The sequence below is a fragment of the Nocardia sp. NPDC058058 genome (genome assembly GCF_042885355.1).
In the GTDB taxonomy this organism is placed as follows: domain Bacteria; phylum Actinomycetota; class Actinomycetes; order Mycobacteriales; family Mycobacteriaceae; genus Nocardia.
Window position 1 is genome coordinate 2558242 of sequence record NZ_JBHVSA010000001.1, and the last position, 57671, is coordinate 2615912.

Sequence of the window (57671 nt, forward strand, 5' to 3'; positions counted from 1 at the left end):
CGGCGCGCTGACGGCGTGCACCGAGGAATCCGCTCCGGAACTTCCGGATCCGCTTCTGGCGCAGGAGGAATCGGCTCGGGCCGATGCCGCGAACGCGCAGGCGGCCATCGCCACCAATCCGGACAAGGCCGCGGCGTTGCAGACCATCGCCACCCAGCGCGGTGCGCACGCCGATGCGCTGCGCACCGAAATCGACCGCGCCATAGGCGTTTACGGTGACGGCACCACGCCGTCCAAGCGCGTCGCACCGCCCACCCCCACCGTGCCCGTGCCGCCGCCCGCGGTCAGCCAGTTGAAGGCGAGCCTGGGTCAGGCGCAGCGTTCGGCGGCCGATCTGTCCATCCAGCTCTCCGGTTACCGAGCGGGACTGCTCGGTTCGATCAGCGCCGCGTGCGCCACCCAGGCGGGAGTCCTGCTCGCATGACCCTCCCCGATCAGCAGGCACTCACCGATGCGCTGAGCGCCGAGTACGCCGCCGTCTACGCGTACGGCGTCATCGCCGCCTATGCCAATAACGACCGGGACAGGTACGTCTCCGAATGCACCGCCGCGCACCGCGCGCGCCGTGACGCCACCATCGACACCCTGAAGGCGCTCGGCGCGACGGTTCCCGCTCCCGCCGCCGCCTACACGGTCCCCTTCACCGTCGACGACCCCATCCCGGCGGCCAAGCTCGCGGTCACCGTCGAATCCGATACCGCCGCCGCCTGGCACTCCGCCCTGGAGCGCGCGGACACCCCCGAGATCCGGCGCACCGCCCTGGACGCGCTCACCGAATCCGCTCTCCGCGAAGCCACTTGGAACAGCATCCTGGGCAACAATCCACCCACCACCGCCTTCCCCGGTCAGTCCTGAATTCGAATTCGCTCGCACCACTTCGCGATTCCCGTTCGCGGGAATGGCGGTAGGGTTGACCGGACGCGGTTGGGCGTAATCTTTTTGCCGCGCAAATCAATTCCGGTGTGAGTCGAGGAGTGGCTGTGGCGGTTGATGCTGCCCGGGAAGAAAAAGCACTGCGTGAGGTTACGAATCGCCTGGTGGAGCGGTATGGCGAGGAGTATTCGGCGGAGCGGGTCGAGGCCGCGGTAGGGGCGGTTCGGCAGCGGTTCGACGGGCATGCGGTACGCGATTTCGTTCCCATTCTGATCGAGCGGATCGTGCGGCGCGAGCTCACACCGGTCGAAGTGGAAAATAGTGCGGAAGAATCGAATTCGAATAGTTCGGAAGCAATTCCATTGGGGGACAATTCGAATTCGGCGAGTAGTCATCTGTTCGACACCTTGGACCGCCTGGGGGTGAAGCGGCGGACCGTACTGGTGGGTGCGGCGGCGGCCGTGGTCGCGGTGGTCGGGGTGGTGGCCGTGATCGCCGTGCAGGGGCCGGATTCGGAGCCTGTCGCCGCGACTCCGGCCGGGCTGACCACGGTGCGCGGGGTCGTAGGGTCGGAGAAGATGGCGTTCTTCTCCGATCAGCGGGTGGTGGACGCGCTGGCCAAACAGGGGGTCAAGGTCGAGGTGGATCCGGCCGGATCGCGGCAGATCGCGACCTCGGTGGATCTGGGGAAGTACGATTTCGCGTTCCCGTCCAGTTCGGCTGCGGCGGAACGGATTCAGCGGTTGAAGAATGTGAGCGGCAAGTACACGCCGTTCTCGTCGCCGATGGCGATCGCCACCTTCAAGCCGATCGTGGATCTGCTCACCGCCGCCGGGGTCGTGAAGCCCGGTCCGACACCGGCTTTCGATGTCGAGAAGTTCCTCGCGCTCGCCGAGAAGGGGGTGCAGTGGGACCAGCTGGAGGGCAACACCACCTACCCGGTGCGCAAGAATGTGCTGGTCGGGACCACCGATCCGCGCACGTCCAACTCCGCGGCCATGTATCTGGCGGTGACCGCGTACGTGGCCAATGACAACACCATCGTGCGCGGGGGCAAGGCGGAAGACTATGCGGTGTCCCGCATCTCGCGCCTGTTCACCCGGCAGGGGTACACCGAGAACAGCACCGACGGGCCGTTCAAGGAGTACCTGGCCAATGGCATGGGTCCGACGCCCATGGTCTGGATCTACGAAGCCCAGTACGTGGACGCGGCGGTGCACAATCAGCTGAAGCCGGACATGGTGCTCATGTACCCGTCCCCCACCGTCATGTCCCAGCACACCGTGGTGCCGCTGAACGACAAGGGCGACACCGTCGGCAAGCTGCTCGCCACCGATCCGGAGCTCCAGCGCCTGGCCGCCGAGCACGGCTTCCGGCCCGCGGACGCCAGTCTGTTCACGAAAGTCACTGCCGAACACCAGGTTCCGGTGGTGCCCAATCTGATCGATGTGGTGGACCCGCCCAACTACGACACCCTCGAGCATTTGCTGGACGGCGTCGCGAAGGCGTTCAACTAGCAGGTGAGCCGGAAAACCGTCGAGCCGCGCACCCGGAGGTGCGCGGCTCGATTCGTGTTGTGCGAGTGGGTCAGCCGCGCACGCGCGCGATGATGCCCGCTACCGCGGTTTCGGCCGGGAGCTCTTCGCTTTCACCGGTGAAGCGGTCGCGCAGTTCCAGCTTGCCTTCGGACCAGCCGCGGCCGATGACCACGACCAGCGGCATACCCAGGAGTTCGGCATCCTTGAACTTGACGCCCGGGGAGGCCTTGCGGTCGTCGAACAGGACGTCCAGACCGGCCGAGCTGAGTTCGGCGACAACCTGTTCCGCGCCTTCGCGGGCGGCGTCGTCCTTGTTGGCGATGACGACGTGCACGTCGTACGGGGCCACGGACCGGGGCCAGCGCAGGCCCTTGTCATCGTGCATCTGCTCGGCGATGACGGCGACCATGCGGGAGACGCCGACGCCGTAGGAGCCCATGGTGAGGCGGACCGGCTTGCCGTTCTCGCCGAGGACGTCGACCTCGAAGGAGTCGGTGTACTTCTGGCCGAGCTGGAAGATGTGGCCGATCTCGATACCGCGCGCGGCCTCCAGGACGCCGCGGCCGTCGGGCGAGGGATCGCCGTCGCGGACTTCGGCGGCCTCGATGGTGCCGTCGGGGGTGAAGTCGCGGCCCGCGACCAGGCCGACGTAATGCTTGCCGGGCTCGTCCGCGCCGGTGATCCAGGCGCTCCCGGAGACCACGCGCGGGTCGACCAGGTAGCGAACGCCGTTGGCCAGCAGCGCCTTCGGGCCGATGTAGCCCTTCACGAGGAAGGGGTTGGCCTTGAAGTCGGCATCGTCGAGGAGTTCCACCTCGGCGGGCTCCACGGACGCGCCGAGGCGCTTCTCGTCGATCTCGCGGTCGCCGGGGACGCCGACGCCGAGGATCTCGGTCTTGCCGTCCGGGTAGCGCAGCTTCACGAGCACGTTCTTCAACGTGTCCGCCGCGGTGACGGGGCGGCCGAACTGTTCGGCGATGCCCGCGCCGTTGGCCCAGTCGACCAGGGTGGCGATGGTGGGGGTGCCGGGGGTCTCGTGTGCGACGGCCTCGGCCAGGCCCTCGAAGGCGATCTCCGGCGGTGCGGCGGTGATCACGGCTTCCACGTTTGCGGCATAACCGGATTCGCGGCAGATCACGTAGGTGTCCTCGCCGACGGGGCTGTCCGCGAGGAATTCCTCGGACGCCGAACCGCCCATGGCGCCGGAGGTGGCGGCCACGATCACGTACGACACGCCCAAGCGCTCGAAGATTTTCTGGTACGCCTCGCGGTGCGCGTTGTAGCTGTTCTTGAGCCCGTCCTCGTCGAGGTCGAACGAGTACGAATCCTTCATGACGAATTCGCGGCCACGCAGGATGCCCGCGCGCGGACGGCCTTCATCGCGGTACTTGTTCTGGATCTGGTACAGCGTGACCGGCAGATCCTTGTACGAGTTGTACTCACCCTTCACGGTGAGCGCGAACAGCTCTTCGTGGGTGGGTCCGAGCAGGTAGTCCTGCCCCTTGCGGTCCTTGAGCCGGAACAGCGCGTCGCCGTATTCGGTCCACCGGTTGGTGGCCTCGTACGGTTCGCGCGGCAGCAGCGCGGGCAGTGAGATCTCCTGGGCGCCGATGGCGTCCATCTCCTCGCGAACGACATTCTCGATCTTGCGCAGCGTGCGCAGGCCGAGCGGCAGCCACGAGTAGACACCCGGGGCAATGCGCCGCACATATCCGGCGCGGACCAGCAGCTTGTGGCTGGGCACCTCGGCGTCGGCGGGGTCGTCGCGCAGGGTGCGCAGGAAGAGGTGGGAGAGGCGGGTGATCACGGCTCCACAGACTAGCCGTTGCGTACGAGATGCTCACAAGGCATTACCGTGTTGGCTCGTGCTGGTGCTGCTGCCTCCCTCAGAAACCAAGTCCGACGGTGGTTCGGGCGGTCCGTTGGATCTGGATGCCCTTGCGATGCCGCAGCTCACGGCGGTGCGCGATAAGTTGGTGACCGAGCTGAGTCAATTGGCCGGGGATCCGGACGCGTCGCGGGCGGCGTTGGGGCTGGGCAAGGGGGCTGACGCGGAGATCGCGCGCAATGCCTCGTTGCGGAGTTCGCCGACTCGGTCGGCGCTGGATCGGTACACCGGGGTGCTCTATGACGCGTTGGACGCGCCGGGGTTCACCAAGGCGCAGCGGGCCAAGGCCGATGCGCGGCTGGCGATCGGGTCGGCGCTGTTCGGGGTGATTCGGGCGGGGGATCCGATTCCGGCGTACCGGCTTTCGGGTGGGTCGAAGTTGCCGGGGTTGCCGACGCTGCAATCGCTGTGGAAGCAGGTGCTGCCGGAGGCGTTGCGCGAGGAGACCGACGGGCAGTTGGCCGTTGACCTGCGATCGGGCACCTATCAGGGTCTGGGGCGCATTCCGGGTGCGATCACCGCGACGGTGCTCACCGAGCGGCCCGACGGGAGCCGGACGGTGGTGAGCCATTTCAACAAGCACCACAAGGGGCTGCTGGCTCGCGCCCTGGTGCTGTCCCGCACCGAGCCCACCGATATCAACGGCTTGGCCCGGGTTGCGGAGAAGTTCGGTCTGCGGTGCGAGATCGCCTCGCCCACCGAACTTCTCGTGCTGACCTAGCGCGCGGCCGATCAGCCTCGCGGGCCGAGGAACAGGGTTTGGGTGCCTCGGCCGATCGGTCCCTTCTCGTCGAACATGCGCGACTCGGCGAGGCCGACGCCGGTGCGTTCGGGGTAGGTGACCGCGTCCAGGCAGACCCATTCGCCGACGGGTTCGCGGTGCAGCGTCACCGTCAGGTCGGTGTTGATGAAAAGGTAACGGTCCCAGTCCAATACGGAGCTGACGCCATTGCCGGAATCGGCCGCGGCGAGGGCGCGTTCCAGCGGGCTGGGCGTGGTGCCCGCAACGATGGGGTGGCGCAGGCGAATCCAGCAGACGGCGGGGCCGGGTTCGGTGAAACTGCCTGATACGAAGCGGTATTCGATGGCGTGATGAAAGCCGACCGGCTGATCCGACGGGAATCGCACACTGCCGCCGGCGGTATCGGGCCCGGGCCGGGTCCCGGTCGGCAGCACCTCGGCGGGCAGATCCAGCTCGGGATCGGCCGCACGCAACCGCCACGCATTGGCCCGCAATACCGGCCCTTGCTCCGAACTCAGTGTGGCCTCGATCAATTCGACACTGCGCCCCGGCCGCACCACCCGCGCGTGCGCGGTGAGCGGCGCGATCGGCACCGGCCCGAGAATCTCGACCGCGACCCGGCCGATCCGAAACCCCTCCCGCGGCTCACACCGCTCGATCACATGCCCGAGCAGTGCCGACGGCGGCCCGGCATGCTGTGCGTCCGGCGACCACGGCCCCCGCGTGTGATCGGTGGAGTGGAAGACGTCGGGCTGCTCCGCATCGGGAAGGTAGAAGGCGTCCATAGTGATCCGAGCGTACGACGGATCGGGTGGGGTACGCGGGGCAGGTGGTCGCGCTGCGGAGATGCCCGCATTTCACGGCGGTGTTCTGCCCGATCGCGTGGTCCGGAGTGAACCGAAAGGTGTTGTCCGCCAACCTCGGACAACACCCGGCGGGTGCTACTTCCCGGCGGCGTGGCTCGGCAGCACGCAGACCGCGTCCAGGCCCAGGACGTGGTTGAGGCGGCCGAAGGCGAGCCAGGAGCCCAGGCACATGGAGAGTTCGACCACTTCGGCCTGGGAGTAGTGGGCGAACATGCGCTGCCAGAATTCGTCGTCGAGGCTGTGGTGGTCCTCGGCGTAGCGTTCGGCGTATTCGGCGGCCAGACGGGTGCGCTCGTCGAAGTTTTCGGTTGTGCGCCAGTTGGTTACGTCGTCCTCGAAGGACTCTTCGACCTTCTCGCCATTGCGGTCGGTGCGCCAGTCGAGGCAGAAGAGGCAGCCGTTGATCTGGGCGATGCGCAGGCGGGCGGCTTCGAATTCACGCAGGCCGAGCGTGGTGTGCTCGTAGACCGCGAGGGAGAACGCGGCGGCGGCGACGCCGATGCCGGGGACCATTTCGCCCCATACGTAGCCGATGGGGTCTTTGCCTTCGGGAATGTCGATGATCATGGTTGGTTCCTTCCGAGGGTGCCGGGGCGGAGGGGGATGTCGAGGGCGTCGTAGAGGCCGGGTTCGGCGGTGACGAGCCAGTCGATGGCGTGCACCAATCTGCCTACGGCGGTGGCGTTTCCGCCCGCCGAGTGGTTGCCGCCCTCATCGGTGGCCTGAATGGTGACCTCGATATTCGGGCGGCCTTCGATGATGACGCGATGTGCGCCCGCGCCACTGTGCGGCGCGGGCCAGTCGGTGGCGCAGGAGGCGTGGATGCGGGTGACGTGTTCGATGACGATGCGGGGCTCGCCGTCGACGATGCCCTGCACCTCGAAGCGGATCGCACCCTGGGTGCCGGCGTCGAAATCACCCATCAACTCGGTGCTGACGGTCTCGTCGAGCGCGCGGCGCTCCACCACCTCGCGGATCTCATCGATCTCGACGCCGAGTCCGCGCGCGATGAGCCGAATCTGCCCGCCCCACACCATGGTCGGCACCGTCGCCATCAGCATGGGCGGCTCGTAGTCCATGGGCTGGCCCATGCCGACCAGGTAGCGGACCGAATCGGGCTGGTCGTAGGTGGTGTAGTCGAAGATCTCCTGACAGCGCACCACGTCGACGGTGTGGCCGAGGCCGCTGATCAGCAGGGGCAGTACATCGTTGCCCCAGCCCGGATCGACGCCGGAGACGAATAGCGAACCGCCGCCTTCGGCAATGGCTTTCAACACGGGTTCGCGCATTTCGGCGGGCGCGTTCTGCTGGTCGTAGAGGGCGTAGAGCGCGGGGGTGACCACGACGGCTCCGGCGCGAATGGCTTGCAGGATGTCGGCGAGCGCGTCATCGGGCCGGATTTCGCCGGAGGCGGCGTACACGACCGCACCGGGACCGGTGGCCAGTGCGGCGGCGATGTCGTCGGTGGCCGCCACCCCCAGCTCGGTGTCGAGTCCGGCCAGTTCGCCCGCGTCCCGGCCGACTTTGGCCGGGTTGTGCACGAGCACTCCCGTGAGTTTCAGTTCGGGGTGTGCGGCGACAGCGCGTATCGCGGCCCGGCCGACATTGCCGGTACCCCAGACCAGGGTGGAAATCATGCGGCGAGCCTAGCAACCGCTTGGTAGGTAGGGAGGCGGTTTGAAGCAAGCAGTTTCCCGATCACCGGGACAGGTGTTTGATCCAGCGCATCGACCGATGCGAGATCGGTTGCGCTGTGTTCAAATTCATCATGGATTCGATTGCAATGGAGCAGATCCGGGCGCTCAAGCACCGCTACCTTCGGACGCTGGATCTCAAGCTCTGGGACGACTTCGCGGACACCCTCAGCAAGGACATCGTCGCCTCGTACGGTTCACCATCGGGCGGTCAGCCGCTCGAATTCACCGGTCGGGACGCGGTTGTCGACTACATGCGCGGCGCACTGAGCGGCAATATCATCACCGTGCATGTGGCTACCCACCCGGAGATCACGGTGGACGGCGAGACCGCCTCCGGCAGTTGGCTTCTGGAGGATACGGTGATAGCGCCGGAGTATAATTTCCTGATTCGCGGGGCCGCGTACTACACCGACACCTACCGGTTGGAAGACGGCGTGTGGCGCATCTCGGGTACCGGATACAAGCGCATCTTCGAGGCCAAGATGGCACCCGAGGCGCTGCCGGGATTCGAGATCACGGCCAATGCCTGGGCGCCCACCACCGCCTGACGGCGGCCTTACCGCTCGGCGGCGTCGACCGCCTTGCGGACCGTCTCGGCGTCGGCCGGGGTGGCCTCGCTCTCCCAGAACGGCTCGGATGCGGAGTACGGCGTGCCGTATACCGGGGTATCGGGCTGGGTGCGCCAACTGTCGCTCGCGCCGCCGATATCGAGGGTGTCGAAGCCGAGCGCGCTGATCAGCTGCGCCGCAGCGGCTTTCGCGTCGGAGTCGTCTCCGGCGATCGGCAGTGTGGTGCGATCGGGAGCACCGGCGGGACGACCGAGCGCGGCCAGGTGCTTGAAGTAGATGTTGTTGAACGCCTTGACCACTCGCGAACGCGGCAGATGCCGTTGCAGCAGTTCGCTGCTGGTGGCGGTACCCGCCGCCAGGTCGGGGAACTCCCCGTCGCGTTCCGGGTAATAGTTATTGGTGTCGATCACGACCTTGCCGACCAGCGGATCGGACGGCACCTCGCGGTACGCCTTGAGCGGCACGGTCACCACGACGATATCTCCCGCCGCGGCCGCCTCCTCGGGCGTTCCGGCCTTGGCCCGGTCCCCCAGTTCCGCCACCAGGCCGGACAGGGTCTCCGGTCCCCGGGAATTGCTCAGCACCACATCGATTCCGGCGGCCACGGCCAGTCTGGCCAGCGTGCCGCCGATATTTCCGCTCCCGATCAGTCCCAGTGTCGTCATGTCTGTGGCCAACCCCCACGGCTGGGAAGATGTTCCCGCGCGGGGCGGGGCGGTGTGGGATTCGCCCCCACGGCCGCCGCCGGACGACGGCCGTGGGAACTCGCCGGAAAGTCTCAGCCGAGGGAGATGGCGTCGAGTCGGGTGCGCAGGAACTCCGCGGAAATCACCGGTTCGAGTCCGCCGATGCGGCCGATCGGGGGTTCCAGGGGTGTGACGCGGGCATCGTGATCGAGTTCGTAGAAGTAGATGAGCGAGACCAGATCCTCATCGGGCGCGGTGGCCTGCGGGGGTAGCACGCGATGCCGTCCGGCGGGCCAGCGCTGTCCGCTCCAATGTGCCAGCAGGTCACCGATATTCACGGTGAGCGCGTCCGGGTCGAAAGGCGCGTCGGCCCAACCGCCTTCGTCGGTGTAGACCTGGAGTCCGCCTGCGCCGGGTTCACGATCGAGCACGGTGACGGTGCCGAAATCGGTGTGCGGGCCGATGCGGAACTGTCCGGGCTCGGGTGCGCCGACGTGGGTCAGTGGTGGATACCAGTTGATATTGCAGGTCCAGGTGGGCAGGCTCGCCAAACCTTGAAAAGGGTTGTGCGGCAGGTCGAGTGCGGCGGCGAAGAGCGCGAGAAGTTCATCCGAGAGCACGCGCATGGCGGCGGTGTAGGTGGTGAACAGCTCACGCAGTTCGGTGATCTCGGCGGGCCAGACATTGTCGAGGAACCAGACCGAATCGACCGCGGCGTCGCCGGTGCGGGTGTCCGCGCCGATGGCGAAGGTCTCCTTGAGATCGGGTGGGGTCTCGGTGCCCTCGGCATAGCCGTTGGCCTCCATACCGGGTCCGATCCAGCCGCGCCCGCCGACGGCGGTGGCGTAGCGCTGCTTGACCTCGGCCGGGAGGGCGAAGAAGCGCCGGGCGGCGGCCCGGAGTTCACCCGGAAGTCCTTGTCGCACACCGTGTCCGCGCACCAGCAGAAATCCGGCGCGCTGCATGCCTTCGTCGACCTCGCGCAGCACCTGCGCGGCATCCGCGCCACCGTTGCGCCAGCGATCCAGGTCGACGGTGGCGATGGCGTTCACTCGGCCACTCCGATGTCCTCGTTCCACAGTTCGGGCCGGTCCCTGATGAACTTCTCCATCATGTCGACGCAGTCCGGATCATCGAGCACGGTGATCGAAACACCGTGCTCCGCAAGCCATTCGTGGCCGCCGTTGAAGGTGCGGGCTTCGCCGACGATGACCGCGCCGATATTGAATTGGCGCACCAGGCCGCTGCAATACCAGCAGGGCGACAGCGTGGTGACCATGATGGTGTCGCGGTAGTCGCGGCGGCGACCGGCATTGCGGAAGGCGTCGGTTTCGGCGTGCAGACTCGGGTCACCGGCTTGTACGCGCCGGTTGTGGCCCCGGCCGAGCAGGTTGCCGTCGGAGTCGAACAGTGCCGCGCCGATCGGGATACCGCCCTCGGCCAGCCCCAGTTTCGCCTCGTCGACGGCCGCGATCAGCAGCTCCTTTGCGTTGATCATGCCGATCATGCTGCCACCGGAGTCTGAGAAATCCTGGAGCGTCCGAGCAGCAGATATGCGCCGCCGGAGAGCAGGAAGCCGATGAAGAAGGTGATATCGCCCAGCTCGGGGACCTGGCGCACGATATAGCCGACGAATTTGGCCTGATTGGAGAACAGCAGCACCGAGACGACCAAGCCGATCAGGAAGGCCGCCACACCGGGCCAATTCGTGTAGGCGCGGTCGTAGAGCAGATGGTCGATACGCTGGCCGCGTCGCAGATATTCATCGGCGAAAACGATGCCGAGCCACGGGCCGATCCAGTACGCGACGATCAACAGGAACGCCTCATAGTTCGCGGCCGCGTCGGGTAGCGCCCACCAGGCGACCAGGAATCCGATGAGCCCGAATACGGCCGAGACCAATGCTCGCTGGGTGCGGACGGGGAGTTTGAATCCCATGGTCACGAAGGCCATCGCACCGGAGTACACATTCAGCGCATTGGCCGCCACCGCGCCGACGGCGATGGCCAGCAGCGTCAGTTTCGCCAGGAACGAGGGCAGATTCGCGGTGAAGACATCGGTGGGACTGCCCTGCGCGGTGCTGGCGATGGTCACCGATGCCGCGCCGACCATGGTCAGCCACAGGCAGGAGATGAACAGTCCGGCGGAGGCGTAGAGCCCGGTCGCGGTCTTGGATACCGAGGACGGCAGATACCGGGAGTAGTCCGCCGCGTAGGGATTCCAGCCCGCCGCGTAACCGAACGCGGTGCCGACGGTCAGCAGGAATCCGCCGATGCCACCCACTCCCCCGGCCGGTGCTGCCGCACCGAGATCGGCCTTGCTGAAGATCACCACGGTGACGATGGCGAACACGATCGCCAAGAGCGGGAAGGCGATTCGCTCGAATGCCTGCACCAGGTTGTGCCCGAAGAACGCGAAAGCCGTTTGCGCCAGCACGATTACGATCAGCGACGCCAGTTTCGGCAGTCCGGTCAGCGAGTTCAGGGCGAAGGCCCCGCTCACACTATTGGTGGCGAACCAGCCCACCCCGCACATGACGGCCATGAATCCGGCGGGCAGCACATTGCCGCGATAGCCGAATCCCAAGCGGCCCAGCACCATTTGTGGAACGCCGTACAGCGGCCCGCGCGCCGACAACAGAAAATGCGCGACCGCGCCGAGACCGGCCCCGACCGCCAAACCGAGGCTCGCCTGCCAGAAGTTCATACCGTAGAAAGTCACCGCGAGGACGCCGACGAAGATCGTCGCGAACTCCATATTCGGAGACATCCAGGTCCAGAACAGTTTTCGTGGCGTACCGTGCCGAGCGCTCTCGGGGATGTAATCGTCGCCGCCGGGTTCGACGGCTATGACACGATCGCCGTAGGCGATTGGATCCTCATCGGTCACTGCCACTCGTTTCGCCTCCAGCTAGCACCACGATCTCTGTCAGGCTCGCCTGACCTGTGAGAATTGTGGGGGCGGGCGTGTTGCATGAAGATGAATCCGGGTTACCGGCGGTTATCAATAATGTGCCCTGGGTCACAGTTCTTACGTTCGGCAAGAATTACACGCCGATGACTTACGGAGTGTCAAGGTTGGGTATGGACAACAGCTTCGCGCGGACCATGTGGCGGGTACTCGAACCGCTGCACGCCATCACCTACTTCAGCCCGGAATGCACCGCCGCCAATAAAGCGGTTGGGCTGCGCGGCTTTTGGATGGGGTACTTCGCGACCCGATCGGCTCCGTTCGGTGCGGCGGGGCCGAGCCTGGTGGAGGCTACGTTCTACAACTTCCACCCGGCGATGATCCGGCGCGCGATCCCGGATGCCTGGACCTTCGCGACTCCCGAAGCTGTGCTGGATACCCGGCGCACCGCCGCCGCCTCGGTACTGCGGTCGGTGACTCCGGATATCGAAACCACAGCCGCCGCAACCCTTCCCACGCTGCACGCGGCGATCGAATCGGCCGCTGCCCCGGGACGTGCGCTCTTCGCCGCCAACCGCGACCTCGCCACTCCCGCCGATCCGGTGGAGGCGCTGTGGCAGGCGGCTACGGCACTGCGGGAACATCGGGGCGACGGCCATGTCGCGTGCCTGCTTTCCGAGGGCATCGACGGTTGCGAGGCGCATGTGCTTTTCGCCGCTCATACCGGTACACCGGCCACCTGGTGGCAGGCCAATCGCGGGTGGACCGAATCCGATTGGGCCGCGGCTCAACACCGGCTGCGCTCCCGCGGCCTGATCTCCGATACCGGGCTGACTGATGCCGGGCGAGATCTGCGGGCGCATATCGAATCTCGGACCGATGCTCTCGCCATGACGGCCTATGAGTCCGTGCCCGCTATTGCTGATGCATTGGCTGTACTGACACCGGCTGCGAAAGCGGTGGCACGTAGTGGTGCGGTTCCTTATCCGAACCCGATGGGGGCGGATCCCGCCTGACGGGTGCTGGCTGTGGTTGCGTTACGCGACATGCGGATACGGGGCTATCTCACCTTCCGGCTCCCTCAATACTTGAAGAGGTTTTGTGCTTCGGGTTTTGGACGGGACCAGAACCTTTCAGCCAGGCTGGGACGGGGGATTGCGGCTCCCGATGGGGGAGCTAAAGCCGGGTACGGCAGGCGGCGTGCCCAGCACGGTGGTTTCACCGCAGGGTGACGTTACCGGTCCGGGGTGGAGTGCCGTTGGTTCGGCCACGGTACGGAAATGCCTACTCGGCAGCAGCTGGAAGCCCGGTAGGGGCTGGGGCGTGAGAGTGCATGCGCTGCAACCGCTTCCGGCGTTCTTCGGCTTCGCGTTCATTGCGGACGGTGATGCGCGCGACGGTCTGGGCGAGCAGCTCGCCAGCGTGGTGCCGGTGGTTCACCTTCGGGGTGCCGGTGTGGTCGAGGTGGTGAGGCGCGATCCACGCCGTACGGCCCGCGTAGGGCGATTCCTTGCCGAGGACGCGTGTTTGCCAGCCACCGGGACCGTCGTGGACGAGGGCATGGCAGCGATCGCAGGCGAGGGTTTCATTGGCCAAGTCGGTGGGACCGCCCTTGACCCATTCGGAGACATGGTGCACCGCCGAAATCGAGGCGGGAGCATCGCATCCTGGGCGTGAACAGCCTCGTATGGAGGCTATCAACGCCATACGTTGTGCCGGTGTCGCCAGCCGTTTCTGTCTACCCAAGTGCAGTGGCAGCCCGGCATGATCGAACACCGCGAGATACGGCTTGGATCGCTCGGCCAGCTTGAGCGCCGTCGAGATCGGGACGGTGCCCCCGGTAGCGGTGGTCACCACACCGGCGGCCGCTTCGACCTGATCGATCGTCATGGTCAAAATCGTGGTCACCGGCAGCCCACGGTGCGACCCCAATCCATCGGGGGTCACACCCGGTTGCAGCAGCGCCAGGAAAGCATCGTGGTTGCGCTGAGCGCTGGTGCGTGAATCACGCCCGGCAGCCGCCCGCAGCACCTCGGTATCGACATAGGTTGCGGCGGTAGGGCTTTCCGCGTCATCCGGATTGCACATTCCGGGCCGGGCAAGTTTGGCGAGTACCGGGTCCAGCAGCGCCGAGAGCTCGGGGGTGATCTCACCTTTGATGGTGCGCATCCCATCCGCCCGCTGACGTCCGAGCACGATCCCGCGCATCCGCGCACGGTCCTTATCCCCGGAAAGTGTGCCGTCGGGATCCAGGTATCCCAGAATGCGATCCCCGACCGCGGGAATGTCCTCGGGCCAGCCGGTGCGCGCGTAGGTGACGAGCTGATCTTGTGCGGCTTCACGATCCGCCGGAGTGCAGCTATCGGGAATCCGCTTCATCACCGCTTCGATGGCCCGCACGTGATCCGGCGAAATATCCCCCGCGACTTGAGCTTCGGCCACCATCCCCAGCGGAATACGGACCGGATTCCCCAGCAGATCGTGCCAGGTCCCCAGCATCATCGTGGTCCGCGCACGAGCTCCGGCATCCGGCCCGGAGAGGCGCAGCGTATCGCTGAGGAACTTCTTGATGGTTCCCAGCCCCAACGTCTCAGGCAGCTTGCGCTCGACCGCCTCCACGGTCAACCGCCGCGACACGCAAACCAACTGCCGCGCACAGCTTTCCACCCGCTGCAGGGCCTCGACGACCCCGTCGTTACTCAAATCCCCCAGGGGCACTTCGAGCAGGGCGGCTACCACGTCGGCCAATTGACCGATCGCCACCTCACTCGCATCCACCCCTATCGAACTCATGTTCTAATTCTACCAACCAAGACCACCCGACAACACCCGAAACCCCTTCTGAACTGCAAGTTTTCACTTACGCGTGCAGCTCTCGAATCAGCAGGGCCGCGTGCAGCGAGGTACGGGTCTCCCCGTCGTCCAGGTCCACATCCAGGATGCGTTCAATGCGCGCGAGCCGGTCATACAGCGTGGGACGACTTATGTTGAGACGCTTGGCCAATTCGGTCTTATTGCCCGCCAGATCGAGGAATTGACGCAGGGTGCGGATCAGGTCGGTGGCCTGCCGAATGTCGTATCGGAGAAGTGCACCCAGTTCGGTCTCGGCGAAGCGTTGCACCCCGGGCTCATCGCGGATAAGGGAGAGCAGGCCGCGCAGGCGGACATCACCGCTGCGATAATAGGTACGGGGGGACGAAGAGCCAAGGGCCAGTGCAACTTCCGCGACATGCGCGGCCTGGGAGAGCTCTCTGGCGGTGTCCAGGAGCGAGTCCGATTCGACGCCGACGCCGATCACCGCGCGTTCCACCCCCGAGACGCGGCGGATTTCGCCGAGCATGCCGGTGCAGACCACCGTGAGGGTGCCGTCCAGGTCGCCGGTGCGCGAGACCGCCAGGATCATGCTGACTCGATTGCCGTGGTCGGGGGCGGCGAGTGCGGTGACGCGGGCCAGGGCGATACCGTGCATGGCCGCGTCCAGGATGGCGGCCGTACGGCGTTGCTGGGCAACGGGATCGGATTCGATGGGGGCGGATACATCGATGGAGAGCGGGATGTAGCGGGAACGGCGGGCCAGCCCGAGTGATGCCGCCACCGCGAGGGCGTCGTTCTCATCGGTGAGGCGGCCGGTGACCATATCGTCGATGAATCCGGTCTGCGCCTGCCGATGCAGGCCGAATCGATCGCGTTCGACCATGCGATGCAGGGTCAGGGTTTGCGCGGCGCGTTCGAGCACCATGCGCGCCCGGGCGTTGGGAACCCGGTTGGAGCGCAGGATGAGTCGGCCCCAGCGCTGGGTGTGCGGGCCGACCGGCACCACGTTCGCGTCATGGTCGGGCAGCAGGCGGGAGGTGTTCTCCCAGTGTTCGAGCAGGGTGGAGGTGGCGGTGTGCCGTGCGGTCGAGGCGAGTACGCGGTGGGTGAGGTCCTCCAGGACGACCGATGCGTCCAGCATGCCCGCGGCGGTTTTCACGATTTCGGCGAGCGCGGCGCGGCGCACGCTCAGGGCGGTGAAGGTCTCGTGCACGGTGCGCGCGAATTCCAGTTCGGCGTACTGGTCCGCCACGATGACGCGGTGCACCGCCTCGGTGACTTCGACGAAACGCACCACCTGTGCGAGGGCGACCACCGGCAGCAGCAGCCGGTCAGCGGTTTCGGCGACCACCGGCGATAGTTCCTTCACGTAGGTGCCGAGTTCGATCACCAGGCCGGAGACGCCCGCGGCGGCGAGGGATTCCAGGTACGCGACGGCGGCCTCGTCGCCGAAGGACAGCGCCTGACCGGTGGTGAGGATCAATTCCCGACCGACCAGCACTTTCGCGATATCGGACAGTTCGCTCACGTGTACCCAGCGCACCGAACGATCGAGCGAGCCACCCCCGATGACCTCGGGCTCTCCCGCGCGGACAACGGGAATCGCCAGAACGTCGGCAACAGAGAGGAGCACCGACGAATCGTAATACGTGACCCTCGAATTCGTACAGAATGTCGGACCTCGGGATAGCTCCGATGGTGCAGAGTTGGACTCGGGCCACCGCAAGTCCCGCCCGCCTCCCGCGGCCCGTTCCCGTCATGCCGGTGACGGGGACGGGTCCATCTCCATATACGGAACATTCAGGAATCGAGGAGATATGCAGACGATCGCGCACTGGCTCGACGGCAAGCCCTTTGCCGGCACCAGCGAGGCCACCGCGCCCGTGACCAATCCGGCGACCGGGGTGGTGACCGGACAGGTCGCCCTGGCCAATGTCGCCGACGTGCGCACGGTCGTCGACGCCGCCGCGGCCGCGTTCCCGGAGTGGCGGGACGCCTCGCTGGCCAAGCGCACCCAGGTGCTGTTCCGGTTCCGCGAGCTACTCAACGAACGCAAGAACGAGATGGCGGCCATCATCACCGCCGAGCACGGCAAGGTGCTCGCCGACGCGCTGGGTGAGGTGACGCGCGGGCTGGAAGTCATCGAGTTCGCGTGTGGCATACCGCATCTGCTCAAGGGCGGATACACCGAGAACGCGTCCACCAAGGTGGACATCTTCTCCATCCGGCAGCCGCTCGGGCCGATCGCGATCATCTCGCCGTTCAATTTCCCGGCCATGGTGCCGATGTGGTTCTTCCCGATCGCCATCGCCTCCGGAAACACCGTGGTGCTCAAGCCTTCCGAGAAGGATCCGTCGGCGGCGCTGTGGACCGCGGCGCTCTGGGAAGAGGCCGGGCTGCCCGCGGGTGTGTTCAATGTCGTGCAGGGTGACAAGATCGCCGTGGACGAGCTGCTGGAAAACCCTGCCATCAAGGCGGTGTCGTTCGTCGGCTCCACGCCGATCGCCAAGTACGTGTACGAGCGGGGCACCGCGCACGGTAAGCGCGTGCAGGCCCTGGGCGGGGCCAAGAACCATATGGTGGTGCTGCCGGACGCGGATCTGGATCTGGCCGCCGACGCCGCGGTGAACGCGGGCTTCGGTTCCGCGGGTGAGCGGTGCATGGCGATCAGCGCGCTGGTCGCGGTGGGTCCGGTCGCGGATGATCTGGTCGCTCGGATCGCGCAGCGCGCCAAGACCATTCGCACCGGCGACGGCACCCGGGGCACGGATATGGGCCCGCTGGTCACCGAGGCGCACCGCGATAAGGTCGCCTCCTACGTCGCGGCGGGCGAATCCGCCGGAGCCACCGTGGTGCTCGACGGCCGCACCGTGGAAGCCGATGGCGAGGAGGCCGGATTCTGGCTCGGCCCGACCATTCTCGACCACGTCACCACCGATATGAGCGTCTACACCGACGAGATCTTCGGCCCGGTGCTCTCGGTGGTGCGCGTCGAAACCTATGACGAGGCACTGGCTCTCATCAATGCCAACCCCTACGGCAACGGCACCGCCATCTTCACCAATGACGGCGGCGCGGCCCGGCGCTTCCACAATGAGGTCGAGGTCGGCATGGTCGGCATCAACGTCCCGATCCCGGTGCCCATGGCCTACTACAGTTTCGGAGGCTGGAAGAACTCGCTCTTCGGCGATTCGCACGCGCACGGCATCGACGGCGTGCACTTCTTCACCCGCACCAAGGCCGTCACCACTCGCTGGCTCGACCCGAGCCACGGCGGCCTGAATCTCGGTTTCCCGCAGAACAGCTGACAGGACGTCGCGATGACTCTTCCCAATGGCCTCTCCGAGGCGGAAGCACGTGAACAAGCCGCGCGCGCATATGAACTCGATCGCAAACATGTATTCCATTCGTGGTCCGCGCAGGCGCAGCTGAAGCCGATGGTCGTCACGGCCACGCAGGGCTCGTATGTGTGGGACGGCGACGGCACCCGGCTGCTGGACTTCTCCTCGCAGCTGGTGAACACCAATATCGGGCATCAGCATCCGAAAGTCGTTGCGGCCATTCAGGAACAGGCCGCCAAGCTGTGCACGATCGCGCCGCAGCATGTGAACGACGCGCGCTCGGAGGCGGCCCGGCTGATCGCCGAGCGCACCCCGGGCGAGCTGAACCGCATCTTCTTCACCAATGGCGGCGCGGACGCCGTCGAGCACGCGGTGCGGATGGCGCGGCTGCACACCGGGCGATACAAGGTGCTGTCCCGGTATCGCTCGTACCACGGCGGCACCGAGACCGCGATCAACCTCACCGGTGATCCGCGGCGCTGGCCGAATGACCACGGCAACAGCGGGATCGGGCATTTCTTCGGGCCGTTCCTGTACCGCTCGCAGTTCCACGCCGAGTCCGAGGAGCAGGAATCGCAGCGGGCGCTGGAGCATCTCGAGCAGACCATCGCGTTCGAGGGGCCGAACACCATCGCGGCGATCGTGCTGGAGTCGGTGCCGGGGACGGCGGGGATCATGGTGCCGCCGCCGGGATATATGGCGGGCGTGCGGGAGATCTGCGATAAATACGGCATCGTGTTCATCGCCGATGAGGTGATGGCGGGGTTCGGGCGCACCGGAAAGTGGTTCGCCATAGACAATTTCGATGTGGTGCCCGATCTGATCACCTTCGCCAAGGGTGTCAACTCGGGTTATGTACCGCTCGGCGGCGTCGCCATCGCACCGCATATCGCGGCCACGTTCGATGATCGCCCGTACCCGGGTGGGCTCACCTATTCGGGGCATCCGCTGGCCACGGCGGCGGCGGTCGCGACCATCAACGCCATGCGGGACGAGGGCATTGTCGAGAACGCCGCGCACATGGGTGCGAACGTGCTCGGTCCCGCGCTGCGGGAGCTGGCCGAACGGCATCCGAGCATCGGTGAGGTGCGCGGGCTCGGGGTGTTCTGGGCGCTGGAACTGGTGAGTGATCGCGAGACCCGGGAACCGCTCGCGCCCTACGGCGGCACCAGCGCCGCGATGACCGAGACGGTCGCCGCCGCCAAGGCCGCTGGACTGTTGCTGTTCATGAATTTCAATCGCATCCACGTGGTTCCGCCGTGCACCGTCTCCGAGGCCGAGGCCAAGGAAGGGCTGGCGATCCTGGATCAGGCTCTGACGGTTGCGGATTCGCACCTGTAGTAGTCGTTCGCTATGGCGGCCCGTGCGGTACTCCGCGCGGGCCGTCGGCAAACCTCCGGTAACAAAGCGAACATACGGTGTCCCTACGGTGAACACCGACACAAGCTAGGAGAGCAGTGAGTACGCAGGAACTGCAATTCATCGGCGGACTCCGCCGACCCGGGTCGGGTGAGCCGCTGTCGATCATCGCCCCGGCCACCGGCGAGATCATCGCGTCCGGCGCGAGCGCGAGCATCGCCGATGTGGAAGCCGCGGTCGCGGCCGCGCGGGCGGCCTTCCCGCTGTGGTCGCGCATGACTCCCGGTGAGCGGTCGGACATCATGCACACCTGGGCGCGGCTGCTGCGCGAGCGAGCCGATGAACTCGCGGCCGTCGAAAGCCGTAATGCCGGTAAGCCGATTCGGCTCGCCACCGAATTCGATGTGCCCGGCACCATCGACAACACCGCCTTCTTCGCCGGGGCGGCACGCAATCTGGAGGGCAAGGCGGCCGCGGAGTACTCCGCCGACCACACCTCCTCGATTCGCCGCGAGGCGATCGGCGTGGTCGGCTCCATTTCGCCGTGGAATTACCCGTTGCAGATGGCGGCATGGAAGATCCTGCCCGCCGTCGCGGCCGGAAACACCATTGTGCTCAAGCCTTCCGAATTGACGCCGCTGACCTCGCTGCTGTTCGCGGAGATCGCGACCGAGGCGGGGGTGCCGACGGGGGTGATCAATGTCCTCACCGGGGTCGGGCCGATCGCGGGTCAGGCATTGGTGGAACATCCGGCCGTGGCGATGGTGTCGTTCACCGGGTCCACCGTGGTGGGCCGCCAGGTGGCCGCAACCGCGGCCGGATCGGCGAAGCGGGTACATCTCGAACTCGGCGGGAAAGCACCGTTCGTGGTGTTCGACGATGCCGATCTGGAAGGCGCGGCGCGCGGCGCGGTGGCGGGATCGCTGATCAATGTCGGCCAGGATTGCACCGCGGCCACTCGCGCGTATGTGCAGCGACCGCTGTTCGACGAATTCGTCGCGCGGGTAGCCGAAATCATGGATCAGGTGACCATCGGACCGGTGGAAGACCCGGAAACCGATCTGGGGCCGCTGATTTCGATGCGGCATCGGGACAAGGTCATCGGCATGGTCGATCGCGCCCGCGAATACGGTGCGAAAGTGGTGCGCGGCGGGCGAATTCCCGAGCACACCGCACCTGGCGGGTCGTATTACGAGCCCACGCTGATCACCGGCGTGGCACAGGATTCGGAGATCGTGCAGGACGAGGTGTTCGGACCGGTGCTGGTGGTACTGCCGTTCGATACCGATGACGAGGCCATCGCCCTCGCCAATGACACCGCCTACGGGTTGGCCGCATCGGCCTGGTCCACGAATGTGTATCGCACGCAACGCGCGAGCCGGGAGATACAGGCCGGATGCGTGTGGATCAACGACCACATTCCGATCATCAGCGAAATGCCGCACGGCGGATACAAGGCTTCCGGATTCGGAAAAGACATGTCCGCGTACGCGTTCGACGAGTACACGAACATCAAGCATGTCATGTCGGATATCACCGCCGCCGCGCACAAGCCGTGGCACGACGTGATCTTCACGGCCGAATAGCACACGTCCCCAATCGAATAGCGCCCCGCGAGGGCGGCCGCCGATGTGTCCCATCGGCGTCCGCCCTCGCAGTCGTGCCCAATGCATCGAATTCCGTGTCTCACAACTAAATCAGTTGCGTAACGTGGAATTTTCAATGGAATCGCTTGATTTGCAACGGGACTATGGAACTATCGGTTCCACACCGCAGCCCCGCTGCGAGCTTCGATATTCCGTCCTGGTGAAGGTGCGACCCCATGAACAAGTCCCCGGACTCTCTGCCTCCCGAGCTACGCAGCCTGCTCTCCGCTCGGCCTTCGCGCCGCGGCCTGCTGCGCTCCGGTGGCCTCATCGCCGCCGCGGGCACCCTCGCCGCCTGCGGCACCAAGGGCTCGTCCTCCAATAGCGGCTCCCCGGCATGCACTCCCCCGGCCGACAATTCGGCCTCGGAGAAGACCATCAATTTCTCCAACTGGCCCGGATATCTCGATGAGGCCCCCGGCAATGCCGAAGTGCACCCGACCATGGCCGAATTCACCGCCAAGTCCGGGGTCAAGGTCTCCTATGTCGCGGATGTCAATGACAACAACGAGTTCTGGGGCAAGGTCAGCGCACAGCTGACCAATTGTCAGAGCATTTCGCGGGACATCATGGTGCTCTCGGATTCCACCGCGGTGCGCGTGGTGCGGCAGGGGTACACGCAGCCACTCGATGTGTCCAAGATGCCGAACTTCGCCAAGAATCTGCATCCCATGCTGCGCGGCAGCGATGTCGATCCGCAGAACGATCGGATGGCGCCGTGGCAGTCCGGACTGGTCGGCATCGGGGTGAATACCAATGTCACCGGCGAGGTTCGGACCATCGACGAATTGCTCACCCGGCCCGATCTCAAGGGCAAGGTCGTCTGCCTCACCGAAATGCCGGACACCATGGGATTGATGCTGCATTCCATCGGCAAGAGCGCGGCCAAGTTCACCGATGACGACTACGACAACGCTATCGCCAAGTTACAGAAGGCCGTTCAGTCCGGGCACGTGCGCAAGTTCACCGGCAACGACTACGTACAGGATCTGGCCAAGGGTGATATCGCGGCCTGTATGGCGTGGTCCGGCGATGTCATTCAGCTCAATGCCACCGATCCGAAGATCAAGTTCATCAGCCCGGACGAGGGCGCGGTGCTCTACTCCGATGAGGCGCTGATCCCGGTCACCTCCGCGCACGCCGCGAATGCCATGGCGCTGCTGGACTTCTACTATGACCCGGCCATCGCGGCGCGACTGTCGGCGTTCGTGAACTATGTGTGCCCGGTCGCCGGGGCGCAGGAGGAGATGGCCAAGTTCAATCCCGAACTGGCACAGAATGAATTGATCTTCCCGTCCGTCGAGACCCAGAAGAAGTTGCAGATCTTCATGTCGCTGACCGAGGCCAAGGAGAAGGACTATCAGTCCAAGTTCCAGGCCCTGACGGGGGCGTGATAATCGATATGTCCGCACAAGACCTGCGTATCGAGGGCGTCACCAAGAGTTTCGGCGATTTCCACGCCGTCGACGATCTCGACCTCACCATTCCGGACGGCTCGTTCTTCGCGATCATCGGCGCGTCGGGCTGCGGTAAGACCACGACGCTGCGCATGATCGCCGGGTTGGAGGAACCCACCGTCGGGCGAATCATGCTGGGCGATAAGGACATCACGGGGCTGCGGCCGTATCGGCGGCCGATCAACACCGTATTCCAGAGCTATGCGCTGTTCCCGCATATGACCGTCGAGGACAATGTCTCGTACGGACTGCGGCGCAAGGGAATCGGTAAGACCGCCGCCCGCGAGCAGGCGCATCAGATGCTGAAGCTTGTTCAGTTGGAAGGCTTCTCGGGGCGCAAGCCCGCACAGCTTTCCGGCGGTCAGCAGCAGCGCGTCGCATTGGCTCGCGCGTTGGTCAACCATCCCGAGGTGCTGCTGCTCGACGAACCCTTGGGCGCACTGGATCTCAAGCTTCGAAGACAGATGCAGCTCGAGCTGAAGCGGCTGCAAACCGAGGTCGGCATCACCTTCGTGCACATCACCCACGACCAGGAGGAGGCCATGAGCATGGCCGATACCGTGGCGGTGATGAACGGCGGCAAGCTGGAGCAATCCGGTGCGCCACAGGAGATCTACGATTTTCCGGCCAGTGCGTTCGTGGCCAATTTTCTCGGGCAGACCAATCTCATCGAAGCAACCGTCACCGGGGGCGGTGATGCGGTGAGCATCGACGCGCAGGGGCATCGGCTGGCGGTGCCGTCCACCCGCTGCCGGGCCACCTCGGGTGCGGCCTCGCTCGGCATTCGTCCCGAAAAGGTCGGGCTCGCATCGGATTCCGGCTCCGTTCCGGAGGGCCGGGCGCATGTCACCGGCGTGGTCACCGATGCCATTTTCCTGGGTGTGTCCACGCAGTATCTGGTGCGTGCGCCCTGGGGCCAGGAGCTCACCGCGCAGGTGCCGAACGCCGGACCCGGCAATGTCATCGCGCCCGGATCGCAGGTGGCGGTGCACTGGCACCCCGAGCACGCGTTTCTCCTCGGGCGGTCCTGATGCCCGCCGTACTGCCCGCGCCCACGGCCGCCGCCCCCGCCGGCGCACCGCGCGGAAAGCGCGGTCTCACACCGTATCTGCTGCTCGCGCCCGGGCTGATCTTCCTGCTGGTGTTCTTCGCGGTGCCGACCGTGCAATTGTTGGCGGCCAGCATGTACGACCGCACCGGCTCCATCGAAACCGGCTACGCGCAGACCTTCTCGCTGGACAACTTCTCCTACGCCTGGAATCTGTATCAGCCGCAGATCTTCCGGTCGCTGGCCTACTCGCTGATCTGCACGGTGCTCTGCATTGTGATCGGCTATCCGCTGGCATACGCCATCGCGCTCAAGGGCGGGCGGTGGAAGAACCTCATGCTGATCGCGGTGATCGCGCCGTTCTTCACCAGCTTCCTGGTGCGGACGTTCGCGTGGAAAGCCATTCTCGCCGATACCGGTCCGCTGGTTTCGGTACTGCGGACGGTGCATCTGCTCGGACCGGACGGGCGGTTGCTGGCCACGCCGATCGCGGTGATCGCGGGGCTGGTCTACAACTTCCTGCCGTTCACGGTGCTGCCGCTGTACACCTCACTGGACAAGCTGGATCCGCGCCTACTGGAGGCTTCGGCCGATCTCGCGCACGGTCCCGTGCGGACCTTCCTGCGAGTTACGTTGCCGCTCACCATGCCCGGCATCGTCGCGGGGACGCTGCTCACCTTCGTCCCGGCCACCGGCGACTATGTGAATTCACAGCTGCTCGGCAATACGAACACCACCATGATCGGCAATGTCATTCAATCCCGATTGCTGGTGGTCAAGGATCTGCCCGTGGGTTCGGCGCTGTCGGTGGTGCTGATGGTGGCGATTCTGGTGCTGGTCATGCTGTATCTGCGCAAGACCGATACCGATGAGGTGGTCTAGATGGCACATCGATTGTGGTCTTGGATTCGCGGGAACGCGGTGCTCATTCTCGGCTTCGTGATTCTGGCGTACATGCTCGCGCCGATCGCGGTGGTGATTCTGCTGTCGTTCAATCAACCCGGCAGCCGCAACACCACCTATGTGCTGAACCTCGATGAATTCCATTTCACCTGGCACAACTGGACGAATATGTTCGATCCGGCCGGGCTGCGGGACGCGCTCTTCATGAGCCTGCTCATCGGCGCGCTGGCCGCGATCATCGCGACCGCGCTCGGCACCGGAATCGCGTTCGCGCTGGCGCGGTATCGCTTCACCGGGCGCTCCGCGGTGCAGGCGCTGATCTTCCTGCCGATGGCGACGCCCGAAATCGTAATGGGTTCGTCACTGCTGACACTGTTCATCGGATTCGGTATCCCGCTCGGTTTTTGGGCTATTCTCATCGCACACGTCATGTTCTGCCTGTCGTTCGTGGTTGTCACCGTAAAAGCACGACTGGCGGGATTGGACCCCAGGCTCCAGGAGGCGGCCATGGACCTCTACGCGACGCCCGTTCAGGCGTTCCGGTCCGTTGTGCTCCCCCTCGTATGGCCCGGCATCATGGCCGCGGCGCTCTTGGCGTTCTCGCTGTCCTTCGATGATTTCGTGGTCACCAATTTCACGGCGGGCACCGCCGAAACCTTCCCCATGTACGTCTGGGGTATCAACCTGCGTGGAATTCCGCCGCAGGTGAACGCGGTCGCCAGCCTCACCTTCCTGCTATCGCTGGTCTTCGTCATCGCCGGGCAGCTGCGTAATCGCCGCCGCTCGGACGATCGCGCCGCCACCAGCTGATTCCCCCGCGAGCCGCCGGGCCAGGTCGTAGCGACCGCCGGCGGCTTTCGCGTACCCACACAGACCAACACAACAGTGAGTTGGGCCGCGCGGCCGGACCGTGCGGCAAGAGAGAAGGAGTTGATCGGCCATGCAGGCCAAAGGAAGCAAACTGTTGGCGTCGGCACTCTCCGAGGCAGCGCCGACGCCGTTCTGGACCGACCGGCCGGAGCGCCCGCACCCCACTGATCCGCTCACCACCGCCACCACCGCCGATCTGGCGGTCATCGGCGGCGGCTACAGCGGGCTGTGGACGGCGCTGCTGGCCAAGGAGAGGTACCCCGAAATAGATGTCGTACTGGTCGAATCCGCCATGTGCGGGCATGCCGCGTCCGGCCGCAACGGCGGCTTCTGCGCGGCCAGCCTGACGCACGGACTCTCCAACGGTGTGGACCGCTTCCCCGATGAGATCGACGTGCTGGAACGGATGGGCCGGGAGAACCTGGACGCCATCGAGGCCACCATCCGGCGCTATGACATCGATTGCGATTTCGAGCGCACCGGCGAACTGGAGGTGGCCACCGCGCCGCACGAGCTGGAATGGTTGCAGGAGAGCCATGACGCCGCGCTCGAACTCGGTTATCGCAGTGAGCTACTCAGTGCGGAAGAAGTGCAGAACCTCGTGCACTCCCCCACCTACCTCGGCGGCTGGTGGGACCGCGACGGCGTGGCCATGCTGGACCCGGCCCGGCTGGCCTGGGGACTGCGGCGCGCCTGCCTGGAAAAGGGCGTGCGCATCTACGAAGGCACACCGGTGCAGCGCATTTCGAAGACCGCGGGCGGCACGCTGACCATGCACACCCCGCACGGTGAGGTGCGCGCTCCCCGGGTCGCGCTGTGCACCAGCGCTTTCCAGGGGCCGCTGGCCAAGGTGTCCCGGCATGTGGTGCCGGTGTACGACTACGCGCTCATGACCGAGCCGCTGTCCGAGGAGCAATTGGACTCCATCGGCTGGGGCAAACACCGCATGGGATTGGGCGATGCCTCGTACCGGTTCCACTACTACCGCCTGACCAGCGATAACCGGATTCTGTTCGGCGGCTACGACGCGATCTACCACTACAACGGAAAGATCTCGCCCGCACAGGATTACAACGAGGAGACCTTCGAACGGCTCTCCCAGCACTTCTTCCAGATCTTCCCGCAGTTGGACGGCGTGCGCTTCACGCACCGCTGGGGCGGCATCATCGACACCTGCGGGCGGTTCTGCGCGTTCTTCGGCCGGGCCTACAAGGGCAAGTTGGCCTATGCCGTCGGATATACCGGATTGGGTGTGGGCGCAACGCGATTCGGCGCCGAGGTGATGCTGGACCGGCTCTGGAACCTCGATACCGAACGCACCCGGTTGCGCATGGTGAAATCCCGGCCGCTACCCATGCCGCCGGAGCCGTTCCGCTCCATCGGGATTCAGCTGACCCGCTGGTCACTGGCCCGTGCGGACCAGCACGGCGGTAAACGAAACCTGTGGCTGCGCATCATGGACGCCACCGGATTGGGGTTCGACAGCTGAGGCTCGACCGCATCCTTCCCGGCCGCGAGTGAATTCACGGCTCGCGGCCGGTGAACGGTGCGCCATCGACGTAGGCTCGGACCTCGTCGAAGGCGCGGGCGAGTTGTTCCAGGCCCGGCGTCTCGATCGGGTAGTGGCCCGAATCCGGCAGTACCAGCAGGGTTTTCGGGGCCGCTATCCGATCGAAGAAGCTCCGGCTCACCGCGAGCGGGGTCCAGTGGTCCGCGCCGGGGTGCGTCAGCCACACCGGGCACGCGGTGAAATCCTCCGGCTCGATCGCGGGGGCCGAGTGCAGGTAGGTGCGCAGGAAGCCGAGCGGCATGGCCACGCCCCCGCCCAATGTATCCGCCACGATGAGTTTCGTCAGGGCCGGATCGTTCGAGATGGCGTTCATATCGGCCAGCCAGCGCATCGGAACGCGCAGCCGGTCGAAGGCCGGAAGCAGCAGGCGCGCAGCATAATTCGCCAGCCGGGGGTGCCTGCCGACGGCGGCGCGGGCCTGCGGCAGGCGCATATCGAGTAGGCAGGTGGCGACCACCGCGGCGACCAGGCCGGTGCGCGCGGCGGCCTCGTAGGCGAGCATGCCGCCCATGCTCGCGCCCACGACTATCAGCGGGCGGTCGTCGGCGGCGTGCTCGGCGCGCACCAGATCGGTGACGCAGTCGACCCAGTCCGGGTAAGTGATCTTGCTCGGTGCGGGTACGCGGGTCGCGCCGTAGCCCGGTAGGTCCGGGGTCACCACCTCGAACCCGCGCTCGGCGGCGAGCGCCGCGAACGGCCACAGCGCGGCGGCATGACCACCGCCGCCATGAATGAGCAGCATGCGAACCGAGGCTTCGGGGCGGTGTACCCGCTCGAGGTGGATATCGCGGTCGCGCCACCGCCAGAACGTGGATTCCGGTCGCACGTCCGGGTACTCGAGGAGTCCTGCGGGAAGAAAGGCCAGGTAGGAGCTGTGCATGTGATAATAATTCGAGCAATCCTCGGTTTTGACAACTCGACTTCGGAGGCCCATGTCGACACCCCGCAAAACCCCGCGCCAGCAGCGCTCGGAGTTCACCTTCGAGGCCATCCTGGATGCGGCTGCTCGACTTTTCCATCGGCACGGGTACGCTGGAACGACCACGAACAAGGTCGCGGAGCTGGCCGAGGTGTCGATCGGCACGCTCTATCACTACGTGCCGAACAAGGACGCGCTGCTGTACGCGCTCGCGGAAAGGCATCTGCGGCAAGGGGTTCACTCACTCGCCGATGTCGTCGCGAGCCTGCGCGCCGATGAACCGCCACTCGATGAGACCGTGCGACGGTTGGTCACCGCCTTCGTGGACCTGCACACCGCCCAGCCGCAGCTGCACCGATTGCTCTGGGATCAGTCACCGCGCACGCCCGAAGGCATCGACCAGCTCCGGCAGCTCGAGCGGGCACTGGCCGACGAGGTGGAATACCACCTGCGACGGCTCGAGGTGGGCGGCGCGGACCCCGGATTGACCGCGCTACTGGCGGTTCAGGCCGTCGAGGCGCAGATCCACGGCACCGTGCTCGCGCCGCCCGGCGGCCGCACCACCGAGGAATGCGTGGCAGCCGTTATCGACAACTGCGTCGGCTCCTTCTCCCGGCAATGGATGTAGTGGCCCGCCATTACATCCACGTCATGCGAGACCGAGGCCGTGGGCCTCGGCAATACCGCTGCGGGCCTAGGACTTCGGGCTGCGCAGGATGAGGACGGTGATTTCGCTGGGGGCGAAGACGCGGAGTTGGGGGCCCCAGAAGCCGGTGCCGCGGCTGGTGTAGAGCTGGGTGTCGCCGTGGCGGCTCAGGCCCGCGACCACGGGCTGGTCGAGGCGGACCAGGTAGCGGAAGGGCCAGATCTGGCCGCCGTGGGTGTGGCCGGAGATTTGCAGGGCCACACCGGCTTTCACGGCGTCGGTGATCTGCTTGGGCTGGTGGGCGAGCAGGATCACCGGGAGATCGGGGTCCGCGCCGGAGAGGGCGGCGGGGAGGTTCGGGCCGTGGCCGGGGAGGGAGACGCCGGTGGGGTCGTCGATGCCCGCCATGACCAGGCGGTCGCCGTCGCGGGTGAGGACCTCGTGCTGGTTGTGCATGGGCTGCCAGCCCAGGCCCGCCATATGGTCGATCCAGCCGGCGGCGTCACCGAAGTATTCGTGATTGCCGGTGATGTAGAAGCGGCCGAGTTCGGCCTGCACCTTGCCCAGCGGATCGACCTGGGCGCGGCGCTTGACCACCGAACCATCGGCCAGATCGCCCGCGTGGCAGGCGATATCGGGGCGTTGCTCGTTCACGATCTCGACCACGCGCTCGGACCAGCGCAGCCGATCGGTGGCGGCGTAGTGGGTATCGGTGATGACCACCATGCGCAGGCCATCCAGGCCGGGGGCCAGCTTGGGGATGGTCACCTCGACGGTCTTCACACGCGGGATGCGGCGGGCCTCATAGATGCCCCACACCGTGAGCACGGCCGAAATCGCAAGCACGCCAAGGGCGACGATGCGCGAGCGCGCGGGATCGTCCACCCCGGCGATGATCAGTCCGGTGCGCACCACCGTGCCGATCACCGACCAGCTGAACAGCACCCACATCACCCCGAGCGCGGTATCGCCGATGAGCGCGGCGGTATCGGACTGCTTCGGGCCGTGACCGGTGAACATGGCCAGCGGCAGGCCGATATAGCCGAGCACGAACAGCGCCGACAGCGCCCAGCACACCGCACCGGAGGTGGTGGTGAAGACGAGCAGCCACCACGGCACCAGGAATAGCAGTGCGGGAATCACCAGCATGAACACCTGGCGGGGAATTCGGTTCAACAGAGTCAATCCTCATGAATACATTGGCGTGGACCGGTGCCCAGTGCCGTCGATTCCCCCGCCACGACGATACCCGTACCGGGCAGTGGTGGCCGGGGGAGAAAAGTCTCACCCCGTGGTGCGACAGTTCTGACCGGGTGTGACGGGAGCTGGGGAACCGGATGTGGTCGGTGCGCTTCCCAAGGGAGGGGCGGTGGGCACGACGCTCCGGGTGGTAGTGGCCGACCCGGTCGGAGCCGGGGCCAATCCGCCGGGAGCATGGGCATTTTCGCAGGTCGGCAGCAGTTCGCCGGTGACGAGTGCTTGTAACCGCTTGGTCGCGTCGACGAGCGAACCGCGCGGCAGCCCCTGCTGCAGGCTGTTCCGCCCGGATGCGGTGAGGTCGGTGATCCGCAAAGCCCGGCAGCCCGCAGGAAAACCCGATGCCGTGGCGGACAGGGTCAGCTCTCCAGCAGCGGTGACACAGCCGATCAATTCCGGACTGTGCCATGACATCCCCAGCACCGAACCCGGTCGGCCGCGCTCGATCACCACGGCCCCGTTGTCCTCGGCGATGTAGTAGTCACGACGAGCCGCCGTGTAGAGCACGAGAATCCCCAATGTCAGGATCAGCACGACGGCGAGCGAGATAATCGCCAGCCGATAGGACGGGCCGATGCGCGACCGGCGGCGGCCACTCCCCTGCCCCGCAGCGACCGCGGACGATTCGGAGCGGCCGGGCGGCGCGGCGGGTTCGGGATCGACCGGTGTTCGGGTTGGGGGCGCATTCGATGCGGCATGCGACCGGTCACGCCGCGCGGCCTCGGCGGGCGGGGGTGGTGCGATCCGCCCCTGTTCGAGGGTGGTTCGCGGTGGCTGCGGCGGGGTCGCACCTACCGGTGGCGGTGTCCGGCCGGGCAGCGAATTCGGTGCGGGCGATGTCCGTGCGGGCGGCCGGCTCGGTGAGGTGGGTTGCCGGCCGACGATCGTTGCCTGCGGAGGTGTCGGGCGGGGCGGCTGAGTTGGTGAACGGAAGGGCTGCGGGCGTGATAGCGACCCGGCTACCGAGGTCGCCAATTCTCTTGCGGTGCCGAATCTTTCGGCGGGGCTCTTGGCCAGCGCACGGGCGATGATGTCGTCGAGTTCCCGGGGCAGGGCGGGGTTGTGCGCGGTGACCTTGGGCGGGGGCTGCATGAGGTGGGCGTGTAGGACGGCGGCGGGGGTGGTGCGGGGGTATGGGACTGTACCGGTGAGCATTTCGTAGAGGGTCGCGCCGAGGGCGTAGAGGTCGGTGCGGTGGTCGACGGGGTCGCCGGTGAAGATTTCCGGGGCGGCGTAGGCGAGGGTGGCGACGAAGGTGCCGGTTTCAGTGAGGGCGGTGGACTGGTCGACTCGGCGGGCTATACCGAAGTCCGATACGACGACTCGTTCGAGCTCGCCCGGATCACCGTGTGACAGCAGGATATTGGCGGGTTTGATATCGCGGTGCAGCAGCCCGTTGGCGTGCGCGTGGTCGATGCCGCGGGCGGCTTCGGCGAGAATGTGCACGGCGCGTGCGGGATTCAACCCGTCCGGCTGCTGCTTGATGGCATGGGCGACATCGGTGCCGGGGACATACTCCATGCAGATCCACGGGCGCTCCGCCTCGACCCCGCGATCGTGAATGGTCACGATGTTGCGGTGATTGAGCCCGGCGGCCAAGTCGGCCTCGCGATCGAAGCGGGCGCGGAAGGACGGATCGCCGGCGGTGGTGTCGGACAGCACCTTCAACGCGACCATGCGCGGCAGGCGCGGATGTCGCGCCCGGTACACCTCGCCCATACCGCCCGCGCCCAACAGGATGTCGATGGTGAATCCGGCGAACACCGATCCCGCTGCCAACGCCATGGCCTCGTGCCCTCCCCGCTCGCACCGGCCGCGAAGCGGTTGCCGAACTGCGGCCGCCACCGCACCGTAATGCACGGCATCCGGGTGCGCGAGGGATATGCGATGCGAAGACTCGCCCGTCAAGCACGATTGGTGGGATACCACCGTGTCCGGAAGGATGATCGGGGTGAGCGACCTGACTTCGAGCCGGAGCACTCCGGCGCTCGATGACATCTCCAAGCGGATCATCGCCCAGCTACAGGAAGACGGGCGGCGGGCGTACGCGACCATCGGCAAGGCCGTCGGGCTGTCCGAGGCGGCGGTGCGGCAGCGGGTGCAGAAATTGGCCGACGCGGGTGTGATCCAGATCGTCGCGGTCACCGATCCGCTACAGGTCGGATTGTTCCGGCAGGCCATGATCGCGATCACGGTGGACGGTCCGGTGCAGGTGGTGGCCGATGCGCTGTCCGCCATCGACGAGATCAACTACGTGGTGGTGTGCGCGGGCCGCTACGACGTGCTGTGCGAGGCGGTCTGCCCGGATGACGAAGCGCTGCTCGACCTGGTGTCGAACCATATTCGCGCGCTCGCCGGGGTGCGGCACGCGGAGATCATGATGTACCTCAAGCTGAACAAACAGACGTATAAGTGGGGCACCCGCTAGCTCGGCAACGAAATCCGTAGCTAACGGTCTTGTAACAACGAAATCAGTTGCCGATACGGCTCGAGTGTGGGATAACCGAAGGACACCAAGACTTCGAGGAGTCCTCCCATGACCGCCACCGCCGAGCCCGGCCATACCGTCGACGCGTCCCGCGTCGTCCGTGACCACCTCTGGATGCACTTCGCCACCCACAACGGGCAGGACGAGGCCGACACCCCGGTGATTGTGCGAGGCGAGGGCGCATATCTCTTCGATGACAAGGGCAAGCGCTATCTGGACGGGCTGGCGGGACTCTTCGCAGTCCAGGTCGGTCACGGGCGCGAGGAGCTCGCCGAGGCCGCGGCCCGGCAGATGCGGACGCTGCCGTATTTCCCGCTCTGGGGTTACGCGCATCCCCCGGCCGTCGAATTGGCCGACCGGCTCGCCGCGTCCGCGCCCGGCGACCTGAATCGGGTGTTCTTCACCGTCAGCGGCGGCGAATCCGTCGAGACCGCATGGAAACTCGCGCGGCAGTACTTCAAGGTGATCGGCAAGCCGACCAAACACAAGGCGATCAGCCGGTCCATGGCGTATCACGGCACCTCGCTGGGCGCGCTGTCGATCACCGGAATCCCCGGCGCCAAAGCGCCTTTCGAACCGCTGGTGCCGAGCACCATTCGGGTGCCGAACACCAACTTCTATCGGGCCACCGAACATGCCGACGATTACGAGGCGTACGGGTTGTGGGCGGCGGACCGCATCGAGGAGGCCATCCTCTTCGAAGGCCCCGATACCGTGGCCGCGGTGTTCCTGGAACCGGTGCAGAACACCGGCGGCTGTTTCGTACCGCCGCCGGGGTACTTCCAGCGGGTGCGCGAAATCTGCGATCGGCATGACGTGCTGCTCATCTCCGATGAGGTGATCTGCGCGTTCGGACGACTCGGAACCGCTTTCGGCGCAGACCGTTTCGGCTATCAGCCGGATATGATCACCACCGCCAAGGGGCTCACCTCCGGATACGCGCCGCTGGGCGCGGTCATGATCAGCGACCGCATCATGGAACCGTTCCAGCGTTCGAACGATATGTTCATGCACGGTTCCACCTACGGCGGGCATCCGGTGTCGTGCGCGGTGGCGCTGGCCAACCTCGACATTCTCGAGGGCGAGGGGCTGTACCAGCATGTGCGGGATAACGAAGATGCCTTCCGCACAACGCTTTCCAAGCTCGAAGACCTGCCGATCGTCGGCGAGGTGCGCGGCGCGGGGTTCTTCTGGGCGGTGGAACTGGTCAAGGACAAGACCACCCGGGAACGCTTCACCGAAGAGGAAACCACCCGCGTCCTGCGCAACCACGTCTCGCGGGAGCTCTTCGCGAACGGCCTCTACTGCCGCGCCGACGACCGCGCCGAACCGGTAATCCAGTTCTCGCCGCCGCTCATCTGCGGACCGGAACAGTTCCGGGAGATCGAGCAGATCGTCCGGGGCGCATTGACCGGGGCATGGAAGCTGCTCTGAGGCAATAGATTTGACCGCTCCCGATCGGTGCGGCACAACCCAGCCCGCCGTCTCATCCGCGATCCGGATGCGGCGGCGGGCTTTGGCGTGTCACCCAATGCCGCTGGCGCACAGCGGGTGTGGATCCCGGCCAAAAGCACGCCGGGATGACGGGCAGGGTGAGGGGCTCGGATCAGGCGAGGGTGGCGAGTTCGGCGGAGAGGTTGGCGCGGGCGGCTTCGTCGTAGCGGGCGCGGCCGATGGGGGTGCGGAACAGGTGGGGCTGGTCTACCAGGCCGCGTAGGACGGCGGCGCGGCCGGCGCGGAAGAGATCGTCCGGGACGTGGGCATATTCGGCTCGTACGGCGGCCGTGTAGGCGGCGTAGGCGGGCTCGTCGGCGGCGAGGATGGCAAGGTCGGCATCGCAGAGCACCTCGCCGTTGCGGTCGCCGGGGGCGGGATGGTGGCCCGCGGTGAGGCGGACAAGGCGGGCTATCTCGGCGATGGTCTCGGCGTTCAAACCCAGTGCGGGGAGCGCGGATTCGGCGAGCGCCGCGCTGGCCTCCTCGTTGTCGCCGCCCTCCACCGAGTAGACGGCGTCGTGGAAGAAGGCGGCGTAGCGGACGGCCGCCAGGTCCGCGGCGTCGGCGGCGAGGTCGTCGATGACCGCGAGCATGGCGGACAGATGTTCGACGGTGTGGTAGCGGCGGTGTGGTTCTCGATAGCGGCGGACCAGGTCTTCGCCGAGGTCACGCGCATCGGGTCCGGCCAATTCGGTCCAGCGGTCCAGCAGGTCCGCGTCCAGGTTTCTCCCCATCCAGGCAGTCTGCCGAATTCCCCCGGGCGGCAACAGTCCTGGGCCGCGGTGGTTTTCACCACTGCACCGATGCGGCTGGGCGGCGCAGCGGCCACAGTTCAGCCCAGTTTGGCGACCGCGACATCGTCGGGGGTGAGTAGGCGGCCGTCGTGGGCATGCACCTCGAGCGGGGCGAGGGGTTGGCCGTCGCGGCGGTCCAGGAGTTCGGAGTGGGGTTCGGCGGCGGTGAAGGAGAAGGCTTCGCCCCATTGGCGCAGGGCGACGATGACCGGGAAGAGGGCTCGGCCTTTTTCGGTGAGGACGTATTCCTGGTACGGGCTGCCGTCGGCGATCGGGGTGGTTGCCAGGATGTCGTTGGCGACCAGGTCGCGCAGGCGGGTGGCGAGGATGTTCTTGGCCACGCCGAGGCTGCGCTGGAATTCGTTGAAGCGGCGGCTGCCGTCGAAGGCATCGCGCACGATGAGCAGCGACCACCAGTCGCCGATGGCATCGACCGAGCGGGCGACGGGGCAGTCGGCATCGTCGAATCGGGTGCGTTTGACCAAGGCTCGGCCTCCGGAATTGTTGGTTGCATCTTGCTACTACTCCACTCTAGCTTAGGTAGCAAGATGCAACCACTGGAGGGTGTATGACGCTCGAACACAATCGGCCCACGACCGAACCGCCCACGGTGGCAGCCCGGCCCGGTCACCGTGCGGACGAATCATCCGGGGCCGGAGCGCAACCGAGCCGCTTGGCGCTCGCGGTGTTCGCCATAGCGAGCGGAACCGCCGTGGCGAACGTGTATCTGGCGCAACCATTGCTGGCCACGCTCGGCGCGGAGTTCGGCATCGGTGAGCAGGCGGTCGGCGGCATTGTCACCGCTACGCAGATCGGTTACGGGCTGGGGCTTTTCCTGCTCGTCCCGCTGGCGGATCTACTGCCCAAGCGGGGGTTGGTCTCGGCACAGTCGCTGCTACTGGCGGTGGCGCTGCTGGTATTCGCCACGGCCGCACACACTCCCGTGCTGCTCGGCGCGGCCGCGACCGTCGGATTTCTCGCCGTGGTGGCGCAATCACTGGTCGCCTATGCCGCGGCGCTCACCGGGCCGGGTGATCGCGGACGGATCGTCGGGCGGGTCACCAGCGGGATCGTCATCGGAATTCTGCTGGCGCGCACGATATCCGGGACCATCGCCGATGTGGCGGGCTGGCGCGCGGTGTATTTGACCTCGGCGGCGGTGACGCTACTGCTGGTGTTCGCCATGCGGCGCACGCTGCCCTATGTGCCCGGGCGGGGCGGACCACTGCCCCGGCACGATATAGACGACGACCTCGGGGTTGGCGGCGAGCGCCCGGACTCGGTACCGCGATATCCGGCGCTATTGCGTTCCACCATCACACTTTTCGCCACCGATCCGCTGCTGCGCACCCGCGGACTGCTGGCCCTGCTCATCTTCGCCGCGTTCAGCACGCTGTGGAGCACGCTCGCGCTGCTGCTCAGCACCGCGCCGTTCACGCTGTCGCACACCGCGATCGGCGCGTTCGGCCTGGCCGGTGTCGCGGGCGCGGCGGCGGCGACTCCGGCGGGACGGCTCTTCGACCGGGGACGGGGCCGACGAGTGACGGGGTTCGCGTTACTACTGCTGGTCGCGTCGTGGCCATTGCTCGCACTGACACCGAAATCGCTGGTGGCCCTGGTGCTCGGCATCGTTGCCCTGGACGCCGCCATTCAGGCCGTGCACGTCACCAGCCAGAGCATGATCTACTCGCATCGCCCCGATGCGGGCAGCCGGATCATCGGCGGCTACATGATCTTCTACTCGGTCGGCAGCGCCGCCGGAGCACTGGCCGCCACCACTGTGTACGCGGCCTTCGGATGGCTCGCGGTATGTCTGCTGGGCATCGGATTCAGTCTCACCGCCCTCGGACTGTGGTGGCGCGCGGATACTGTGAACCATGCCGATGCAGCCCCGCCGCTGGACTCCCCCGCCCGCCCCGCCCCGTGCTCGTGACACCCGCAGCACCCCGGAGATGCCTCCGCTGCGCTTGCTCGAATTGCCCGGCAAGGGACCGGAAGACGTGGTCGTCGCCGCCGACGGGCGCCTGCTCACCGGTATCGACAATGGCGCGATCCTGGCGGTCGATCCGGAGACCGGGGCGGTGGAGCAGATCGCCCACACCGGCGGGCGGCCGCTGGGTCTGCACGCGGAAGCCGATGGCTCGCTGCTGATCTGCGATGCGCAGCGCGGCCTGCTGCGGCTGGACAAGCCGGGTGGCGAGATCGAGGTGCTGGTCGCCGAGGTCAACGGGGAACCGCTGAATTTCACCAGCAATGTGGTCGCCGCCGCTGACGGCACCATCTACTTCTCGGAGTCCTCACGCCGCTGGCCACTGCGCGAGTGGATGGGCGACATCATGGAGCATTCGGGCACCGGGCGGCTGCTGCGCCGGAATCTCGATGGAACCATCGAAATCCTTTTGGACGGACTGGATTTCGCGAATGGCGTGGTGCTCGCGCCGGATGGTTCGAGCGTGGTGGTCGCCGAGACCGGGGCGTATCGGGTCACCCGCTACTGGTTGTCGGGTGAGCGGGCCGGGACCAGCGATCCGCTGGTGCAGAACCTGCCCGGCTTCCCGGACAATATGCTGCTCGGCAGCGATGGCCTGGTGTGGGTATCACTGGCGTCCCCGCGAAACCCCTTGCTGGACACACTGCTTCCGCTGCCCGGCGTGCTGCGCAAGATCTCCTGGGCGATTCCCGAACGCCTGCAACCGAAACCGGCGCGCACCGTCTGGGCGATGGCCTTCGATTTCGACGGCAACCAGGTGCACGATCTGCAACGCGCGGGCACCGACTACGCGCTGGTGACCGCCGTCGCCGAACACGACGGCAATCTCTACCTCGGCAGTCTGTCCGAACCGGCCATCGCGGTGACGCGAGTGCCGTAGAAACCCTTGGGCCCTAGGACTTCTGGGCCTCATCCTGCGCGTGCTGCGCCTGCTGCAATTGCGCGGGCGTATAGCGCAGGGTCAGCGCGAGCAGACCGAGCACCGCGGTGCCGATCGCGCACACCAGCAGCACCAGGGTGTAGCCGCTGCCCAGTGCCTCGATCTGCACCGGGTTCATCTCGGTGACCTTGCCGGTGGATCCGCCCAGGGACAGCGTGCGGGACAGCGCGACCGGGCTCAGCACGCCCACCGCGAACGGGGTGCCCATATTCATGAACATCTGCCCGACCGCGGACAGCGGGCCGATATGCGCCATGTCCACACCGACCAGTACACACAGCGGCAGGATGACGATCGCGGTGCCGACGCAGAAACCCACCACGCACAGCAGGATCAACAGCGTCGGGAAGTACTCCACCGAACCATCGATGGTGGAACCGAAATACAGCCCGGCCGCCAGCACCAGCGCGGCGGAGAACAGCAGCCAGCGCGGAGCCACATACTGCGCGGCCTTGGAGGCGACCGCGGTGCCGACGCCCGCGCCGAGGGTGAACGGAATGCTCGCCAGACCGGCCATGAGCGGGCTGTAGCCGAGCACGTTCTGCAGGAACTGGGCCACGAAGAAGGTCGTCGCGCCCAGTACGCCCGAGGTCAGGAAGATGGCGATGAAGGTGGCGACGCGATCGCGGCTGTCGAACAGCGACCACGGCAGCAGCGGGTTCTCGACATTACGTTCGGCGAGGATGAATACCACCAGCAGCACCAGACCGCCGATCACCGAACCCAGGATAATCGGGCTGCCCCAACCCAATTCGGGGCCTTCGGTCGCGCCGAACACAATGGCCACGCAGGCGAGCGTGCCCAGTACCGCCCCTCGAATATCGAGGGAGATGCGCTGGTGCGCGGTATCGCGCAGCTCGTTGATCGCGCCGATGACGATGAGAATGCCGATCGGCACATTGATCCAGAAGATCCAGCGCCAATCCAGCTGGGTCAGCGCACCGCCGATGACCAGACCGCCGACCGAACCGATACCGACCATGGAACCGAAGATGGCGATGGCCTGATTACGCGCGGGACCCGGGGCGTAGGTGCTGGCGACCAGTGCGAACGCGGTCGGCGCGGCGATGGCGGCGCCGGTGCCCTGTAGGGCGCGGGCGGCGATCAGCCAGGCCTCGTTCTGCGCGCTGCCGCACAGCGCGGACGCGACGGTGAACAGTGCGACACCGAGAATCAGCATGCGCTTGCGACCGAAGGAGTCGCCGAGGCGACCACCCAGCAGCATGAGCCCCGCGAACGGCAGACCGTACGCCGTCACCGTCCAGGCACTGCCCGCACTGGACAGGCCCAACTGCTCCTGTAGTCGGGGCAGCGCCAGGATCATGACGGTGCCGTCGAGCACCACCATCAGCTGCAACCCGCTCAGGACGAGAATCGCGAGGCCGAACGCCCGCTTGGTCACCGGATACTGCATCGTCGCAGCGGGATTATCGAGCACTCCGACACTGTAATGGATACCCGGCGCGGCCAACCGATCTCGTGCTGGGCAACGACCGGCCTCGACCGCGGAGTGGCACCGCCCCCGGAGCGGATTCGGTGAACCGCTGACGCGGGGTCTCGGGGGCTTCGCCCCCAAACCCCCAGATACACAGGCTCGGCCGCCAACACGGGCACGGTTGTCAGTGCGCTCCCGCGTCCAGTGATTCGGTGTCGGGGGCTCCGGCGGTGAAACCGGCGGTGGGGCCGATGACGATGATGGCCGGGGGGCGGATGGCTTCGGCGCGGACGCGGTCGGCGACCGTGGACAGGTCGGCGCGGACGATGCGCTGGGTGCGCAGGCTGCCTTCCTGGACGATGGTGACCGGGGTGTCCGCGGCGCGACCGCCTTCCAGCAGGGCCGCGGCGAATTTGTCGATGCGCTCGACGGCCATGAGCAGCACGATGGTGCCGCGCAATTTGGCCAGGGCGGGCCAGTCGACCAGGGAGTCCGGATGATCGGGGGCGACGTGACCGGAGACCACGACGAATTCGTGGGTGACACCGCGGTGGGTGACCGGGATACCGGCCAGGGCGGGCACCGAGATGGCGCTGGTGACGCCCGGGACGACCGTCACCGGGACACCGGCCTCGACACAGGCTTCGAGTTCCTCGTAGCCGCGGCCGAAGACATAGGGGTCGCCGCCCTTGAGCCGGACCACGAATTTGCCCGCCTTCGCGCCCTCGATTAGCGCGGTATTGATGGCCTCCTGGGCCATGGCGCGGCCGTACGGGATCTTGGCGGCGTCCACCACCTCGACATCGGGGCCGAGTTCGGCGAGCAGCTCCGGCGGCGCGAGACGGTCCGCGACAACGAGATTCGCGCGCGCCAGCAGGCGACGGCCGCGCACGGTGATGAGGTCCGGATCGCCGGGTCCGCCGCCGACCAGGGCGACGCCGGGAGTCACCGGACCCGAATCATCGGTCACCACACCGGATTGCAACGCCTCCAGCAGGGCGGTGCGGATCGCGGCCGAACGGCGATGCTGACCGCCCGCGAGCACGCCCAGGCTCATACCGTCGTAGCGCGCGGTGGCGGGGGTGACGGCGGTGCCGAGCCGGGCATTATCGGCGCGCACGCAGAAGATGCGCCTGCGGGTGGCCTCTTCGACCACGGCGGCATTGGTTTCGGGTTCATCGGTGCAGGTCATGGCGTACCACGCGCCGTCCAGATCGCCGTCGGCGTAGGCGCGCAGTTCCAGGGTGAGCTGACCCGAGGTGGCCATACCTTCCACCGCGGGGGTGGCCTCGCGGCTGATCACATGCACGTCCGCACCGGAGGCGATGAGCAACCCGAGTCGCCGCTGGGCGACCGTTCCACCGCCGACGACGACTACGCGCCGACCGTTCAGATCGAGCCCGACCAGGTAGTTCGGGTCGCCAACGGGCTGTTCATCGGATGCGTCTGACGTGTACTGCACGAGGATTGAGCCTACGGCCTGGTAGCGAGCGGTCCACAATCGACCGGCGTCCGCGCAGCAACCGTTATAGATCGCACCGCGGTCACGTGGCGGATCTCGGCTGGATGGCGATCCGTGCGCCTGGCCCCGGAAACTCGTTCGGCTTCCTATGCTTTATAGCTATGATTCGCCGCGGGGTTGTGGTCCGAATGTTCGCAGTTCTGGTTTCCCTGACCCTCGCGGCCGCCGCGCCCGCCGCGGCCGACTCCGCCGCCGGGACCCTGCCCGCCGCGACGACCGGCGTCGAGGCGACCTACGCGCAACCCGGCCCGTGGGCGGTGACGACGCAAAAGGCTTTCGGCTGTTGCGATTCCACCGGGGCGGCCTATGACATCTGGTATCCGGCGAATCTCGGGGCGGGCGGAGTCCGGCATCCCGTCATCACCTTCGGCGACGGCACCAATGCGGTGCCGAGCCAATACGAGTATCTGCTCACGCATTTGGCGTCGTGGGGGTTCGTGGTCATCGCCACCGAGAACAAGCAGACCGGGTCGGGGGTGGATATCGCCGGGGCGGTGGACTTCCTGCTGAATCGGGCCGCCGATCCGGCGAGCGTCTTCCACGATCGACTGGACCCGAATGCGATTGGCGCGGTAGGACATTCGCAGGGCGCGACCGGGGCGTTGAACGCCATGGCGAATTCGGGCGGGCGGATCGAGACCGTGGTGCCGATCGAGTTGCCGATTCAGATCCTCTGCGCCACCGGATCGTGGTGCCCGGATACCGGGAAGCTGGGCAGCGGTTCGGTATTCCTGGTGAACGGCTCCGCGGACTTCCTGATCTCACCCTCGGAGCAGGCGCTGCCGCGACAGCTGATCGGGCTGCAATCGATTCGGGCGTACTACGAGGCGATCCCGAATTCGATTCCGAAGGCGTGGGGAACGATCCTCGGGCCGAATCACAATGATGTGCAGGGACAACCGGATTGTGCGGGAGCGGCGTTCCCGTGCGCGGTCGGGGTGTACGGATATCTCGGGTATCCGACCGCGTGGCTGGCGGCCCGGCTGCTCGGCCGGGAAGACGCGCGGAGCGCCTTCACGACCGGCGGGGAGTTCTTCGCGCCGAATCCCGGGTGGGCCAACCAGATCGGGAACTAGTTCACGCCCTTGGGGTTGTCCTGCACCAGGTTCAGACCGCCCTTGCGCACCGGCATGGCGCTGTCGTCGACGCGGGTGAGGGACAGGGTCACCGGGTGGCCGTCCAATTCACCGGTGAGAACCAGGCGATCCGCCGCGGTGCGGTCGTAGGTGAAGCTGGCCAGCGGCTGTTGAGCATCGGGTGATTGCAGGGTGAGATGGTGTGCGCCACTGTCGTATTCGGTGGCGACCGAGACCAGGCTGTCGTCCATGCGCTGGTAGGTGGCGTACTCGCGGTAGTCGAAAACCAATCGCCGCCAGCGGGTTTCATCGGTGAGCAACGGTGGCACCGGCTGGCCGTCGCGGGTGAACTCGGTGACATTCCAGATGCCGTACAGCTCGGGTTTGCCTCGGCCCGGACCGTATTCGTGCCAGCCCTGCCAGCTCCCGACCACCTGCGCCAGTACGAACCAGGCCGCCAGCACCACCAAGCCGATGTCGGCGAACCGGCGCGAACGCGGCGTCCGGAATGGTGTGGGCGCGGTCGACGGACCCGCGGGTTGACCGAGCAGCACCGCCGTGAGCCTGCGCGCATCCGGGGCCAGCAGCACCAGCGAGAGCAGCAGCAGGTGGAATGAGAGCAGTTTGACCGGCACGTCGAAGGTCATATTGAGCACCCACACCTGCGCCATGCTGACCAGGCTGAGCAGTACGCCCGCGAGGCGCGTGCGCGGCATGAGCAGCAGCAGGCCGCCGAGCACCTCGGCGATGCCGAGCAGACCCTCGTATACCGGTGACGTGCCGACCTGATTCCACAGCACCGCCATATGGCTGAAATCGCCGTACGGCTGGATGAGCGTGGCCAGACCGGGCTCCTGCATCTGGAGCGGAATCGCCTTGGCGAAGCCGTATCCCAGCATCTGCCCCGCCAGGATGAGCTGGATGAAGAGCAGGAACCAGCCCGCGAGGCGGCGGTATTCGGTGCGTTTGCGATCCAGGACGGTCCACACCGCGGTCACGACCAGCGCGAGGATCAGGATGCAGAACACCAGGACCCACAGGTACGCCTGATCTCCGCTGCCGGATTCGAACCGCAAGCGAGCGTCGATGCCGAAGATATTGCGCCCCACCCACTCCACGACCGGGTGCGGCAGTTGCGCGTAGTCCATGACCATGCCGTCCGGGGTCCAGAGCGCGATGACGCCGATGAACGCGAACAGCGGCTGCGGGTAGATGACGCAGAATAGGGTCAGGTATGCGATGCCGAAGCGAAAGCCGATGCGCGCCAGTGGATTCCAGACCCTTGCGGGCTCGGGGCCGGGTGGATCGACGTCCGCTTCGACGACGACCGCTGCTGTGCTCATTCCGTGCTCCCGTCTCGCCGAATGTTCAATTCGACGGTAGGGAAATCACGGTCGCGGCGAATCCCCCGCGCGTAGCGTTCGGTCATACCCCAGCGGGATGGTGCGGGTCCCCCCACGGGACTACGTGCCAGCACTACCGACTTACCAGAATGCGCGTCGAGAGGCATCCCATTCACCGGTACTTACCAGCCGAACCCCTGCACATTTCAACTGCAACACGTTACATTTCTGCACATCGTGTGGAACGCGCCACATGCGGACTCACCAGCCCGAACCGCGCGCACACGCCGCCTTTTCACGCCAGGAGGAAAGAATGTCGGCCGACGACCCCAACCAGAGATGGGAACTCACCGTCTCCGACCGGGACGATGCACAACTCGCGGAGCAATTGGCCGCCTGGCTCGCCACCAAGGTCGAAGCCGACGACGCCCCGCGCGTCACCTCGCTGACCAAGCCGCAGGCGGGCGGCATGTCCAGCACCACCCTGCTGTTCGACGCCGAATGGACCGAGAACGGCGCGCCCGCGGGCGGATCCTATGTGGCGCGGATGCCACCGGAGGCCAGCTCGTTCCCGGTCTTCGAGAAGTACGACCTGCAGGCCCAGTACGACATCATGGCCGCGGTCGCCGAGGCCACCGATATCCCGGTGCCGCCGCTGTGCTGGATGGAGAACGACGCCTCGATCCTGGGCTCGCCGTTCCTGGTGATGAAGCGGGTGAGCGGCCGTGTGGCGGAAGACAATCCGCCGTACGTGTTCTTCGGCTGGGTGTTCGACTCGACCCCCGAGGAGCGGCTGGAGATCACCCGCAAGACCGTCGATGTGATCGCGCGCGTGCACAATATCGACAAGCCCGAAGAGCGCTTCCCCATGCTGCACGGCGAAGGTTCGGCGCTGCGCAGGCATTTCGACGCGCAGAAGCGCTGGTACGACTGGGCGCTGGCCAATGACGGATTCCGAATTCCGTTGCTGGAGCGCACCTTCGAATACCTGGAAGCCAATTGGCCGGATGACTCCGCGCCCGATGTGCTCAGCTGGGGTGACGCACGCCCGGGCAACATCATGTTCTTCGAGGACAGCGGTGACACCTCCGCCGTGCTCGACTGGGAGATGGCCGCCATCGGACCGCGCGAGCTGGATGTGGCCTGGCCCATCCTGATCCACCGGTTCTTCCAGGACATCGCGACCACGTTCGATCAGCCCGGACTGCCGGACTTCCTGCGCCGCAGCGATATCGAGAAGCTGTACGAGGAAGCCACCGGGCACGCCGTGCGCGATCTGGACTGGTACCTCACCTATGCCGCACTGCGGCACGGCATCGTCATGGCGCGCATCAAGCGCCGGATGATCCACTTCGGCGAGGACACCGACACCGCCGACCGCGACGACTACGTCATGCACCGAAAGCTGCTCGAGGCTCTGCTCGACGGCACCTACGCCTGGGATTGAGAGATATGCGACCTATGATCGGTCCTCTGGACGAATACCCGATCCACCAGACGCCGCAGCCGATGGCGCGAGTCGCCAGCAGCGACAAGAACTTCTACGACCGCAGCTACTACAACGCCATCGACACCGCTGGTGATCTCATGCTGGTCACCGGGTTCGGCGTGTACCCGAACCTGGGCGTCACCGATGCGTTCGCCACCGTGCGGCGCGGCGATATCCAGCATTCGGTGCGGTTCTCCGATGCGCTCGAAAAGCGCAGCCTGGATCTGGCGGTCGGCGGCTATCGCATCGAGATCATCGAGCCGCTGCAGAAGCTGCGGGTGATCTGCGAGCACGAGACGCTGTCCTTCGATATGACCTGGGAGGGTTCGTTCCCGGTCGTGCAGGAGGAGGCGCACACCATCATCACCGGGATGAACAAGGCCATGATCGAGGCGCAGCGCTTCGCTCAGGTCGGAAGCTGGTCCGGCACACTGAATGTGGACGGCACCGACTTCGCGGTCGATCCGGGCAGCTGGATGGGCACCCGGGATCGCTCCTGGGGTATCCGGCCGGTCGGCGAATCCGATCCGGCGGGACGGCTGGCTTCCGAACCGTCCGAAGGCTTCTGGTGGCTGTACGTGCCGCTGCGCTTCGACGAGTTCTCCATCATCGTCATCGTGCAGGAGGAGCCCAATGGGTTCCGCACGCTCAACGATGCCACCCGCATCTGGAATGACGGGCGCATCGAGCAATTGGGCTGGCCGCGTGTGCATCTGACCTACAAGTCCGGCACCCGCATCCCCACCGCCCTGCGCCTGGAACTCACCACCCCCGACGGCAAACCGCTCGAGGTGGAGGTCGAGGCGGGCACGTTCATCGCGCTGCACGTGGGCGCGGGCTACGGCGGCGACCCGGACTGGCAGCACGGACAGTGGAAGGGCCGCAACTGGTCCGAGTCCAAGCGCTACGACCTGACCGATCCGGCCAACGCCGGCCGCATCCCCTTCGGCGTCATCGACCACGTCGGCAAGGCCCGCTGCGGCGATGCCGAGGGCTGGGGCCTGTTCGAACACGGCTCCCTGGGCCGCCACGACCCCACCGGCTTCGCCGACTGGGGTTCGGTAGCCCCCTGACCCACCCCGAAAGCGGCGGATCCCGCAGTCCCAACCCGTGATCCGCCACCCGCCGCGCTCGCCGACTACCCAACCGGTCGGCGAGCGCGGCGGCGCTGTATCACCGGGGCGGCCACACCTGGCGTGCCGATCGGAATACGTCGGCGATTTCGCCCGCCGCGCATACGGCTGCGCATCCGACCAGCGCTGTGCGCTCTCAGCGTCGAATAACCGCTGCCGCCAAGGCGATTCCCCTGTGTACCCGCTTGGGGACAGCCAGTTCGCCGCCTCCGGCGGCAAGCATCGCGGCGGCCTCCGCCACACTCGGGGTTCCGAGGGCCTGGGCGGTGACCGCGGAGGGGTTGGGCACTTCCACCCTCGCCAATTCACCTGGGGCGAAGGACATCACCGGCACCCCGAGTTCGCGCGCTGCGGCCACGAGGCCCAATTCTCCCGCACGTCTGTCCACCGTGGCGAGGCAGCCGATCACGCTGTCCCCCAATACTTCCCGGATCGCCGCGACGATGACGGCGGCCTCCACGCCGGTTCGGGTACCCACACCCACGGCGAGTACGGGCCGCTCGCCTCCGGTTTGCGCGGGTCTGCTCATCGGCGGCCTCGCGCGACGTGGGACCTCCGTGACCGGAGGTCGTGCGCGGATTCGAGCGGGTGGTTCCCGGCGGTGCGGACCGCCGAACTCGGTAATCGACTCGGTGCGGATCTCTCCGGGCCGGGCCGGGTGCGGCGGCGTCTCATACGAGCGCTTCGTCGTCGGCGAACGCGCGGGCGGTGGCGACGAATCGCGCTATCGCGCTCGGGTTTCCGGCGGGGTGGGTGTGCAGGTAGGAGGCGTGGACGTGATGCGTTGTCGCGCCTTCGCGGACGGTTTCGCCGGAGGGGGCACGCCAGGCCCAGGCGGCGGGATTCGACGCGGAGGCGGTGAGGCGGGTGCGGTGGAATTCGTGGCCTCGGATGCGTTCGCCGGCGCGCCAGAGGGGGGAATCGGTGAGGGCTACCGCGTCTCGGTAGCCGAGGGTGAGGCGGGGGCCGAATTCTGCTGTGGCGTCGATGACTCCGGCCATGGTGTGGCCGTCAAGGGAGCGGGTGAGGTAGAGCAGGCCCGCGCATTCGGCGTGGATCGGGAGGCCGCGCTCGGCCCGGGTTGCGATCTGTTCGAGCAGGGGCATATTGGCGGCGAGAGCGGCGGCGTGCTCCTCGGGGAAGCCGCCGGGAATCACCAGACCCGCTGTGCCGGACGGGAGTTCATCGCGCATCGGGTCGAACACTACAACCCGCGCACCCGCCGCCTCCAGCAGTTCGCGATGCTCGGCATAGCCGAAGGTGAAGGCGGCACCACCCGCGACGGCGATGATCGGGCTCGTGCGGGTCACGGGTTGCCCGGACTCGGCGATGAGAGCGCCTGCGCCGGAACCCGATTCGGCGGCGAGGCGCAGTTCCTCGGCAGGATTCCAGCTCGGGCCGGTGACCTGAGAGCTCGCCAGCGCGACGACCTCGGGCAGATCTATGTGTGCGGCAACGAGATCTGTCATCGCGTCCACGGCCGCCCGAGCGGCGGAGCCGTGCTCTACGGCCGGGATCAGGCCGAGATGCCTGGAGGGGACCTCCAATTCGGCCAGGCGCGGGAGTGCGCCGAGCACGGGGAGGCCGACTCGGGCGCAGGCGGAGCGCAGGACCTGTTCGTGCCGTTCGCTGCCCACGCGGTTGAGAATCACTCCGCCCAAACGGATTCCGCTGTCATAGGTCGCGAAACCGTGCAGCAGGGCGGCCAGGCTCTGGCTGTGGCCACGAGCGTCGACGACGAGAATGACCGGTGCGCCGAGCATGGCGGCGATCTGCGCGGTGGAGCCCTCGGCGATGGGGTCGGTGTTGTTCTCGTCGATGCGGCCGTCGAACAGGCCCATGACGCCCTCGACCACGGCGATATCGCAGTCGGCGCTGCCGTGCAGGTAGAGGGGCTCGATGCGTTCGGGACCGCACAGCACCGGATCCAGGTTGCGGCCGGGGCGACCGGCGGCGAGGCCGTGATAGCCCGGATCGATGTAATCGGGGCCGACCTTGAACGGAGCCACCCGGTGCCCGGCGCGCCGCAGCGCACCGATCAATCCGGTTGCGAGCGTGGTCTTTCCGCTGCCCGACGCGGGCGCGGCGATCACCACGGCGGGCACGCTCACAGCGCACCGCCCGGGTGCCCGGCGGTCCCGCACCCCACACACCCTCCGGCGTGGGCGAAATCGCCTGCGCACCTTTGGATCGCGCTCACCATTCGATACCGCGCTGACCCTTGCGGCCCGCGTCCATGGGGTGCTTGACCTTGGTCATCTCGGTGACGAGGTCGGCTACGTCGAGCAGGGCCTGTGGGGCGTCGCGGCCGGTGATGACCACGTGCTGGTTGCCGGGGCGATTGCGCAGGGTTTCCACCACCTCGTCGACGTCGACCCAGCCCCATTTGAGGGGGTAGGTGAATTCGTCGAGGACATAGAAGCGGTGCTGTTCGGCGGCGAGGCGTCGGGAGATCTCCTGCCAGCCCGCGAGAGCCGCGGCGGCGTGATCTTCATCGGAGCCCTGTTTGCGCGACCAGGACCAGCCCTCACCCATCTTGTGCCATTCCACCGCGCCGCCCGCGCCGGTCTCCTCGTGCAGGGTGCCGAGGGTGCGGAAGGCGGCCTCCTCGCCGACCTTCCATTTGGCGCTCTTCACGAACTGGAACACCGCTACATCGAAGCCCTGATTCCACGCCCGCAACGCCATCCCGAAGGCCGCGGTCGACTTCCCCTTGCCCGGCCCGGTATGCACGGCCAGCACCGGCAGATTCCGGCGCTGCCGCGTGGTCAGCCCGTCATCGGGAATGCTCTCGGCCAGCGGAACACCCTGAGGCATGGAATCGAACTCCTCTCACCGCGCGGCGACCGCCGAACGCTCGACTTCCACGTTGCCATATGGCTCCGGAGGATTCGCCGCCGGGCAGCATCGGATCAGGTCAGCGCGTGCGCCACGCCGCTATGACGTACAGCGCGCGGTCGATGTTCCCGGTCAGGCGGCGCGGGTGGCGCGGACGGCGCCGGCGACCGAATCCCCGGTGAGTTCGGAGAGTTGGAGGTAGCCGGCGCGGAGGTCGCGGGCGAGGTCGCGGGCCAGGCCGAGGCGGATCATGCCGCGTTCGCAGTCGATGACCATGGCGGTGACCGATTCGCCTGCGAGCAGGCGGGCCGCGGTGCGGGCGCGCGGGACCGGGGTGGGGCCGCCGGTGGCGCGGCCGTCGGTGAGCATGACCAGCATGGGGCGGCGGTGTGGGTCGCGGACGTGTTCGCGGTGGATGACCTCGCGAGCCTTCAGCAGGCCCTGGGCGAGTGGGGTTTTGCCGCCGGTGCGCATATCGGCGAGGCGGCGGACCGCGATATCGACCGAGGAGGTCGGGGGCAGTACGAGTTCGGCGTCCGCGCCCCGGACGGTGATGACGGCGACCTTGTCGCGACGCTGGTAGGCGTCGCGAAGCAGGGCCACCACCGCACCGGTGACCGCGGCGAGGCGGTCGCGGGAGGCCATGGAACCGGAGGCGTCGACGACGAAGACGACCAGATTGCCTTCGCGGCCTTCGCGATACGCGCCGCGCAGATCGCCGGGGGCGAATTCGATCGGGCCGGAGATACGGCCGCGAGCGCGCTGGTGCGGGGCCGCGGCGAAGATGGTGCCGAGCAGGTGCAGGCCGGTGCCGGTTTCGGGGGTGGCGCGCACGACGCGGCCCTGCCGGGTGCGGGCGCGGGAGCGACGGCCCGGAGCGCCCTCGCCGACGCCGGGGACCTCCCAGCGCGGGGGTTTGGCGATGGATCCGGCGGGGGCGGCGGAGCGGCCTTCGCGGGCGGATGCCTTGCCGCCGTTCGGGTTCCGGTCGGCATCGGCGGATTCGCTATCGCGCCCGTCGGGTTCGCCGAGCGGCGCGTCCGGCAGCGCGGCATCGTCCGATGCGTCCGGGAGCGACCCATCCCGCGATGCGTCGAACGAATCCTGTTGCGCACCATCGAGTGCCGGGTCGTGCTGCGCCGGATCCGAATTCGCGCCCTTCGGCCCGGCATTCGCGCCCTGTGCCGAATCCGCTTCGCTCACGGGCGAATTCGGATCCTCCACGCCACCGTCGGGATCATCGTCCGGGTCGAGGTCCTGCGGCTCCGCATCCTGCGAAGCCGCATCACCTTTTCCCAGGTCGTCACCGGCGCGAGCCGCTTCCTCAGCCGCTTTGGCCATGGCGTCGTCGAGTTGTTCCTCGCTGATGCCGGGTTCGTCGAATGGATCGCGCCTGCGGCGATGCGGCAGCGCCAGTTCGGCGGCGATGCGCACATCGGCCTCGGTGACGGCGTCACCGCCGCGCCAGGCGGCGTGCGCGGTGGCGGTGCGGGCGACGACCAGATCGGCACGCATGCCGTCCACGTCGAAGGTGGCGCACAGGGCCGCGATCCGGCGCAGCTCCACATTGTCGAGCGCGATATCGGGCAGCCGATCGCGCGCGGTCAGAATGCGTTCGGCCACTTCACGATCGGCGGGCGCGTAGTCCGCGGCGAATCCGGTCGGATCGGCCTCGTAGTCGAGGCGGCGGCGCACGACGGCCATGCGGGTGTCCACATCGCGCGAGGCGACGACATCCACGGTGAGACCGAAGCGGTCCAGCAGCTGCGGCCGGAGTTCACCCTCTTCGGGATTCATGGTGCCCACGAGCACGAATCGCGCCGGATGCGAATGCGATACGCCGTCCCGCTCGATATGCACGCGGCCCATGGCGGCGGCGTCGAGCAGCACATCGACCAGATGGTCGTGCAGCAGGTTCACCTCGTCGACGTAGAGCACGCCGTGATGCGCCGCGGCCAGCAGACCGGGCTTGAACGCCTGCTCCCCGTCGCGCAGCACCCGCTCGAGGTCCAGCGACCCCACCACGCGGTCCTCAGTGGCCCCCACGGGCAACTCCACCAGCCGAGCCGGGCGCGCCCCACTCTCGTCCACCACGGGCGGCAGCAATTGCGCCAGCGCGCGCACCACGGTCGATTTCGCGGTCCCCTTCTCACCGCGCACCAGCACACCGCCGATACCGGGATGCACCGCGCAGAGAATCAATCCCAGCTGCAACCGTTCCTGCCCGACGACCGCCGAGAACGGAAAGCCTGCCTCGATATCGGAGGCCGCGCGCTTGGATTCGGTGTACACCGCAGAGGAAACCGCCACACCCCAACTCTATGCGCGCCCCCGGGCGCACCGGCCGTGACCCCGCAAAAGATAACCCCGCAACCGAATTCGGTTGCGGGGCTTCACGTCTCAGCCTCGGCGCATCGGGATGTGCGGGATGCCGTCTTCGATGTACTCTTCGCCGTCGATCTTGAAACCGTGCTTGGTGTACATATCGACCAGGTAGGTCTGGGCGTTCAGGCGAACCGTCGCGCCCGAGCCCGCCTCGGCCAGCGCGGCCTGCAGCAGGCGGGTGGTGTAGCCGTGCCCGCGGGCCGCCGGGGTGGTGCACAGGCGGCCGATGCGGAAGGACTTCACGCCGTCGTCATGCTCTTCGAGCAGTCGGAGGGTGCAGATGACATCACCCTCGTCGTCGAGCCAGAAGTGCCGGGTTTCCGGACCGAGGTCGAGACCGTCGAGTTCGGGATAGGCGCATTTCTGCTCGACGACGAAGACCTCCACGCGAAGTTTCAACAGCTTGTACAGAGTCGAGGTGTCCAGATCCTGGGCCCACGACCTTTTGAGAGCAACCGTTGACATCATCGATTGTTGCTATCACACCTAGGCGTGAGATGCGACCCCGGAATGCTTCGGCGTGTTCGCGTCGGCCAGGTGCAGGGCCTTCTGCGACCAATCCCAGACCTCGGAGAACAGCGCCTGATTCTCGGACAGCTTCACCCCGAGCGAGGGCACCATTTCCTTGAGTTTCGGCTCCCACGAACCGAATTCACGCGGGAAGCAGCGCTTCATCACATCGAGCATGGCGCTCACACAGGTCGACGCGCCCGGCGAGGCGCCGAGCAGACCGGCGATGGTGCCGTCCTCGGCCGCGACGACCGCGGTGCCGAGCTCGAGCACACCGCCCGCGCCCTTGCGGCGAATGACCTGCACGCGCTGACCGGCGATGATCAGATCCCAATCGTTGCCGTCGGCACGCGGGAGGAACTCCTCCATCGCGCTCACCCGATCGCTCTGCGAATTGAGCAGCTCACCCACCAGGTAGTTGACCAGGCTCAGTTCGGTGACACCGACACCCAGCATGGAGAACAGGTTGTTCGGCTTCACCGACTTGAACAGATCGGTGAGCTTGCCGTCCTTGAGGAACTTGGGCGTCCAGCCCGCGTACGGGCCGAACAGCAGCCCGCGCTCCCCGTTGATGACGCGAGTGTCCAAGTGCGGCACCGACATCGGCGGCGCGCCGACCGAGGCCTGGCCGTACACCTTGGCCTCGTGCTGGCGGATCAGCTCAGGGTTCTTGCAGCGCAGGAACAGACCCGACACCGGGAAGCCACCGAAACCGGAGATCTCCTTGATGCCGGACTTCTGCAGCAGCGGCAGCGCGCCGCCGCCCGCGCCGACGAAGACGAACTTGGCGTGGATGACGCGGGTCTTACCGTTGCGCAGGTTGCGCACCTTGACCAGCCAGGAGCCGTCGGACTGCTTGGTGAGGTTCTTGACCTCCTGCCCGAAGGCGATATCCGCGCCGGACTTGCCGAGATACGCCAGCAGCTCCTTGGTGAGCTCGCCGAAGTCGATATCGGTGCCGTAGTCGGTCCAGTTCAGCGCGACCGGATCGGAGAAGTCGCGGCCCTTGGCCATCAGCGGTAGTCGCCGCGCGAACTCGTCCTTGTCGTTGATGTACTCCATGCCCTCGAACAGCGGATGCCGCGACAGCGCCTCCTGGCGCTTGCGCAGGTATTCCACACCGTCCGCGCCGTGCGTGAAGCTCACGTGCGGGATGGGGTTGATGAAGTTCGAGGGATTGGCCAGGATGCCGTTCTCGACCGCGTGCGACCAGAACTGGCGCGACACCTGGAAGCGCTCGTTGATATCGATGGCCTTGGCGATCTCCACCGAACCGTCGGCGTTCTGCGGCGTGTAGTTCAGCTCGCAGAGGGCGGAGTGACCGGTGCCCGCGTTGTTCCACGGATCGCTGGACTCCGCGGCGGCGGCATCGAGACGCTCGAAGAGCGAGATCGACCAGTCCGGCTGCACCTGTCGAAGCAGTGCGCCGAGGGTGGCACTCATGATGCCTGCGCCGATGAGGACTACATCGGTCTTTTCAATCGTGGCAGCATTGTTCGACACGGCGTTGATCGACTTCCTTGTCTGTGTAGGGCAACCCAGCGGCAGTTAGGTTACCCGTCGTTCACCTAAGTTCGATTGTGCCCCTGGACACGCCGAAATCAGGCAGCGAAAAGGCCGAATGTGAGAGATACCTCCAAGCTCATTTTTCACCTTCGCCGTTTACATTGGGCCATGTGACCTCTGATACGTCATCCACCGCAACCACGTCCGCATCGACCCCGGCGGCCGGCGTTTGGCAGCCCGACGTGCTCGGATCCGATTATCAGCAGCTGACGTTGGCGCTGGGGCCGGACCCGGACGGTCAGGGCGACGCGTTCGCCACGCTGATCCGCTACACGCCCGAGGCGCGGCCGGTCGCCACCAGCGCCGTGCTGTACGTGCACGGGTTCACCGACTACTTCTTCCAGGAACACCTCGCCCAGCACATGACGGCGCAGGGGATCGCGTTCTACGCGCTGGATCTGCGCAAGTGCGGTCGCTCCACCCGGGACGGGCAGACACCGCACTATGTGACCGATCTCGCGCTCTACGACGTGGAGCTGAATCGCTCGCTGAAGATCATTCGCGAGGAGACTGGGCTGCCCGTGCTCGTGATGGGGCATTCGACCGGCGGACTGGTCACCTCGCTGTGGCTGAACCGGCTCAACGCGGCGGGCGGGTCTCGGGCGCAAGGGATTTCGGGGCTGGTGCTGAACAGCCCGTGGTTCGATCTGCAAGGGCCGTCCTACTACCGCAACCCGCTGAGCAACGCCGTGTTGCAGGGTGTCGGCAAGTTGAGCGCGCTGACCGCGCTGCCGCTGGGCAAGGCGACCACCTACGGAGACAGCCTGCACAACACCGTATCCGGGGAATGGGATTACAACCTGGATTGGAAGCCGTTGAGCGGCTTCGCCGTTCACGCGGGCTGGCTGCGCGCGATCCGGCGCGGGCATGCCCGGGTGCATCGCGGGCTCGATATCGGGGTGCCCGCGCTGGTGCTGCGCTCCAAGGTGACCAAGTTCATGGCCAAGTACGGTCCGGCCGCCGATGTCTCGGACGTGGTGCTGGATGTGAAACAGATTCAGCGCTGGGCCGGGTGCCTGGGCGATCGCACCAATATCGTGCCGATCGAAGGCGCACGTCACGACGTGTTCCTGTCCTCGGAGCAGCCGCGCACACAGGCGTTCGCGGAATTGGATTCCTGGCTGACGTGGCTGGCGGAGTCGCCGCAGGCGAAGGCGTAGGGCCCGGAAAAGCGGCTGACCGCGCCTCGGATTCGAGGCGCGGTCAGTGAGCGGATCGGTCACCAGAAGCTGGTGCGCAGGACTATCTCGGTGGCGAGTTCGTGGCCCGCCTCGGTGGCGACGTCGGCGACATCGACCGGGACGAGGCGGAATTCGCCGTAGACGTAGCGACCGGAGGCCTCGGCGGCCTCGCGGGGCAGGCGTTTGGTGGCCAGCAGCGTGGTGGGGATTTCCACCGGCGGGCAGGTGGCGTCCGCGATAGCTCCGTCCGCACCGGGCGCGGCGGGGTGGCCGCTGCCCGCGGCGATCAGGCTCATGAAGCGGCCGAAGCCGCGCGCGGCCAACTGCCATGCCAGATCCGCGCCGGTGCCCGCACCGACCAGATTGGCCCAGGGCACCTTCAATTCGTCGAGGATGCCGAAGACCGCCGTGTTGTCGAGCCCGTCCGCGGGTTCGATCACGATGGTGCGCAGGTCCGAGGTCTGCAATCGTTCACAGACCTGGTCATATACATCGGCCGGATCGCCCGCATCGGGAAGTAGGAGCACGTGGTGGCGGGATTCGGAGCCTCCGACCCGCACGGCCCATACGCGGTCACCGACCGTGATCCGCCGAGATTCCATATCGAGTCACGCTACACGGCGCGCAAACGCCCCGAACGCGTGTCGCCCGGATTGCTGTGATCGCCGTCACCGTGACCTCGACAGATCCGCGCCGAATCCCCGAAATCCGCCCCTCCCGAGTGGCACAGACCACTGATTCGCCTGTCGGCCAACCCTTCCCGCGTGTCGCCCGCCACCCGAACCCCGGCCGAAAGTCACATGTGCCGTGCGACACCGATCCCACCCCGGGGAAGGCCGGGACCACCACCGAATGACTCGCGCCGCACGAAAACTCAGACGGCCTCCGGGTCGAGAGTCCTCCGCACGCGGCCGATCACCCGGCTCCCGTGCGGGGATCGAGGATTCGCACGCGGCGCGCACCGACCGATCGCACGAGTTCCCAGACCACGGTTCTCCCCCATTCGGCCGATCACACCGCCGAACGCGCACCGACCACGGCGCCCCGGGGGTTCACACGGCCGATAGGGGAAGACCGCTGCGTGGAATCAGCGCCCGACTCGATTCCCCTTGCGGTGATCGAGGATTCGAGTGCGGTATGTGGCGGCCGGCCGAAGACTCGGGTGCCCGGTCAGCGGCTGACTGTGAGGGTTGGGAGGTTCGGGGGTGCGCCCGTGTCGATGAGGCGCTCGAGGGCGGGGAGGTCGAGGTATTTCTCCATGAGGTCGGCGAGTAGGTCGAGTTGGGTGATGCGGACCTCGGCGACCGAGACATTGTCGGCGACAACGAAATCGGCGGTGGAGTGGGAGGCGACGGCGCGGAGGAAGGCGCGGCGGAAATCGTCGGATTCGAGTGCGCCGTGCAGATGGGTGCCCCAGATCGCACCGCGCACACTACCTTCGGGGACGCCGTCGAGCTCGAGCCAGGGCTGGTCGCCGTTGTGGCGCACGCGGCCGTGGTGAATCTCGTAGCCGTGCACCGGAATTCCTTCTGCGAGGGCGCGACCTGCGCTGCGGCGCAGGACCTTCGGGTCGGCGAATTCGATTTCCAGGTCGAGGAGGCCGAGGCCTTCGACGGTGCCGGCGGCGGATTCGACGCGGTCGTCGATGGTGTGGGCGAGCATTTGGTAGCCGCCGCAGATGGCGAGGATGGGGCCGCCGCGGGCCGCGCGTTCTTGGACTGCGGTGGCTAATCCGGTGTGGCGCAACCACTCCAGGTCGGTGACGGTGGATTTGCTACCGGGGAGGATGACCAGGTCGGCTCCGGCGAGGCGGGAGGGGTCGGTGACCCAGCGGACGGAGACGCCCGGCTCGCAGGCGAGGGCTTCCACGTCGGTGGAGTTGGAGATGCGGGGTAGGCGGATGGCGGCGACGGTGAGCCAGTCCCTACCGAGCGGGGGCTGGGAGCGGCCTACGGGGGCGTCCGCGATGGTGCCGAGGGAGTCCTCGGCGTCGATCCAGAGGTCTTCGGCGAAGGGGATGACGCCGAGGGTGGGGCGGCCGGTCAGATCGGTGAGCTGGTCCAGGCCGGGGCGGAGCAGGTCCACGTCGCCGCGGAACTTGTTGATGATGAAACCCGAGATGAGTTGCTGGTCTTCGGGTTCCAGGATCGCCACGGTGCCGAAGAGGTGGGCGAGCACGCCGCCGCGGTCGATGTCACCGACCAGCAGTACCGGGAGGTCGGCGGCGCGGGCCAGGCCCATATTCGCGAGATCGGTTGCGCGCAGGTTGATTTCGGCGGGTGAGCCCGCACCCTCGCAGATGACCACGTCGAATTCGGCGCGCAGCGACGCCAATTCCTCGGCGACGATGGCGCGCAATTCGGTGCGGTGCCGGAAGTAATCCTTCGCGCCCACGGTGTCGATCGCCTTGCCGCGCACCACCAGTTGCGAGCGGCGGTCGCTGCCGGGCTTGAGCAGCACCGGGTTGAAGCGCACGCTCGGCTCCAGCCCACAGGCGCGCGCCTGTAGGGCCTGGGCGCGGCCGATCTCCCCGCCGTCCAGGGTGACGACGGAGTTGTTCGACATGTTCTGCGCCTTGAACGGCGCGACCCGCACCCCGCGCCGAGCCAGCATGCGGCAGAGCCCGGCCACGACAACGCTTTTCCCGGCGTCGGAGGTGGTGCCCGCGATCAGCAGCGCGCCTTTCACGCGTGCTCCCCCGTGTCAGCCCGGCAGACCTCAACGTCATCCCGGCGTGCTTGTGGCCGGGATCCACCCCTGAATTCCGGCCAAAAGCGCGCCGGAATGACGGGAGAGAAAGTCCACGCCGGAATGACGGGGGTGTGGCTCACGGCAGGGTGAGGATTTCAGCGCCGTTCTCGTTGACGACCAGGGTGTGCTCGAACTGGGCCGTCCACTTGCGGTCTTTGGTGACCACGGTCCAGCCATCGGGCCAGATCTCGTAGTCGATGCCGCCGAGGTTGATCATGGGCTCGATGGTGAAGGTCATGCCGGTTTCGATCTCGGATTCGACGGCGGGCTGGTCGTAATGCAGGATCACCAGGCCGCTGTGGAAGGTCGGTCCGACGCCATGGCCGGTGAAGTCGCGCACCACGCCGTAGTCGAAGCGGTTGGCGTAGGACTCGATGACGCGGCCGATGACATTGAGCGCCCGGCCCGGCTTGACGGCCTTGATGGCGCGCAGGGTGGCCTCTTCGGTGCGCTCGACGAGCAGGCGCACCTCTTCGTCGACGTCACCCGCGAAGTAGGTCTTGTTGGTATCGCCGTGTACGCCGCCGATGAAGGCGGTGACGTCGATATTGACGATGTCACCGTCCTCGATGACGGTGGAGTCCGGAATGCCGTGGCAGATGACCTCATTGAGCGAGGTGCAGCAGGACTTGGGGAAGCCCTTGTAGCCCAGCGTCGACGGGTAGGCGCCATTGTCGATCAGGTACTCGTGCACGATGCGGTCGAGCTCATCGGTGGTGACACCGGGGGCGACCGCCTTGCCCGCCTCTTCCAGGGCCTGGGCGGCGAGCTTGCTCGCGATGCGCATGGCCTCGATGGTTTCGGGCGTCTGCACCCAGGGCTCGTTGCCCTCCTTGGCCGTCTTCTTCCAGACGTACTCGGGCCGCTCGATGGACTTGGGCACCTCACGAATGGGCGATTGGGTGCCGGGAACGAGGGGTTGGCGGGTGCGCACTGACATGAGAACAAGACTATCCGGCCGATGCGGGCGGCTCTCCCCGAGCTGCGCGGAATGTTTCCGGACTACGGTCCGTTTAAGCTCACAGGTTGACTTGGAAACAACATTGGAAGGTGTGTACAGCCGTGGAACTGGGACTGACGACATTCGCCGAGACGCACCCCGTCGGCGGGGACGGCCCGGTGCCGACCGCGGGCG

51 protein-coding genes (2 of these 51 only partly in view) are annotated in these 57671 nt (G+C 66.7%); 24 read left to right on the plus strand and 27 right to left on the minus strand.

From position 1 onward, the window contains the following. From ACFVUS_RS11780 to ACFVUS_RS11790, 3 genes are all read left to right on the plus strand, one after another. On the plus strand, window positions 1–424 hold the 3' portion of the coding sequence (locus ACFVUS_RS11780; RefSeq protein ID WP_387764119.1) for a hypothetical protein. Its footprint begins 59 nt before the window's first position; the window shows 424 of its 483 coding nt (coding positions 60–483); its start codon lies off the left edge, out of view; it ends in the stop codon at window positions 422–424. Beyond that, window positions 421–855, plus strand: a complete 435-nt coding sequence (locus ACFVUS_RS11785) for a ferritin-like domain-containing protein (protein WP_387764121.1) — start codon at window positions 421–423, stop codon at window positions 853–855. The genes ACFVUS_RS11780 and ACFVUS_RS11785 overlap by 4 nt, the downstream gene beginning before the upstream one ends. 125 nt (window positions 856–980) lie before the next feature. Beyond that, a complete protein-coding gene (locus ACFVUS_RS11790; protein ID WP_387764123.1) occupies window positions 981–2390 on the plus strand; it encodes a three-helix bundle dimerization domain-containing protein in 1410 nt (469 codons plus the stop codon). Window positions 2391–2460: 70 nt separating this feature from the next. Here the strand turns inward: ACFVUS_RS11790 and ACFVUS_RS11795 are convergent, their stop codons facing one another. Then, on the minus strand, window positions 2461–4218 hold the full coding sequence (locus tag ACFVUS_RS11795) for a proline--tRNA ligase (RefSeq protein WP_387764125.1): 1758 nt from the start codon (window positions 4216–4218) through the stop codon (window positions 2461–2463). Between the two features lie 58 nt (window positions 4219–4276). Here ACFVUS_RS11795 and yaaA point away from each other — a divergent pair, with 58 nt between their 5' ends. Next, on the plus strand, window positions 4277–5020 hold the full coding sequence (yaaA, locus tag ACFVUS_RS11800; protein ID WP_387764127.1) for a peroxide stress protein YaaA: 744 nt from the start codon (window positions 4277–4279) through the stop codon (window positions 5018–5020). 11 nt (window positions 5021–5031) lie between these two features. Here yaaA and ACFVUS_RS11805 read toward each other — a convergent pair whose 3' ends face one another. From ACFVUS_RS11805 to ACFVUS_RS11815, 3 genes are all read right to left on the minus strand, one after another. Then, window positions 5032–5826, minus strand: a complete 795-nt coding sequence (locus tag ACFVUS_RS11805; RefSeq protein WP_387764129.1) for a thioesterase family protein — start codon at window positions 5824–5826, stop codon at window positions 5032–5034. Between the two features lie 156 nt (window positions 5827–5982). Beyond that, window positions 5983–6474, minus strand: a complete 492-nt coding sequence (locus tag ACFVUS_RS11810; RefSeq protein ID WP_387764131.1) for a carboxymuconolactone decarboxylase family protein — start codon at window positions 6472–6474, stop codon at window positions 5983–5985. After that, a complete protein-coding gene (locus ACFVUS_RS11815; protein ID WP_387764133.1) occupies window positions 6471–7544 on the minus strand; it encodes a dihydrodipicolinate reductase in 1074 nt (357 codons plus the stop codon). The genes ACFVUS_RS11810 and ACFVUS_RS11815 overlap by 4 nt, the downstream gene beginning before the upstream one ends. Window positions 7545–7621: 77 nt before the next feature. On the opposite strand from ACFVUS_RS11815, the gene ACFVUS_RS11820 reads away from it, so the two are divergent. Further along, complete coding sequence (locus ACFVUS_RS11820; RefSeq protein WP_387764135.1) at window positions 7622–8152, plus strand: nuclear transport factor 2 family protein; 531 nt, start codon at window positions 7622–7624, stop codon at window positions 8150–8152. An 8-nt stretch (window positions 8153–8160) separates the two neighbouring features. Here ACFVUS_RS11820 and ACFVUS_RS11825 read toward each other — a convergent pair whose 3' ends face one another. The 4 genes from ACFVUS_RS11825 to ACFVUS_RS11840 form a co-directional block, all read right to left on the minus strand. Then, a complete protein-coding gene (locus ACFVUS_RS11825; protein ID WP_387764137.1) occupies window positions 8161–8838 on the minus strand; it encodes an NADPH-dependent F420 reductase in 678 nt (225 codons plus the stop codon). Between the two features lie 113 nt (window positions 8839–8951). Then, on the minus strand, window positions 8952–9911 hold the full coding sequence (locus tag ACFVUS_RS11830) for an isopenicillin N synthase family dioxygenase (RefSeq protein WP_387764139.1): 960 nt from the start codon (window positions 9909–9911) through the stop codon (window positions 8952–8954). Then, window positions 9908–10366, minus strand: a complete 459-nt coding sequence (locus tag ACFVUS_RS11835) for a nucleoside deaminase (protein ID WP_387764141.1) — start codon at window positions 10364–10366, stop codon at window positions 9908–9910. The genes ACFVUS_RS11830 and ACFVUS_RS11835 overlap by 4 nt, the downstream gene beginning before the upstream one ends. Further along, a complete protein-coding gene (locus ACFVUS_RS11840) occupies window positions 10363–11754 on the minus strand; it encodes a purine-cytosine permease family protein (RefSeq protein ID WP_387764143.1) in 1392 nt (463 codons plus the stop codon). The genes ACFVUS_RS11835 and ACFVUS_RS11840 overlap by 4 nt, the downstream gene beginning before the upstream one ends. A 188-nt stretch (window positions 11755–11942) precedes the next feature. Between ACFVUS_RS11840 and ACFVUS_RS11845 the strand changes: the two genes are divergently transcribed. After that, window positions 11943–12785, plus strand: coding sequence for a hypothetical protein (locus ACFVUS_RS11845; RefSeq protein ID WP_387764145.1), 843 nt, complete (start codon window positions 11943–11945; stop codon window positions 12783–12785). A 268-nt stretch (window positions 12786–13053) separates the two neighbouring features. Here ACFVUS_RS11845 and ACFVUS_RS11850 read toward each other — a convergent pair whose 3' ends face one another. After that, window positions 13054–14562: a DUF222 domain-containing protein gene (locus tag ACFVUS_RS11850; RefSeq protein WP_387764147.1), complete on the minus strand. Its 1509-nt coding sequence runs from the start codon at window positions 14560–14562 to the stop codon at window positions 13054–13056. 67 nt (window positions 14563–14629) lie between these two features. Next, window positions 14630–16216, minus strand: a complete 1587-nt coding sequence (locus ACFVUS_RS11855) for a PucR family transcriptional regulator (protein WP_387764149.1) — start codon at window positions 16214–16216, stop codon at window positions 14630–14632. Window positions 16217–16400: 184 nt separating this feature from the next. Between ACFVUS_RS11855 and ACFVUS_RS11860 the strand changes: the two genes are divergently transcribed. The 8 genes from ACFVUS_RS11860 to ACFVUS_RS11895 all read left to right on the plus strand — a co-directional run bounded on the left by ACFVUS_RS11860 (window position 16401) and on the right by ACFVUS_RS11895 (window position 26696). Beyond that, window positions 16401–17891 carry a CoA-acylating methylmalonate-semialdehyde dehydrogenase gene (locus ACFVUS_RS11860; RefSeq protein WP_387764151.1) on the plus strand — a complete coding sequence of 497 codons (1491 nt, stop codon included), beginning with the start codon at window positions 16401–16403 and terminating at the stop codon, window positions 17889–17891. Window positions 17892–17903: 12 nt separating this feature from the next. Continuing rightward, a complete protein-coding gene (locus ACFVUS_RS11865) occupies window positions 17904–19265 on the plus strand; it encodes an aspartate aminotransferase family protein (RefSeq protein WP_387764153.1) in 1362 nt (453 codons plus the stop codon). Between the two features lie 116 nt (window positions 19266–19381). Then, a complete protein-coding gene (locus tag ACFVUS_RS11870) occupies window positions 19382–20869 on the plus strand; it encodes a gamma-aminobutyraldehyde dehydrogenase (RefSeq protein WP_387764155.1) in 1488 nt (495 codons plus the stop codon). A gap of 236 nt (window positions 20870–21105) precedes the next feature. Next, window positions 21106–22323 carry a PotD/PotF family extracellular solute-binding protein gene (locus ACFVUS_RS11875; protein ID WP_387764157.1) on the plus strand — a complete coding sequence of 406 codons (1218 nt, stop codon included), beginning with the start codon at window positions 21106–21108 and terminating at the stop codon, window positions 22321–22323. 8 nt (window positions 22324–22331) lie between these two features. After that, the gene (locus tag ACFVUS_RS11880; protein WP_387764159.1) at window positions 22332–23417 is read left to right on the plus strand and encodes an ABC transporter ATP-binding protein; all 1086 of its coding nucleotides are present in this window, start codon (window positions 22332–22334) and stop codon (window positions 23415–23417) included. Next, window positions 23417–24316 carry an ABC transporter permease gene (locus ACFVUS_RS11885; RefSeq protein ID WP_387764161.1) on the plus strand — a complete coding sequence of 300 codons (900 nt, stop codon included), beginning with the start codon at window positions 23417–23419 and terminating at the stop codon, window positions 24314–24316. Before ACFVUS_RS11880 ends, ACFVUS_RS11885 begins: the two co-directional genes overlap by 1 nt. After that, window positions 24317–25147, plus strand: a complete 831-nt coding sequence (locus tag ACFVUS_RS11890; protein WP_387764163.1) for an ABC transporter permease — start codon at window positions 24317–24319, stop codon at window positions 25145–25147. Between the two features lie 130 nt (window positions 25148–25277). Further along, the gene (locus ACFVUS_RS11895) at window positions 25278–26696 is read left to right on the plus strand and encodes an NAD(P)/FAD-dependent oxidoreductase (RefSeq protein WP_387764165.1); all 1419 of its coding nucleotides are present in this window, start codon (window positions 25278–25280) and stop codon (window positions 26694–26696) included. Window positions 26697–26730: 34 nt separating this feature from the next. On the opposite strand, the gene ACFVUS_RS11900 is transcribed toward ACFVUS_RS11895, so the two are convergent. After that, a complete protein-coding gene (locus tag ACFVUS_RS11900) occupies window positions 26731–27657 on the minus strand; it encodes an alpha/beta hydrolase (protein ID WP_387764167.1) in 927 nt (308 codons plus the stop codon). Between the two features lie 52 nt (window positions 27658–27709). Here ACFVUS_RS11900 and ACFVUS_RS11905 point away from each other — a divergent pair, with 52 nt between their 5' ends. Further along, window positions 27710–28324 carry a TetR/AcrR family transcriptional regulator gene (locus ACFVUS_RS11905; protein ID WP_387764169.1) on the plus strand — a complete coding sequence of 205 codons (615 nt, stop codon included), beginning with the start codon at window positions 27710–27712 and terminating at the stop codon, window positions 28322–28324. 66 nt (window positions 28325–28390) lie between these two features. On the opposite strand, the gene ACFVUS_RS11910 is transcribed toward ACFVUS_RS11905, so the two are convergent. Beyond that, window positions 28391–29518 carry a metallophosphoesterase gene (locus ACFVUS_RS11910; protein ID WP_387764171.1) on the minus strand — a complete coding sequence of 376 codons (1128 nt, stop codon included), beginning with the start codon at window positions 29516–29518 and terminating at the stop codon, window positions 28391–28393. Between the two features lie 108 nt (window positions 29519–29626). Then, the gene (locus ACFVUS_RS11915; RefSeq protein ID WP_387764173.1) at window positions 29627–31384 is read right to left on the minus strand and encodes a protein kinase; all 1758 of its coding nucleotides are present in this window, start codon (window positions 31382–31384) and stop codon (window positions 29627–29629) included. A gap of 157 nt (window positions 31385–31541) precedes the next feature. Between ACFVUS_RS11915 and ACFVUS_RS11920 the strand changes: the two genes are divergently transcribed. Together ACFVUS_RS11920 and ACFVUS_RS11925 are read left to right on the plus strand one after the other, a co-directional pair. Beyond that, window positions 31542–32027, plus strand: a complete 486-nt coding sequence (locus ACFVUS_RS11920; protein WP_375956015.1) for an Lrp/AsnC family transcriptional regulator — start codon at window positions 31542–31544, stop codon at window positions 32025–32027. Between the two features lie 108 nt (window positions 32028–32135). Then, window positions 32136–33521, plus strand: a complete 1386-nt coding sequence (locus ACFVUS_RS11925) for an aspartate aminotransferase family protein (RefSeq protein WP_387764175.1) — start codon at window positions 32136–32138, stop codon at window positions 33519–33521. 172 nt (window positions 33522–33693) lie between these two features. Here ACFVUS_RS11925 and ACFVUS_RS11930 read toward each other — a convergent pair whose 3' ends face one another. Further along, the gene (locus tag ACFVUS_RS11930) at window positions 33694–34317 is read right to left on the minus strand and encodes a metal-dependent phosphohydrolase (protein WP_387764177.1); all 624 of its coding nucleotides are present in this window, start codon (window positions 34315–34317) and stop codon (window positions 33694–33696) included. A gap of 98 nt (window positions 34318–34415) precedes the next feature. Continuing rightward, a complete protein-coding gene (locus tag ACFVUS_RS11935; RefSeq protein WP_387764180.1) occupies window positions 34416–34862 on the minus strand; it encodes a winged helix-turn-helix transcriptional regulator in 447 nt (148 codons plus the stop codon). Between the two features lie 83 nt (window positions 34863–34945). Here ACFVUS_RS11935 and ACFVUS_RS11940 point away from each other — a divergent pair, with 83 nt between their 5' ends. Together ACFVUS_RS11940 and ACFVUS_RS11945 are read left to right on the plus strand one after the other, a co-directional pair. Next, the gene (locus tag ACFVUS_RS11940) at window positions 34946–36310 is read left to right on the plus strand and encodes an MFS transporter (RefSeq protein WP_387764182.1); all 1365 of its coding nucleotides are present in this window, start codon (window positions 34946–34948) and stop codon (window positions 36308–36310) included. After that, entirely contained in the window at window positions 36255–37247 is a 993-nt protein-coding gene (locus ACFVUS_RS11945; protein WP_387764184.1) for an SMP-30/gluconolactonase/LRE family protein, read from the plus strand. The genes ACFVUS_RS11940 and ACFVUS_RS11945 overlap by 56 nt, the downstream gene beginning before the upstream one ends. Window positions 37248–37260: 13 nt before the next feature. Here ACFVUS_RS11945 and ACFVUS_RS11950 read toward each other — a convergent pair whose 3' ends face one another. Beyond that, complete coding sequence (locus tag ACFVUS_RS11950; protein WP_387765525.1) at window positions 37261–38721, minus strand: MFS transporter; 1461 nt, start codon at window positions 38719–38721, stop codon at window positions 37261–37263. A 205-nt stretch (window positions 38722–38926) separates the two neighbouring features. Next, the gene (gene cobA, locus ACFVUS_RS11955) at window positions 38927–40204 is read right to left on the minus strand and encodes a uroporphyrinogen-III C-methyltransferase (protein ID WP_387764186.1); all 1278 of its coding nucleotides are present in this window, start codon (window positions 40202–40204) and stop codon (window positions 38927–38929) included. 188 nt (window positions 40205–40392) lie between these two features. Here cobA and ACFVUS_RS11960 point away from each other — a divergent pair, with 188 nt between their 5' ends. Next, complete coding sequence (locus tag ACFVUS_RS11960) at window positions 40393–41340, plus strand: hypothetical protein (RefSeq protein ID WP_387764188.1); 948 nt, start codon at window positions 40393–40395, stop codon at window positions 41338–41340. Here ACFVUS_RS11960 and ACFVUS_RS11965 read toward each other — a convergent pair. Next, window positions 41337–42683 (minus strand): DoxX family protein, encoded by a 1347-nt coding sequence (locus ACFVUS_RS11965; RefSeq protein ID WP_387764190.1) that lies wholly within the window; start codon window positions 42681–42683, stop codon window positions 41337–41339. The two genes, ACFVUS_RS11960 and ACFVUS_RS11965, sit on opposite strands and share 4 nt — an antisense overlap. 313 nt (window positions 42684–42996) lie before the next feature. On the opposite strand from ACFVUS_RS11965, the gene ACFVUS_RS11970 reads away from it, so the two are divergent. Then, window positions 42997–44130 carry a phosphotransferase family protein gene (locus tag ACFVUS_RS11970; RefSeq protein WP_387764192.1) on the plus strand — a complete coding sequence of 378 codons (1134 nt, stop codon included), beginning with the start codon at window positions 42997–42999 and terminating at the stop codon, window positions 44128–44130. Window positions 44131–44144: 14 nt separating this feature from the next. Then, on the plus strand, window positions 44145–45245 hold the full coding sequence (locus ACFVUS_RS11975) for a hypothetical protein (protein ID WP_387764194.1): 1101 nt from the start codon (window positions 44145–44147) through the stop codon (window positions 45243–45245). Between the two features lie 196 nt (window positions 45246–45441). Here the strand turns inward: ACFVUS_RS11975 and ACFVUS_RS11980 are convergent, their stop codons facing one another. The 6 genes from ACFVUS_RS11980 to mqo all read right to left on the minus strand — a co-directional run bounded on the left by ACFVUS_RS11980 (window position 45442) and on the right by mqo (window position 52481). Further along, a complete protein-coding gene (locus ACFVUS_RS11980) occupies window positions 45442–45834 on the minus strand; it encodes a cobalamin biosynthesis protein (protein ID WP_387764196.1) in 393 nt (130 codons plus the stop codon). A gap of 142 nt (window positions 45835–45976) precedes the next feature. Further along, complete coding sequence (locus ACFVUS_RS11985; protein WP_387764198.1) at window positions 45977–47416, minus strand: cobyrinate a,c-diamide synthase; 1440 nt, start codon at window positions 47414–47416, stop codon at window positions 45977–45979. Window positions 47417–47501: 85 nt separating this feature from the next. Then, window positions 47502–48122: a cob(I)yrinic acid a,c-diamide adenosyltransferase gene (cobO, locus tag ACFVUS_RS11990; RefSeq protein ID WP_387764200.1), complete on the minus strand. Its 621-nt coding sequence runs from the start codon at window positions 48120–48122 to the stop codon at window positions 47502–47504. Between the two features lie 153 nt (window positions 48123–48275). Next, complete coding sequence (locus ACFVUS_RS11995) at window positions 48276–50453, minus strand: magnesium chelatase subunit D family protein (protein ID WP_387764202.1); 2178 nt, start codon at window positions 50451–50453, stop codon at window positions 48276–48278. Window positions 50454–50543: 90 nt separating this feature from the next. Further along, window positions 50544–50996: a GNAT family N-acetyltransferase gene (locus ACFVUS_RS12000; RefSeq protein WP_387764204.1), complete on the minus strand. Its 453-nt coding sequence runs from the start codon at window positions 50994–50996 to the stop codon at window positions 50544–50546. 18 nt (window positions 50997–51014) lie between these two features. Further along, the gene (mqo, locus tag ACFVUS_RS12005) at window positions 51015–52481 is read right to left on the minus strand and encodes a malate dehydrogenase (quinone) (RefSeq protein ID WP_387765528.1); all 1467 of its coding nucleotides are present in this window, start codon (window positions 52479–52481) and stop codon (window positions 51015–51017) included. A 233-nt stretch (window positions 52482–52714) separates the two neighbouring features. On the opposite strand from mqo, the gene ACFVUS_RS12010 reads away from it, so the two are divergent. Beyond that, a complete protein-coding gene (locus ACFVUS_RS12010; protein WP_387764206.1) occupies window positions 52715–53764 on the plus strand; it encodes an alpha/beta hydrolase in 1050 nt (349 codons plus the stop codon). A 59-nt stretch (window positions 53765–53823) separates the two neighbouring features. On the opposite strand, the gene ACFVUS_RS12015 is transcribed toward ACFVUS_RS12010, so the two are convergent. The 3 genes from ACFVUS_RS12015 to map all read right to left on the minus strand — a co-directional run bounded on the left by ACFVUS_RS12015 (window position 53824) and on the right by map (window position 57476). Then, complete coding sequence (locus ACFVUS_RS12015) at window positions 53824–54387, minus strand: alpha/beta hydrolase (RefSeq protein ID WP_387764208.1); 564 nt, start codon at window positions 54385–54387, stop codon at window positions 53824–53826. 568 nt (window positions 54388–54955) lie between these two features. Continuing rightward, window positions 54956–56473 (minus strand): cobyric acid synthase, encoded by a 1518-nt coding sequence (locus tag ACFVUS_RS12020; RefSeq protein ID WP_387764210.1) that lies wholly within the window; start codon window positions 56471–56473, stop codon window positions 54956–54958. A gap of 139 nt (window positions 56474–56612) precedes the next feature. After that, complete coding sequence (gene map, locus ACFVUS_RS12025) at window positions 56613–57476, minus strand: type I methionyl aminopeptidase (RefSeq protein WP_387764212.1); 864 nt, start codon at window positions 57474–57476, stop codon at window positions 56613–56615. Window positions 57477–57598: 122 nt separating this feature from the next. Here map and ACFVUS_RS12030 point away from each other — a divergent pair, with 122 nt between their 5' ends. After that, window positions 57599–57671, plus strand: the start of a protein-coding gene (locus ACFVUS_RS12030; RefSeq protein WP_387764214.1) for an LLM class flavin-dependent oxidoreductase. The gene runs 941 nt beyond the window's last position; 73 of the gene's 1014 nt are visible here — the first part of the coding sequence; it begins with the start codon at window positions 57599–57601; its stop codon lies beyond the right edge, outside the window.

Coding starts and splice junctions, on each gene's coding strand:
- ACFVUS_RS11980 (WP_387764196.1), bottom strand. CDS start 45,834: ATGAGCAGACCCGCGCAAACCGGAGGCGAGCGGCCCGTACTCGCCGTG.
- ACFVUS_RS11805 (WP_387764129.1), bottom strand. CDS start 5,826: ATGGACGCCTTCTACCTTCCCGATGCGGAGCAGCCCGACGTCTTCCAC.
- ACFVUS_RS11895 (WP_387764165.1), top strand. CDS start 25,278: ATGCAGGCCAAAGGAAGCAAACTGTTGGCGTCGGCACTCTCCGAGGCA.
- ACFVUS_RS11850 (WP_387764147.1), bottom strand. CDS start 14,562: ATGAGTTCGATAGGGGTGGATGCGAGTGAGGTGGCGATCGGTCAATTG.
- ACFVUS_RS11815 (WP_387764133.1), bottom strand. CDS start 7,544: ATGATTTCCACCCTGGTCTGGGGTACCGGCAATGTCGGCCGGGCCGCG.
- ACFVUS_RS11845 (WP_387764145.1), top strand. CDS start 11,943: ATGGACAACAGCTTCGCGCGGACCATGTGGCGGGTACTCGAACCGCTG.
- ACFVUS_RS12000 (WP_387764204.1), bottom strand. CDS start 50,996: ATGATGTCAACGGTTGCTCTCAAAAGGTCGTGGGCCCAGGATCTGGAC.
- ACFVUS_RS11865 (WP_387764153.1), top strand. CDS start 17,904: ATGACTCTTCCCAATGGCCTCTCCGAGGCGGAAGCACGTGAACAAGCC.
- ACFVUS_RS11825 (WP_387764137.1), bottom strand. CDS start 8,838: ATGACGACACTGGGACTGATCGGGAGCGGAAATATCGGCGGCACGCTG.
- ACFVUS_RS11880 (WP_387764159.1), top strand. CDS start 22,332: ATGTCCGCACAAGACCTGCGTATCGAGGGCGTCACCAAGAGTTTCGGC.
- ACFVUS_RS11905 (WP_387764169.1), top strand. CDS start 27,710: ATGTCGACACCCCGCAAAACCCCGCGCCAGCAGCGCTCGGAGTTCACC.
- ACFVUS_RS11975 (WP_387764194.1), top strand. CDS start 44,145: ATGATCGGTCCTCTGGACGAATACCCGATCCACCAGACGCCGCAGCCG.
- ACFVUS_RS11945 (WP_387764184.1), top strand. CDS start 36,255: ATGCCGATGCAGCCCCGCCGCTGGACTCCCCCGCCCGCCCCGCCCCGT.
- ACFVUS_RS11965 (WP_387764190.1), bottom strand. CDS start 42,683: ATGAGCACAGCAGCGGTCGTCGTCGAAGCGGACGTCGATCCACCCGGC.
- map (WP_387764212.1), bottom strand. CDS start 57,476: ATGTCAGTGCGCACCCGCCAACCCCTCGTTCCCGGCACCCAATCGCCC.
- mqo (WP_387765528.1), bottom strand. CDS start 52,481: ATGAGTGCCACCCTCGGCGCACTGCTTCGACAGGTGCAGCCGGACTGG.
- ACFVUS_RS11885 (WP_387764161.1), top strand. CDS start 23,417: ATGCCCGCCGTACTGCCCGCGCCCACGGCCGCCGCCCCCGCCGGCGCA.
- ACFVUS_RS11970 (WP_387764192.1), top strand. CDS start 42,997: ATGTCGGCCGACGACCCCAACCAGAGATGGGAACTCACCGTCTCCGAC.
- ACFVUS_RS11950 (WP_387765525.1), bottom strand. CDS start 38,721: ATGCAGTATCCGGTGACCAAGCGGGCGTTCGGCCTCGCGATTCTCGTC.
- ACFVUS_RS11930 (WP_387764177.1), bottom strand. CDS start 34,317: ATGGGGAGAAACCTGGACGCGGACCTGCTGGACCGCTGGACCGAATTG.
- ACFVUS_RS11920 (WP_375956015.1), top strand. CDS start 31,542: ATGATCGGGGTGAGCGACCTGACTTCGAGCCGGAGCACTCCGGCGCTC.
- ACFVUS_RS11915 (WP_387764173.1), bottom strand. CDS start 31,384: ATGGCGTTGGCAGCGGGATCGGTGTTCGCCGGATTCACCATCGACATC.
- ACFVUS_RS11785 (WP_387764121.1), top strand. CDS start 421: ATGACCCTCCCCGATCAGCAGGCACTCACCGATGCGCTGAGCGCCGAG.
- ACFVUS_RS11875 (WP_387764157.1), top strand. CDS start 21,106: ATGAACAAGTCCCCGGACTCTCTGCCTCCCGAGCTACGCAGCCTGCTC.
- ACFVUS_RS12015 (WP_387764208.1), bottom strand. CDS start 54,387: ATGGAATCTCGGCGGATCACGGTCGGTGACCGCGTATGGGCCGTGCGG.
- ACFVUS_RS11860 (WP_387764151.1), top strand. CDS start 16,401: ATGCAGACGATCGCGCACTGGCTCGACGGCAAGCCCTTTGCCGGCACC.
- ACFVUS_RS11890 (WP_387764163.1), top strand. CDS start 24,317: ATGGCACATCGATTGTGGTCTTGGATTCGCGGGAACGCGGTGCTCATT.
- ACFVUS_RS11900 (WP_387764167.1), bottom strand. CDS start 27,657: ATGCACAGCTCCTACCTGGCCTTTCTTCCCGCAGGACTCCTCGAGTAC.
- cobO (WP_387764200.1), bottom strand. CDS start 48,122: ATGCCTCAGGGTGTTCCGCTGGCCGAGAGCATTCCCGATGACGGGCTG.
- ACFVUS_RS11925 (WP_387764175.1), top strand. CDS start 32,136: ATGACCGCCACCGCCGAGCCCGGCCATACCGTCGACGCGTCCCGCGTC.
- ACFVUS_RS11940 (WP_387764182.1), top strand. CDS start 34,946: ATGACGCTCGAACACAATCGGCCCACGACCGAACCGCCCACGGTGGCA.
- ACFVUS_RS11960 (WP_387764188.1), top strand. CDS start 40,393: ATGTTCGCAGTTCTGGTTTCCCTGACCCTCGCGGCCGCCGCGCCCGCC.
- ACFVUS_RS11835 (WP_387764141.1), bottom strand. CDS start 10,366: ATGATCGGCATGATCAACGCAAAGGAGCTGCTGATCGCGGCCGTCGAC.
- ACFVUS_RS11810 (WP_387764131.1), bottom strand. CDS start 6,474: ATGATCATCGACATTCCCGAAGGCAAAGACCCCATCGGCTACGTATGG.